Here is a 57,671-nt window from a genome sequence, read left to right on the forward strand (position 1 = left end):
CCACCTGATCCCTTCCCGAACTCAGAAGTGAAACCTCTTAGCGCTGATGGTAGTGTGGGGTTACCCATGTGAGAGTAAGTCATCGCCAGCTTTTAAATCTAAAACACCCCGATCTCTAGAGAGAGCGGGGTGTTTTTTTATGCCGAATGTTTATTAGCTAAATAAAAAGAAATCTGCGAAAGGAAATATAAAAGCTCTATTCTTTAAAATAGAGCTTAATTTGATAGGTAAAAACGTTATTTAAGCTGTCTTCGGGCATGTTTTAATGCTGTTCTTAAGCCTTCTTCCAAGGTTGGATGATAAAAAGGTTTTGCTAATATCTCATCAATTGTCAGCTGGTCTGCAATGATCCAAGAGAGTAAGTGGGTCATATGTTCGGCAGACTCAACAAAAAGTTCAGCCCCTAAGAGTTTTCTACTTTGCTGATCTACATAAACTTCAATAGCACCTTTATTTTTACCTAAAACCAATGCACGACCTTGCTTTTCATAAGAAGCAAAACCTGTAACAAATGTTGTGTCTGATTTTGACAACGTGGCAAAGTTTTGCCCAGCAATTCCCATTTCTGGACTACAGAACACAATACCTAAAGGGGATAGGTTATTTAAGTTGTGTATATTGGGAAAATTTAAACAACTTGAAATGACATTTCTTCCTTCATTTGCAGCCTCATGTTGTAAAGGCGTTCGGGTAAAAGCATCGCCAATAATAAATATTGGAAAATCAGCCAGTTGTTTAGTGCTGGGATGAACTGGTAATTGTTTTAAATCTGAGAATGACTGATCAATGTTTTCGAGGGACAAGGTTGATAAGTGTGTAGCACGACCAGTCGCATTTAAAATATAGTCAACCTGTATGGATTTAGATTCATTATTTTCAATAAAAGATATTTCAACCCCATTTTCAAGATCTTGGATTGAATCAGGTAAAACTTCAAATTTAATATTAAGTTCTTTGGATAACTCTGCTTGTGCGATTTCTTGTAAATTAGGGCTACTAAGTACCCCCACTTTTTTGCTTCTTGCAAAAACAGTTGTATTTACACCTAGGCGATGCATTGCTTGAGCCAATTCAATTGCAATCACACCACTGCCGATCACGGCAATAGACTTAGGCAGTGTCTCAAGCTCAAATACTTCATCTGAAGTAATCAGTTTATTGCCTATTTTATTTTTCCAATCTTGGTTATAGGTCGGTGTTGAGCCTACAGCAAGAATAAATGATTTAGATTGATAATGTTTTCCATCGACCTCAACCGTATTTGCATTTACAAATTGAGCTTCACCATCAATTTTATGTGCAGCCTCCCAACTTTCTACATCTTTAAGCGTTGCACGAGCAAAGCGGTCACGTAAATTTCTGACATGTTGCATAACTTGACGTGTATCGATCTCTGCTTTTACCTCTAAAGCGACTTCTTTGGCATTTTGAATGTCATACATCCGATTTGCAGTTGAAATGAGAACTTTACTTGGCATACAGCCAACACGGACACAGGTTGTATCCCATGGACCTTTATTGATAATCAGTATGTTAGATGTATATTTGATTGCTTCTTTATATGCACTAATACCCGCTGTTCCTGCGCCAATGATGATGATGTCGTACATGATATAAACCTGATTTTAAATAATAGTAATTACATTAAAAAACATTTTGAAATAGCATATTTACACATATAGATAACTATGCTTACATAGCATTCAAAATAATCTACAACAATTTTTGGGGATTCTTAGGTTGAGTAAAATTATGGATACTAGAAAACTTACTGGAAAGTTAAGTGCTATTGCAATTTCTATTTTGTTAGCGAGTTGTGGTGGGGGCGGTGGAGGTTATTATGATAAAAATGATAACGGAACAGGCAATGGTAATGGTGGAACTACAGTTGAAGCTGTGAACATTACAAATATTGCTTTATACGATGTAAATAACGCAGTTACAAACTCTATTACTGCTGCTGGTGTAACAGCAAAAGTAAAAGTGACAGATAAGACTGGTAAAGGTATTAGTGGTGCAGTTGTCACCTTTAGTGGGGAAGGCGTAGTTTTTGGGACAACAAATGCCGCTGTACTTACAAATGCTGATGGTGAAGCCAGTATTTCAATTAAACCCCAAGACTTAAATACAACGGGTGCATATCAGATATCTGCTACTGCAAATTATAATGGTACTTCAGCAACAACAAGCCCTTATAATTTCAGCTTACAAGCAGCAAATATTGTCTTAGTGGGAATGGTTGCAGCAACGACTGATTTAGAGTCTGGTGCATCAACAAATATCACATTAAAGACACAAGATGCAAATACAAAAGTTAATCAAAATAACGTTACAGTGAATTTTAGTGCATCATGCGGTACCTTTGAACCAGCAATTGTTGCTTCTTCAAACCAAGGTGATGTTACGACTTCTTATAAAGCGATTGGGACTGATGGGAAGTTATGTGAGGGTAAACATACAATTAGAGCTTCAGGTTCGAATATTCCTGAATCAAAAGTTGAAGTAAATATAGCCGCTACTGAAGCAAACTCTTTAGTTTATACAACGACTAATGCTGTAAATTTAGGTATAAAAAATAGCGGTTCTGCTGCATCAGGTCAAATTGAATTTACTTTGTACGCGAACGGTACACCAGCCGCGAATAAAGATGTAAACATTGAGCTGGTTCGTGCTCCTGAGGATTTAAGTTTTATCTCTTTAGGTAATCGTGCGATTAAAACTGTAAAAAGTGATCCAAATGGTAAAGTTGTTGTAACTTTATATCCAGGAGATAAACCTGGACCTGTGGAAATAAAAGCAACACTAGTATCAAACAATACCGTCTCCGCTTTATCTAAAAATGTAGCAGTTTCTACAGGTAGAGTAACTCAAGACGGTTTCAGTTTATCTGTTAGCAAAAATGCTTTGCAGAACAAGGTTGATGGTGATAGTGCAACGATCAATGTGATGCTGAGGGATCGTACTGGTAATCCTGTACCAAATGGTACGGTTGTGAGCTTTGTTAGTGAAGGCGGTGTTGTTACCCCTAATTGTTCTACTACAGATGGACGATGTTCAGTAACATTATCAGTGCAAGATCCTCGTCCTTTAGATAATCGAGTTACTGTTTTAGCTTATGTTGAAGGGGATAAGCAGTACATTGATAAGAATGGTAATAATCTTTATGATGAAGGTGAACCATTTGCTAAATTGGTAAATGATAGTACTGGAAAATTAGTAGAAGAAAATACGAATATTGGTGATTTCTTTCGTGATGATAATGAAAATAATCAATATGATGCAAATTTTGGTGAATATATTTATAAGCGTAGTTTTGGAAACTCATTATGTGGTCTTTCTACAATAGATCAACCAAATATTGCAGGTACATGTAATAGTGGTTTAAGTGCTGTTCTCCGTCAGCAGTTACTATTTGCATTTTCAGAAAATACAGCAACATTTACAAATGTGACTGCTAGCGGTAGCTTATTGTCTTTTAATTTATATGGGAACAGTATGCAAAGTGTTCCTATGCCGACAGGTTCTACTGTAAGTGTTACACCTGAAGATAATACCAAAGACAATAATTTGTCCTGTTCAGCTGAACTAGTGCAAGGAAGCTCTCCAGTAGCAAGTGTTTTTAACCTATTAACACCAACAACATTTAAAAATAGTACACAAGCATTCTATGGCTATCGCTTAAAAGAGTGTGCGGTGGGTGATATGTTCAAGGTGTCAGTTGCTGCTCCTGATGGTAAAGTTTCAACGATATTTGTTGCATATAAATAGAGAAAAAGTACTTTGATAAAAAACAGCGCTTCGGCGCTGTTTTTTATTTAACAGATGTTCCCATACTTACCCCAACCGTAGGTCTTACATTCATTGAACTACATGCAGATAAAAGTAGACATGAGATCAAGATAAGGCCAATAACTTTCATAGAAATATCCAAATTTTAAGTTGTTGTTATTCTAATCCCATTGATAAGACGGCGTGTGTAGTAAAATTATTGTCTTTCATTGATTGAGTTAAAATTTTTATTCAATTTCATTGTTGATATTGGATTCTATAATCTGAGGTGTTTAAAAGCCTAACGTTTTAAGCTTTTAAACTGTATATATAAATAACTGATTCGGTGATGTTATGGTGTTGTAAATTGCAAAACACGATTACCATATTGATCAACTAACTTTAACGTTTTGTCATAGACTTGATAACCTTTCACTTTATTGAGTGCTTCAGTATAGTCAGCCGCAAGTTTCATAGTGTCCTGACAATACATACGAGTAGAGCCGAGTTGTCCTAAGGTCAAGTGTTGTCCTTTGATCGCATAGGCGCCCATAATGCGATTACAGCCATCTGCTCCACTTATCTGTAAATCTGAACCAAATTGAATGCTTGGTATGTTGTGAGCATTTGGCGTTGCTTTATATTCTGTTGCACCAATATGCGTGAGTGTCCAATTTTTGTTTTGCAACAAACTTAAATTTTGGCTTTGTTGATCGGTACTTGGTGTAGATGCACATCCAGAAAACAAGAGCGTTGCTGTGATGAATGTGGTTGCGAGTATGGATTTAAACATGCGTATTCTCCTAATTTTAATGATTATATAAACAAAATTGAGTTAAACCATAAAGACGAGCTGACTAAAGCTATACATTATTGAGCATGTTCATCAGGTAAACCAAAACGAATCACTTTAGAAAAGTTATCGCTATTTTGATATTTAAACTGAGCATATTCAGCCGTTCTTGGATTGATATGTGCTTTTTTATACCATTCTTTGATTGACCATTGATGATTTAATGCACCCAAATCATAAAGATAATTGGGTAAATAACCTGAAGCCAATAAACGATAATCTGTTGGTAATTTTTCAGGGGAAATCGCCTGAACCATATCAAAAACCAAAGTTGTACAGTTACTAGTTAGGGTGTTGTACCACTTTGGATGTTCTGCCAAAGCGGAAGATTTCAAAAGATACTCTTCAAATAATGCTTTGGTTTCTGCTTTTGGTAATTGAATCGGGAAAAAATAAACCTGTTCACCTCGAATATTACTTCGTGTATAAACAATATCTTTTTCATCTGCAGCGATTAGGCTTAGCTCAAATTGTCTAAAAAACCCACCAATTGCAGAAAAGTTTTCATTTTTTTCTTTCCGGATTTCAATGGAAAAAACGAGTGGGCGTTGATTTAAAAAATCAAAGCTGACCAAGGTATGGGCAATCTGTGGTCCCATCCAATAAGAGGTGATGATATTGACGCCTGTAATTTCATCTAAGTTGTAGCTTCTGGTTTCCCAGCGTTCGTCATATTGATCAGAGGAGTGCCAATTAAAGTTGCGGACATTATGAATCGTGACAAGATTACCTTGCTGCTCATAAGTAAAAATTCTGGAAACCTCTGGACTCCATTGACGATATTGCTGTGCAGGAATATTGAAGTACCAGATTAAGCTGACAATAAAGGCGATGATATAGATCAGACTGTCAGTTTTTCGGCTAAATATATTTTTAGTAAAATAGATTCCAAGAATACTCAGTGCAAAAATAATCCAAACAGGGATGATGATATAACTGAAAATCTTTCCTAAGGGGTGTTGAATCCAAATCGCGAAACAAAACCACAGGCTGCTCAATACGACAAATAGGCTAAACAAGGAATGGATTATCCCCATTCCGAGTGTATGTAGTAATGATCTTGTTTTTAAGCTATCCATAAGCCGCTATTTTTGTTCATAAAGTTCAGTGCTATTTTCGGTATGTTGCAAACTCAAAAGCAATAGCTGTTTTGTCATCAACATGTGACTCACTCGCAACTTTTTTAAATTCCGCTGGAATTTCTGGATAATACGCATCCCCTTGTACATCGAGCTCAATGTGGGTGAGCTCTAAACGATCTGCAATGTGCATGGTTTGTTTGAAAATTTCACCACCACCAATGATAAAGATACTGGCAGGTTTTTCTGATGCCAATACATCAGGAATCGCTTGCTCCAAAGCAGCATCTATACTATGGGCCGTTTTAACCCCAGCAAAGCTCCAATCCTGATCACGGGTAATTACCCAATTGACACGTTTAGGTAATGCACGTCCCATCGATTCAAGCGTTTTACGTCCCATCACCACAACACCACCTTGGGTGATTTCTTTGAAGTGCTTAAGGTCTGCTGAAATATGCCATGGAAGATCGTTCGCTTTACCAATGCAACGTTGTTGATCCATTGCAACGACATGCACAATTTCAAAGTTTTTAAATGTCATAATGAATTCGCTTATTATCCATTTGAAAATTTTCCCTCCTATTACAAGGAGGGAATAAGGAAAGACTGGATTAAAATATTTAAACAGCTACAGGTGCTTTAATTGCAGGATGTGACTCATAACCTGTAATTTCAATATCTTCAAATTTAAAGTCAAAAATATCCTTAATTTCAGGATTTAACTTGAGTTGACACAATGGTAGGGGGGCACGTGTTAACTGAAGTTTTGCTTGTTCAAAATGGTTAACATATAAATGTGTATCACCGCCAGTCCAGACAAAATCACCTACGCCTAAACCACAAACTTGAGCAACCATATGAGTCAGTAGAGCATAGCTGGCAATATTAAATGGCACCCCTAAGAAAACATCTGCACTACGTTGATAAAGTTGGCAAGACAACTTTCCATCCTGAACAAAAAATTGGAATAAAGTGTGGCATGGCGGTAAGGCAACTTTACCTGCTTCATTTGGGTTCCAGCCAGACACAATCAAACGACGTGAGTTTGGATTGGTCTTGATTTCATTGACCAACCAACTGATTTGGTCAAAACCATCATTTTCAAACAAACCATTGTCTTTTTGCGTTGCGCCAAAGTTACGCCATTGATGACCATAGACTGGGCCCAATTCACCCTCAGGGCGTCCAAAACGGGCAGTCTGCTCAGCGGTAGACCATTCATCCCAGATTGAAACCTTATTGTCTTTTAAATATTGAACATTGGTGTCGCCTTTTAGGAACCACAGCAGTTCAATCACAATTGAGCGGAAATGAACTTTTTTAGTGGTCAGTAGCGGAAACCCTTTTGACAAGTCAAAACGCATTTGATGACCAAATACAGAACGAGTACCTGTACCAGTACGATCACCTTTGTCACCGCCATCGTCTAGGATATGTTGTAGAAGGTCTAAATACGCTTTCATATAGTGTCCAATTTGGGGCGTCTATACGACACAAATGACAGATTATGTCGCATGATTACCCATTCGTAATGTTTCTGAATAGCTTCAGAGTTTATACTAATCTGACTTTCTTTTTAAGCTAGATTATTTTCTGTTTTGCATCCATCTAACATCTAAAACTAAGAGTATTTGAAAATGAGTATAAATTTGAATGAGCTCCCAGCATGTTTACAGCCTTATAAAACGCAAATTATTGCGACAAAAAAAGACAGTATAGAAATATCATTAGTGCCGACTGAAGATTTACAGATTTGGCAAAGCAAAGTGGGTGGAAATCCCTATTTACCTGTAGGAAAGCAATACCCGCAGAGTGCGGAGGGTGATGACCTACAATTATTGGCGCAGATCAATTTTGCAGAATTGCCAGAAAATCAACATTATCCAAAGTCCGGAATTTTACAGTTTTTTATCAATCCGCATGATGATTTATATGGTCTCAATTTTGATGATCAAAAAAAGCAAGATGGCTTTCGCGTAGTTTTCTATGACAAGATTGAGCAAGATCTTGCACTTTTACAAAGCGATTTTCCAAGTTTTGCTGAGGACGATATTTATAGTCCTATTGCAGGGCAATCTGCGATTCAGTTTGAGAAGGCTGAAAGCTATATTGATATGAACAATTTTGATTTTGCTCAAAAAGTCACAGACCCTTATGAAAGAGACGATGAAGAAGAGTTTTGTGATGAATACAGTGAAGTTTTTTCCGCAAGCGGACATCGTTTAGGGGGATATCCATTTTTTACTCAATCTGATCCGCGTGAATACAATGAATCTATTCAAGATTATATTTTGCTGTTGCAGATTGATACAGGTGAAGCTGAAGGTATTGAGATCATGTGGGGCGACTCAGGTGTAGGGAACTTCTTTATTCATCCGGATGATCTTGAAAAAAGAGATTTCTCTAAAGTGGTGTATAACTGGGATTGTTATTAAGCAGCGACGGCATGATTTCTAAAAAGCTGATGTTGATAACATCAGCTTTTTATTGAAAAAATCTTTCTTTGGCATACGATTTTGCTGAACTCATAAAACAAAAGTGTGACTGAATTGACAGTTTAATATGTTGATTAATTTAAGAAAATATTTTAATGATACGGCCGAGTAAACTTTTATTGATTAATTTTTAAACAAACAAACCCAGATGGTGAATTGTGTAATGTCAGCAGTTTCAGTAGCTTGAGGCGCTACAAATGGGATTTATTAACACTTACATATTTTTTTACATGTTTTAAGTCTACATTTTAAGAATTGCTGATTACTATTCATGGCTTGTGAAAAGTTGTTATTGGTTTAAACAAGGTGGTTTGAATCAATTCAAAAGGGTAGTTTGAGGACAATGCATGATTTACGACCACAATGTTAATATGAATGAATACGTGAATCCCACGGTTCATATTCAGATTCGATCGGAAAATCAAAATAATAATTTTCGACCAGATGAATACTTAAAAAATAAAGCATTTGAAACTTTTAAAAATCAAACTGAAGCATTTAAGAAAGAAAGCTTAATCGATATTAGCAAATTTACTGAAAAACTTGTCAGTATGTCGCGTAGTACTACTGCACATCGTTGTGCAAGATATGTGCGTATAGCACTTGAATCAGCTGGTGCACGTTTTTCTGATCATCCTGTTGCCGCTTCAGATTGGGGTTCGACTTTAACTGAGATTGGTTATAAGCAAATCCGTCCTGACTTCGATAATCCTCAAGAAGGTGATATTTATATCATCAACAGCACCAGTCGCCATCGTTATGGTCATATTGCTGGATTTACAGGTTCTCAATGGGTTTCTGATTTTAGACAACGTAGTTACGATGTGTATAAAGACCCAAATGTAACCTATGAATATTATCGTCTAGCTGCTTAGTTTCACAGTCAAAAGCATTTAATCTATTACGGATTAAAAGATAAAAAAGGAAGCTTTTGGAATGAAAGGCTTCCTTTTTTATTACTATGCTTTTTTACTACAACACCTTTAGTCAAAACGTTTTGCGCGATTTTGATAAATTGACATGATAAATAGACCCAATGCAGCAAAACCAATGGCTTGAATCGAGGTCAATATTTTATGTTGTGCGGGTAAAAAAGCCATTAAAAGCATAAGTGCAAGCAATGGGTAGATTGAAAATAAAATTTTAAAACCTTGAGCATAGACATTATGTTGAGCAATTTTTAGCCCCAGCATTCTTAATAAATGCGTAGAGATTCCAATTGCTAAACATATCACGGTAAACGTTGAACTTAACTTCTCAATCGTGGCGCAATAATAAATTATCACACAGGTTAAGATTGAGATGATCACTTTCATTTCACGGCTACAGCGCGCTGAATACCAAAAATCTAACATTATTTAGATACTTGTTCAGATGAATTTTTATTGAGTAGCGAGAGTGGTGAAAAAATACAAACCGCTAGGGCCATAAAACCAATACCTTGAGCGCCTGGGATCAAAATTTCACCATTGTTCATATTTTTAAAAACCAATGCCAAAACTAAAGCCAGTGGAATCCAAGTCAATAAACGATAAAGAAATCCTGTTGGGCGTTGGGCTGCAAAATGAACCTTACAGTAACGACAAATCAGAAAAATAATACCTGTACCTGCAAAAAGTAAAATATTATCAAGGGTTAGAGGCTGGTACCAATATAGTCCAATAGTAACCAGCGCCAATAAAATAAGGAAAATGAGCTTCTTTGCAACCGAGACTTTAGGATCAAACCAAAATTCAAGCATAGTGATTTCGTTTAAATTGAATAATGATAATTTAGCATAAAAAAGGTGAAGCTTAGCTTCACCTTTTTAAACTTAGCCCATAAGGCTTAAGTATTTTTTTGTGGACCCCAGTCAAAAATTTTCTTTTGGTAAGCGTACCAAATTAACCATAATCCAATCAGAATCATTGGGAATGAGAGGATTTGACCTTTGGTCATCCAGCCAAACAGGATATAACCTTGATCTGCATCAGGTTCACGGAAGAATTCCATAAAGAATCGAGCACAGCCATAACCCATTAGAAAGATTGCAGATACGGCATAACGTGGGCGTGGTTTAGCACTATAGAACCATAGAATAAGGAACAGCAGCAGTCCTTCACACAGCGCTTGATAGAGCTGAGATGGATGACGAACCAAATGTAGTGGATCAGTCGGGAAGATCATACCTAGCGCAAAGTTAGGGTCAGAAACTTGACGACCATATAATTCACCACCTATGAAGTTACCAATTCGACCAAACATCAAGCCCGTCGGTACACAGGGTGCAATGAAATCTAGTGTTTCAAACCAAGTTTTCTTGTATTTATGGCACCACAAAAGCATGGCGATCATTACACCAAGGAAGCCCCCGTGGAAACTCATACCGCCAGTCCAGACTTTAAATAGCCAGATAGGATCTGCTAAAAATTTGCCAAACTCGTAAAATAAAACATAGCCTACACGACCACCGAGCACAACCCCAAGTGCGCCAAAGAACACCAGATCTGAAACCATTTCAGAGTTCCAGTCAGCACGTTGTTTAGCGCGATAAGTAGCAAGTCCCCAAGCACATAAAAATGCCAAGAGATACATCAGTCCATACCAATGGACGTTGAGTGGACCCAGTGATATCGCAATTGGGTCAATATTCGGGTAGGTGAGCATTCCTAATCCTTGATTTTCTATTTTGCACAGATTTTAGCTGAAACATATTAAAAATGTTGTACATTCAATGTGTAAACTTCATGGAATGTATTTTATGTGTATTGTGGCATTGGCTTGGCAAGTTTTGGATGATTTACCTGTTTGTTTAATTTCAAATCGTGACGAATTCTACCATCGTCCAAGCACTCAATTACAGTCATGGGCGAACAGTCCGATTATTGCAGGGCAAGATTTGCAATCAGGCGGAACATGGATGGGGGTTACACCACAGGGACGTTGGGCAGTGATTACCAATTATCGTGATGGTGCTGATAAACAAACTTATCCCACTACGCGTGGCTATTTGATTCAAGCCTTTTTAGCGTCAGATCAAACACCAATTCGTTTTGCACAAGCATTGGAAAAGCAGCAAAGAGATTATGCGGGTTTTAACTTATTTGTGGGTGATCGACAGCAAGCTGTTTATATGAGTAATCGCGGTGAAGCCCCACAAGTGTTATCCCAAGGTGTATTTGTTGTTTCAAATGGCTTGATGTCAGATGATTGGGAAAAAACCAAGCATTTACGTAAACGCTTTACCCAAGAATTTTTACCCATGTTGCAAGTTCCTGCTATCCCAGAGCAAGATCTACAATTCGCTGTTTGGGACATTTTAGAAGATGAACGAAAAATTATTCCTGATTTACTGCCCAATACTGGAATTAATCCTGAAATGGAAGCGTTGTTGTCTTCAACATTTATTCAAAGTCCAATTTATGGCACACGCTGTTCCAACTTTTTAAGAATAAGCAGTACGCAGATTGATTGGATCGAAAAAACACAACAAGGTGAACATATGGGCGAGTTAGTCGAGATTAAGCGCACTATTGAAAAATAAAAAGCCATAGCAACTTTCGTCACTATGGCTTTAAAAAATAAATTTAGTTGATTAGCCAGCAATTACACCGCCATCTTTACGAGTAATGACGACCGTTGCCGAGCGTGGGCGAGCGGTCTTATTGCTTGGATCTTTTTGTGAGGCAGGCCAGTTACTTGATGGCTTATCAAAGCTAGGTGAGTCTTCACCTGGATGCTGAACATTGATAAAAATGGCTTTATAGTCGGGTGTCATGGTGACACCTGTGATTTCACATTGTTTTGGGCCTGTTAAGAAGCGACGCAGGTTTTCATCAGTGACTTGTTTACCTACGATCGTTTCTTGCCCAGCAGATGTTATTGCTTTTGCACCATCACCGACTTTACCAGGGAGTGCAGCAAGCATCATACAGTTGGTGGTATCTGTATAAGCACCGTCATCCGTTTGAATCCAAAGTACACCACGTGGATCGAACCACATACCATCTGGTGAAGATAAATCATTGTTATCATTTAAACCAGACAGATTGATATTGCTGGCCATTTTTGCTTCAGCACCAAAGAGGTAGATATCCCAAGTAAAGCTTTCAGCAGTGGTTTTATTATCTTTTTCATGGAAGCGAATAATGTGACCATTTACATTGCCTTTACCGCCTTCTGGGTCGCTATAGTTTCGTGGATTTGCGGCATCTAATGCATGTGCTGTACCACGGTTCGAGTTATTGGTTAGTGTGACATAGACTTCACCATTCTCGGGGTTCACCGCAACCCATTCTGGGCGATCCATTTTGGTGGCTTTGACCGAATCACCTGCTAAACGTGCAAAAGTAGTGACATCGGCTTGAGATCTAAAAGGATAGACGGTATTGCTATCATTTAAACCATTTTTACCGTATGCCAATTCAATCCATTTACCTGTACCATCATTATTGAACTGCGCAACATATAACTTGCCACTGTTCATATATTTATCGCCAGCGCGATAGCCACCATTGACATCTTTTGCATCCCACTTCGCATCAGATACAAATTTGTAGATATATTCGCCACGTGAGTCATCGCCCATATAGAAGGCCAGATTTTCCCCTTCGATTAAACGGCTTGAGCGACAGTCTTCATGTGCAAAGCGACCTAAAGATGTACGTTTAACTGGGTTTGAACGACTATCGAATGGATCGATTTCAACAATCCAACCAAAGGTATTTGCACCGTTGCGATAATCTTTGTCTGCTGAGTCAGCGGTAATTGAAGCGTTCCAACGGTCATATAAGTCTTGGCTCTCGATCGCCCCAATCGCAGTTTCCCAGCCATAACGTGAGCTGGCACCATCTTTTAAACCATAGCGATTCAGTGCGATGATTTCAGCAGCGCTGCGTTTTGCATCATCACCTTTATTACGCACAAAGTATCCAATAAAGTTTTCTTCTGTGGTGAGGTAAGTCCCCCAAGGCGTATAACCATTACCACAGTTATTATGTGTGCCACGTGTTTGCTTTGCTGAGCTTGAGTATTTGGTTTTTACCAAATCGGAACCTGCAACTGTACCTGCAAAGTCCATGACCGTTGACGCTGTAATACGACGATTAAATGGAGAGCTTTTTACAATCTCTACTTTTTGTGTAGTTGCATCTTTCTTTAATTCAATGACGGAAACACCGTGTGCATTGACTTCACGAATCACTTCATCTTCTGGGCGACGACCATTTACTTTTGTTGCACCTTTAGGATGTAAGAAGGTTTGGTTAATGTATTCATGGTTCATGACCAGTAAGCCACGGTTTGAGGCTTTCGCATCATATTTAGAGCTATTGGAATTTAAGCCAAAATAACTCATACCATCATGACAATCGCCTGAACGCGCTGTAAAGCTGACCCCTGAAGGAACATTATTGTCATCCCAGTCAGGGATCGTTTGCGTTAATGGATCACCTAAAGCATAAAGCACATTTGCCTCATAACCAGCAGGAACAGTGACGATGTCATTGAGGTTTTTTGCAACAGGGTTAAAGGTGAATTTTTCTGGTTTTTTAACGGTTGTTGTTGGTGTTGAATTATTGTCATCGTCGTCATTACAGCCGACTAGGCTTGATGCTAAAGCGAGAGCAGCTGCACCACTTGCTGTTTTTGTAATTAAACTACGACGAGAAATCCGTTGTTCTAAAATGTCACGGAAATGTGTGTTATTCGAAGTATTGTTATCTAACTCTTGATTTTCATGATATGGCGTGAGGTCTGTCATACGATTCCCTTTGGCTTTAAGTCTTGATTAAATGTGATTTTGATTCAGCTTAAAAACATACAGAACAAATGTGTAAGATCTCTTACTCTTATATTTAATATTGGTTAAATTTAATCTTATTTTAAGAAAGTAATAGGATTGTCATATTTGTATTTAGATAATTACTGTGCTGTTCAATTTCTATAAACATTGAGATATGACTGATTGAGCTTGATATGTGCTTGGTGAATTGAATCAACAGGATTAACTTGTAGTTATTTTTTTTATAGAGATGTTTCATAAAGAGATTTTAATAATAGGCTTCTTTTCTAAGCGCTTATTAAAAGCATAGATCAACAGAAAGTCCCCCTCATCCTAACCTTCTCCCGAGGGGGAGAAGGAACTTTCAATCGCAATATAATTCACTCAACATGATCATTTTTGACTTATGAAATAGATCTAATGTATTCGAATAAAAGGGCTCTGAAGATTAAGCAATAGACTTTTTTTTATAGTTGTTTCTAAAAAGAATTTAACACGCTTAAAAATAAAAAATGACCTCAAAAGAAGTCATTTAAATATTAAAAAGCTTTTTATTTTGATACTTAAGCATCTACAGTTTTACGCTTTTCAATCACTTTACCCAGCAATAAACCCAGCTCAAATAGCATCCACATTGGAATTGCGAGCATGATCATTGAAATTGCATCTGGTGGGGTAATAAACATAGATACGAAGAAACATCCCACCACGATAAAGCGGCGCTTTTCAGCCAATGTTTTAGTGGTGACCAAGCCAACTAAAATTAACACTAAAGTAATGATCGGGATTTCAAATGTTACGCCAAAGACCAAGAATAATTTTAGGCAGAAGCTTAAATAACTATTGATATCAGTCATTGGCGCGACGGTTTCTGGTGAAACACTGATAAAGAAATGCAGGATAGATGGCAATGCAATAAAGTAAGCAAAAGCAATCCCTGAATAAAACAGCACAATACTGCCAAACAACAACGGAAATGCTAGATTTTTTTCTTTTTCGTATAATGCAGGTTTAATAAACGCCCAAAGTTGATAGATGATAAAGGGCATCGCCAACATCAGCGCAATAAAGAAGTTTAACTTAAACGGCGCCATGAAGGTTGCTGTAACATCAGTTGCAATCATGGTTGAAGTTGCAGGTAATTGTTTTCTGAGTGGTTCTGATAATGCAATATAGGTCTTATTGGCAAATGGCAATAAACAAAAAAATATAGCGATGAGTGCGCCAACAATTTTAAATAAATGCTTACGTAACACCATCAAGTGTTGGGTAATCGGCATCGCATCTAAAGGCGGCGTCTCGGTAGATGAGGCATCATGTACTTGTGGTGCTAATGAGTCGCTCATACAGCCACCTTCAATTGCGGTACTTCTTTAACAAGAACAATTTGTGGTCGAGTTACAGTACAGTTTTGTTTATCTAACCAAGTCTTTGACATATAAATAGCGGGAACCGTAATATCAAGTTTATGATAAGTCGTGTGAATTTTTTTATTGTCTGTTATTGCGAGATGACTTTCTTGTTCTACAGCAATTTTTTGTTGCTGTAACTCCTGCATCTGAGCCTGCATTTTTTGTTCAAGTTCTTGAATTTTTTGCATCTCTTGTTGCATTTGTTCTCTAAATTCAGAAAGACGTAATTCACGGTCGATGTCATTTTGGACACTACTAATTGCACGTTTAAATTTGCTATACCATTTGGCAGCAAAACGCGCAGCTTCAGGAAGTTTATCTGGTCCCAATACTAAAAGAGCAATGATCCCAAACACTAACAGTTCTGAAAATCCAACATCTAACATGATCTACGCCTCACCGATTAGTGTTTTACTGTAGAGTTCACATCAGTATTGCTTGTTTGATGTTCTAGTGTACGCGTTTCAGTCAGTGAAGCAGTTGTTGCCTCTTCTTCTTTAATTGATTTCTTAAAATCTTTGACGGCACCACCAACATCTTTACCTAAGTTTTTTAGCTTTGATGTACCAAATAGTAGAATCACAACAATTGCAAAAATAAGTACATGCCAAATCGATAATCCAGCCATAGTTTTAACTCCTATTTATTAACAGCTATAACAACAGTTATCTATGACAAAAAAGTGACACTAATATTTCAATTTAAAGACAGACAATATTTATAGATTATTTTGATATGTTAAACGTCATCTATATTTGGAAAATGCTAGTATGTTCATGATTTGAGAATAAGGTGTAGTATTGTGGCTTTGTTATTTCCAGTTTTATCATTTATCTGTGGGCTGATACTGGCGAATAGCAAATTTTCAGTAAACTTAAAATCACTCATGTCTTTGCTGTTGGCTCGCTTATTTATCCCGATTGTGATTATTTACAATATGGTATTTTATAAATCGGGTAGTATTGCTTTAATTTTATTTGCTTTTTTCTCATGCTTTACGCTTTTCTTTATTTATCTCACGCTGTCTAAAGATCGTTTAGCTTCATTGTGTTTTAGCTATACCAATATGGCATGGCTCGGCTTTCCGATTGCCTTGGCTATATTTGGTCCAGACAATAGTATGCTGATGATACCGCTCTATATCGGGGTTTCAATTTTTGGAAACTCTTGGGCTGTGACTTCGGTGAGCTCAGCTCCACAATCCAAACGATTGCTTATCAAAAAAGTATTGCAATCGCCACCTGTGATTGCCTTGATCATTGCAGGGCTTTTACGTTGTTTTGATGTGCAACAGTTTCAGACAAATGATTGGATTAATTGGATTTATACTCTGGCTAAATGGAGTATGAGTTTTACCGGTATGTGTGTATTGGGGATGTGGTTAAGAAAAACCAAAGTCCATATCGAGGATTTACTGTCCAGTACTAAGCTCGCAATATTAAAGTTAGTTTGTGGTGTTGTATTGTGCAGTCTGGCTTATTTCTTTTTACCTGTTCCACAGATCCATCAATATATTGGGGTGATGTTTTTACTGTTTTGTTTACCGCCAGCCGCCAATATTGTCGCATTGGAAACCCACTATCAAGGCACTGGCGTTTCAGCAAAATATATTGCTTCAGGAACGATAGTCAGTTGTGTGGTATGTGTCCTATACGGTGCATTGATTCATTTTTTATAGTTTTATCGGTTTATTTCGCTTCGTTTTAGATAAGCTTTAGCGATATCTATCATATTCCTCCTTTGCTCAACGGCGAGGAGGAATCTAACAAAATCATATGATCTTAAACGGCTGGTTTTAACTGCTTATTTCAAGCTTGCTTTAAACAATTGCATCGCCTGACCTCGATGGCTAATTTTATTCTTTTCTTCTTTACTCATTTCTGCGCTTGAAATATTTAGCTCGGGTAGCCAGAACAGTGGGTCATAACCGAAACCATTTTCACCACGAGCTTGCTCGAGTACTTCACCTTGCCAGATCCCTTGGTAGATTTGTGGTAAAGGGTCATCTGCATGTTCAACCAATGCCAATACGCACACGAACATTGCTTCAATCGCTTGATCGTCTTGGCGTAAAGGCTTAAGGTTTTCCAGCAATTTTGCATTATTGGCTGCATCATCGCCATGTTCACCGGCATAACGTGCAGAGTAAATTCCAGGTGCTCCACCTAATACGGGAACGCAAATCCCAGAATCATCTGCAATCGCAGGTTTACCTGAAATACGGCTTGCATGACGTGCTTTGATAATTGCATTTTCAATAAAGCTTAAGCCATCTTCAATCGCGTCTTCGATATTCAGTCGACCTTGAGGAATCACTTCAACGGGTAAAGCCAATTCAGCAAACAATTTTTCAAATTCAGCAATTTTGCCTTTGTTATTGCTTGCGAGTACCAGTGTTCCTTGTGATAACCAATCTTTTGATGACATGATGCAGACTCAAAATTTAAAATTGAATTATTTTAACTTAATCTGTGTCATAAAATATGGCTAAATTCTCTTGTTCTTTACGCTTTACTGGATGTGTTTTGCTTTTGCGCTAATGCGTTTGTCCAATTCTTGTTTTAAATCGAGAACATCCTCATTTTTCATAAAACCTAGTCCAAGATTGAGTTTCTGTTTGCTGTTATCTTTCATGATAAAAAGTAAATAATATTGTCGATCAAGTAAGGTTTTTTTTAGCTCAACTTCATAGATCTCCGGTATTTTAATGTTTTTTTTAATTATCACTCGACCTTTAAAATCAATGCTTCTAATCATGTCTTGGGAGAGGGTTAAAATAGGACGTTGATTGCTAAACATCTGAATAGCTTTATTACTGAAAAAATAAGCAATGAAACCCAAAGGCGTAACAAGAAATAGCGAAAAGAGACTTTTTAAGCCATTCTTCCATTCAAACATTTCCAAGATTAAAAGCACGGTCGCAGCCCAAAAGGGGCAGGCCAAAATTCCAGCAAAAATCGCCAAAGGAATCATTTGTTTGCGTGAAGCATAATATTTTTTCTTTTGCATATTTTTCCATACATAGAAGAACTCGATTTACTTCTCAAAAGCACAAGTGGTGCCTTGATGGAAAATCATTTGCCATATACCGTGATCATTCATAACCCAAATTGAACTGCGTAAAGCCACATTGTATTGAGCTTGAGTTGCCACATTGATTTGATGGCTTTGATAGGTCAGTAAAACGCTATGATCAGATAACGGCTGAACTTGAAAATCCTGTGCTTGAATGATGTCGCTATCTGTATCATTTAAAAGTGCTTCAATCATTTGGGCTTTATGCACAACCCACCCTGATTTGGTAATTTCTTTAAAATCTGGATGTAACCGTTGATCAAGTATTTGAAAGTTTTGACGATCACGATGATGCAACCCGCATTCATATTGAATTAATTGTTTGAATAGGTCTTGCATTGTCAACAATCCCAGCTGAAATACTTAAATAGATGGCAGTAAAAAAAGCACCCGAAGGTGCTTTTATGATTGATGAGAATCAAATTATTGAGCTTGAATCCATTGATCTGCACGTTGTGTTGCAGTACGAATTTGGTCTTGAGTTAAGTTAGCAGCCAAAGCAGTTTTCTTGGTTTGCGACATGTTAATTACTTTATTGTCTAACATACCATCACGTGTAGAAAGCTCATACCACTGATAAGCGCCCATGTAGTTTTTCTTTTGCTCTTCCATCACCGCAAGATTAAAGCTTGCACGGTTATCGCCGTGGCTTGCTGCTTTTTCAAAGTATTGACGTGCAGATGTTTCGCTTTTAGAAACGCCTAAACCATCAGCATACATACGACCAACATTTAACTGAGCCGCAGAAATACCTTGGTCAGCCGCAGCTTTAAACCATGTAAATGCTTGTTTAATGTCTTTAGATACACCGCCAGTACCAGCCTGGTAATGTGTTGCTAAATAAAATTGTGCAGCAGGTTGACCAGCTTTGGCTGCTTTTTGCAAATCTGTCACATTCATATGTGCATATTGCGCTGCCATTGCTGATACAGATTGTTGTTGCTGCGGTACATAGTCCGCATGGGCTTGAATACTCACTAGCCCAAAAAATAACGTACTGCCTAATAATAATTTCTTCATAGAGCGCTCACTCGATAAATAGCGACTTCGCCGAACAAATTCGGTATGGCTTTACTTAAAAAGCTACCTTGTTGGTTCCCATTTACAGCGAGTCGATCAATAATTTGAATCTGATTTTCAGCACATAATGCTTCAAAATCACGAAAGGTGCATAAGTGGATATTAGGTGTATTGTACCACATATACGGTAAGGCATCAGAAACAGGCATCTTGCCTTTCAGTGCAAGGAAAGACCGTGTTTTCCAATACGCAAAGTTAGGAAACGTAATAATTGCTTGTTTCCCCACACGCACCATATCGCGCAGAAGCACATCAGGTGCATCTACAGCTTGCAAAGCTTGTGCCATAACCACATAGTCAAAAGACTGGTCGGCAAAGCGTCCCAAACCGAGGTTTAAGTCTTGTTGTATAATATTTAACCCTTTGCTGACGGCAATTGCAATCTTTTCTTGATCGATTTCTAGCCCGTAAGCATGAATTTGCTGTTTTTTGCTCATTTGTGACAATAATTCGCCATCACCACAACCTAAATCGAGCACACTCGCACCAGCATTGATCCATTTTTCTGCAAGTTGTTGGTCAATACGCATTACAAAGCCTCCTTAGGTGTTGAATGAAGGTGTTCAATACCACCTAAAAATGCACGTAAGGATTTGACGTACAAGGGGATAGGGAATAGGAATGAGTCATGGCCCTGCTCAGCATCAATATCCAAATAACTCACAGGCTTTTGATTGGTAATCAATGCATTAACAATCTCTTGCGAACGTTCTGGGCTAAAACGCCAGTCTGTTGTAAATGACACCACTAAAAAGCGGCATTTGGTATTAGATAGGGCTTTCGTCAGTGACTGTTCATATTCACGTGATGGATCGAAATAATCCAGGGCTTTGGTCATGATCAGATAAGTATTGGCATCAAAGTTACGGCTGAATTGTTCGCCTTGATAACGCAGATAGCTTTCAACTTGGAACTCAACATCGAAACCATACATAAACTTGCCTGATTTTAAATCACGGCCAAATTTTTGTTTCATTGCTTCTTCAGAGAGGTAGGTAATATGACCCACCATACGTGCCAAAATTAAGCCACGTTTTGGATAACTATCGAGTTCTAAATAACGGCCATTGTGAAAATCTGGATCAGATAAAATAGACTGACGCGCTACTTCGTTAAATGCAATATTTTGTGCGGAAAGTTTTGGTGCGCTGGCAATGATGACACATTTTTGTAAACGGTCAGGATAATCCACTGACCATTGTAAAGCCTGCATGCCACCTAAAGAACCACCAATGATTGAATACCAAACATCTATCCCTAAGCGGTCAGAGAGGAGGGCTTGGGTTTTAACCCAATCACGTACAGTCACTAATGGAAAGTCGGGACCGTATGGGCGATTTTCATTTTCAGGGTTAGGTGAAGTGGGTCCCGTTGAGCCACTACAACCTCCAATATTGTTGAGTGCGACCACGAAAAACTTCGAGGTATCAATGGCTTTACCCGGCCCAATACATGCATCCCACCAGCCTGTTTTTTTATCGTCTTCATGGTGATAGCCAGCCGCATGATGATGCCCTGAAAGTGCATGGCAAATCAAAATTCCATTTGATTTATCTGCATTGAGCTCACCATAGGTTTCCACCATGATTTCATAGCGTGGCAATACTCGACCACACTCAAGCTCTAACGGTTCTTCAAATTCAAACTTTTGTGGAGTAACGAGCCCCACTGAATCAGCTGGAAAAGACACTGGAAATGTTCACCTTAAAATTTTAGAAGGTCGATAAATTACGGATATTAGAGATATCTAAGTCATCTGTATGGCTAATAAATTAATGATATTCCATGGTTTTCACAATAGCTTTTATCATTAAAGTTCACTTCATGATGAGTGATGATGTCTAGTAGCGTCACAATGAGTGTTTTGACTTTGCTGAAGCTCAACGTATTCTTCTTTCGAAAAAAATAAAAAGCTTAAGCTTTATAAGAGAGCGATCTTGTCAAACTTTGCTTCTCATCGCCAAACGTGTTCACTACTCGCCAACACCAGTCTGACCTCAAACAATCATGGATAAAATTTTCACGTATCTTTTATCTATACATTATCTTTAAAAGATATAAAGCTGTTTGAAGTGATTGCTTGATAACATCAATAAATAAAAGAAAGGATACCACTAGGGGGCATCCTTTCTAAAGTCTTTTAATTGATATCGCTTATACAGCAGCAGCGATGACTTGTTCAGTACTTAAAACACCTTGGTCAATTAAACGATTGGTTGCCGCAATGATTGCTTCAATTGAAGAGGTGACGATATTGTCATGTACACCAGCACCGAATGCAGATTTACCTGTGCCTTGGACTTGAAGTTCGATCAATGCCAACGCTTTTGCATGTGCGCCTGAACTGATACTACGTTCTTCGTAGTTTAAGACATCAATTGGTAATTGAAGTGCATTTAAAATCGCAGAAATTGGACCATTCCCTTCACCACGTAAGCGCTGAGTTTCACCATTGATGACCACATCAAGCTCAATCACTTGGCTACCATTTTCATCTGACAATCTATAATTTTTCGCTGAATAATGTGCATCTTTTGCAGCAACATAGGTGTCTTTAAACAAGGTCCAAATTTGTTGAGCTGAAACTTCAACGCCTTCTTCATCTGCAACTTGCTGAACAATTTGTGAGAATTCAATCTGTAAGCGACGAGGTAAAACCACGTTATAGTTTGACTCTAATAAGTAGGCAATACCGCCTTTACCCGACTGTGAGTTGACACGGATCACTGCATCATAATCACGACCTAAGTCTTTAGGGTCGATCGGTAAATAAGGCATATCCCAAATTTCTTCGTCTTTTTGGAACTCAAAGCCTTTTTTAATTGCATCTTGGTGAGAACCAGAGAAAGCAGTAAAAACCAAATCACCAGCATATGGGTGACGTGGATGTACAGGTAAACCAGTACATTCTTCTATTGTGGCAATAATTTCATTAATGTTTGAGAAATCTAACTCACATGCTACACCTTGTGTGTACATGTTTAATGCAATTGCAGCAACGTCTACGTTACCAGTACGTTCACCATTCCCAAATACACAACCTTCAACACGATCAGCACCAGCCATGATCGCTAACTCAGATGCTGCAATACCACAACCACGGTCATTGTGACAATGTACTGAAATAATCACACCATCACGACGTTGCAAATTACGATGCATCCATTCGATTTGGTCGGCATAGACATGCGGACCTGAAACCTCAACAGTTGCAGGTAAGTTTAAAATGACTTTATTGTCAGGCGATGCTTCCCAAATTTCAGTCACTGCATCACAGACATCTTTAGCAACCTCTAATTCTGTTGCTGTAAAACATTCTGGGCTGTACTGGAAAATAAATTCAGTTTCAGGCTGTTTTGCTGCATATTCTTTTACTTTGCTTGCTGCATTGATGGCCAATTGTTTTGCACCATTGACATCAACATTCAATACTTTTTTACGGAAAGTGGGTGAGTTCGAGTTATAGATATGCACAATGGCACGTTTCGCACCTTGTAAGGCTTCAAAGGTACGTGCAATTAAATGATCACGCGCTTGCACCAAGACTTCGATATAAACGTCATCTGGAATATGACCTTCTTCAATCAACTTACGAGTGAAATCAAAATCAACTTGTGATGCTGAAGGAAAGCCAATTTCAATATGTTTAAAGCCGATTTTGACCAACATTTCGAACATTTTGAATTTTTGCTCAATGTTCATTGGCTCGAAAATCGCTTGGTTACCATCACGAAGGTCGGTACTCATCCAAATTGGCGCTTTATTGATTTCGTTATTTGGCCATTGACGGTCAGGCAAGTCTACACGTTGATACATGCGACGATATTTTTTACTTGGATCAGCCAACATCATGAGGGAACTCCTTGTGTAGTTGTTGTTGCTCGTCTCTTGGGTAAAGGCAACTTACTACAAATATAGATTGTGTCTATCTGTTCAATTTACAAGTGTTTTTAAGATGAAAACACAGTAAATTTTCATAAACTTATACGTGGGTAGCACGAGATAAATCTAAACACTGATAACTTACAAATGGTTTAACTTGAGATTAATTCTAAAACAATTATCTTGGAAATAATTTCCTTAATTTGCATAAAAAATATCAGTTGAGAGAAAAATTTCCTTTGAATGACTTAATCTTGAAAAATATATTCTTGATTGATTTCTTTTACGGTAGCAGTTCCCATTAATGCCATGGTAATTTCAAATTCTTCCTTTAAAATTTTAATTACATGGGCGACACCTAAAGCACCAGCAACAGAGAGCCCGTAGATCGCAGGACGGCCAATCAGCACCGCAGATGCGCCTAATGCCAATGCTTTAAATATATCGGTACCACGACGGATTCCACCATCCAAAAGCAAAGGAAAATCATGAGGAACAACTGCCTTAATTTTTGCTAAGGCGATCAGTGGGGAAATACTCGTATTGAGTACTCGTCCGCCATGATTAGAAACGATTAAGCCTTTTACGCCGATTTCGACTGCTTTTTTTGCATCGAGTGGATGTAGCACACCCTTTAAAATTACAGGCAAATGGCTATGGGCAATTATAAATTCGATATCTGCCCATTTGGGTGCAATTTGCATTAAACCGTTGAATACAGGATGTTGATGCTCAGAAATTTCGGGCAGGGGAATGTGGGTGGGTGTATGGGGGTGTTGCATGCCTTCTGGCAATTGAAAATTCACCCGACGATCACGATCACGAATCCCTGTATGCGGTGAATCTACTGTAATCACAAGTGCTTTAAAATTTTGTTGTTCTGCGAGTCGAACTAAGGCCAATGATTTTTCACGATCACCTTGCCAATACAGTTGGAACCATTTCAGCGGGTTTTCTTGTTTTAAACTTCGCATATCGGTATTGGTGAAAGTGCTCAGTACAATATTACTTCCTAAAACTTCGGCTGCCAGTGCAGCCGCAGCTTCGCCCTCTGGGTGGAACAATTGTTGATGTCCAATCGGTGCAAGAAAAATTGGATGAGGAAAATTTTGTCCTAAAATCTCACATTCGGTCGAGCCTTGAGTTAAGTCATTGAGCAGTCTTGGAATCAGTTGAATATTTTTAAATTGTTGTAAGTTTTCTTGAACACTTTGCTCATCCATCGCCCCACCTTGCAAATAGTGCCAAGTGTTTTCAGGCAGATGCTGTTCTGCTTGTTTCTCGTAATCCGCAATGGTCTGTAAATATGCTGGAATTTGAGTGAGTGGTGCTTGGATTTTTTTACTCATTTATTGATTGTCCAAATTTATACAAAACACTTTCGTTACAATAATGACTTGCAAGCTAAAATTTATAAATCACTCCATTCGCGTAGGAGGTTGTGATAGATCCCCGTAAGACTGATCACTTGCTCATGTGTAGCAGATAGCTCGATGGTCAGCTTTTGAATATTTTGATCTAAGTCAAAGAGAATTCGTCGTTGCGCATCGGACGATACAAAGCTTTGTACCCAAAAGAACGAGGCAATACGTGCACCTTCAGTGACTGGGTTGACCTGATGTAAACTGGTAGAAGAATAGACAATTGCATCGCCAGCTGGAAGTTTTACTTCTTGTGTACCAAAAGTGTCTTCGATCACCAGTTCACCGCCATCATATTCATCGGGATTGGTGAGAAAAACAGTGCAAGACACATCTGTCCTTAAGTACTGATTGAGTTGAGGATGGCGACGGATAGCATTATCAACATGCATCCCAAAATTTCCACCGTGTTGATAACAATTAAACAGCGGAGGTAAAAATGTTTTTGGAAGTGCGGCACTAAAGAACAAAGGATTTGCGTTGGCAGCATTTTGAATGATTTGTCCAAGCTCTAATGCTTGTTGAGAATCTTGAGCCAGTTGTAAATTATTTTTTAAATGCGCAGATTGATAGCCTGTTGTTGCTTTTCCATCTGTCCACTCTGCTTGAGAAAGTGTCTGACGACAATGATTCAGTTCATCCAGACTGAGTAAATTTGGAATATGTAAAATCATGATTTTCTTCCCCAAAAAAGAAACAGCGCCTGATGAATCAGACGCTGAATTTTAACATAGATTGATTAAATCTTAGAACTTATAGTTGATGTTGAATACGCCTTTGCGACCCTCACCAGGCATTGCCCAACCATTGTTGCGGATATGAGTATAGTACTTCTCATCACTTAAGTTTTGCCCCAATAATTGGAAACTTAAATCTTTGTTGTAGCTGTAGGTTACAGAAGCATTGTGAATCACATAATCTTCAGACTTGACCTGCGGCACAAGATTATTCGTCGCTGAACGTGTGCTTAAATACATTTCACCTTGATAGGTTAAGCCATAGCCAGCTTGCCACTGATCATTGAATTGATACGTTGTCCATAAGCTGCCTGAAACTTTAGGCACATTGACCAACTTGTCACCTTTTTGGAAGTCAATATTCGGCGAACCATTGACTTTAGTTTGGTCATATTCTCCTTCCATATAAGCAGCACTAGCGGTGATGTTCCATTTTGGTGTAATTTCACCCGCTAAACCAAGTTCAACACCTTGGACATAGTTTTTACCATCTAATTTTGCATCTGGTTGTCCAGGTATATCATTGGTTACACGGACTTTATCTTGTTCATTGCGAAATACTGCGGCAGACACTAAGAAGTTAGGATTTGCTTGCCATTTTGCCCCCACTTCATAGGCAACTGCATTCTCAGGGTCTGTATTGCAAGAATTTGCTGTGATTGCATTGTTGGTAATAGTTTGAGAGCAGCCACCACTTGCAGTATTTTGTACTGGCTTTTGAGCATTAGCATAAGATAAATAAAGACTGGTTGCTGGTGTTGGTTTAAATGTCAAACCAGCATTATAGGAAATTAAATTATCAGACTGTTTATAGTTTTGACCACGCGTTACAGTTGCATTGGTTGTTGAAATAGTATCCGAACGATATTGACCGTCAGTATAATCATTACGCACACCAAGGTTAAGTAACCATTGTTCACCAAACTTTAAAGTATCAAACAAATACGCTGAATAAACATTTAAGTAGCCTTCAGCAACACCAGTTTTACGGAAGTTTGTTGGACCATGCCAAAAGTTATCTGGATTGTATACATCCATGTAAAGTGGGTTAGTAATAGAACTGCCTGCTGATGAACCATTTGAATTATATAAATAGCCAGCTGTGGTAATCGCATAGTCTTCACGACTAAAGCCCACCCCAGCGACAAGAGCATGATCGACAACGCCAGTTTTGAATTGCACATTGATGTTGGTGTCATTGGCAAATTGCTTATTATGGGTATCACGATAATAACCACGTGGGCCAGAAATATAATATGAACCCTTTGGAACAGTAATCGTGGTTGAACCAGAAGTTACATTACAATTTTTATAGCCAGTTTGGTTGGTATTGGTCAATGCTGTTGGTGATGTGCCATCTGCTAAACAGAATGTTCCTTGTGGTGCAGAAACAGTCGCTTTTTGTTGAATATCACTATAACGAGTAATGGAGTTCAGTTTTGCGTTGGGACTGATCTCGCTTTCTACTTTAAATGTGACAACCTGATTTTCAATATCTTGTTGATCTAAGTTGCTATAGCCATAGTTATTTTTATCTGAAATCCCTTTGACTGGTTTGCCATTATAATAAGGCACGCCGTACTGTGGATCATTTTCATCTTTTTGATATAAGTACGATAAAGTTGCCTTCGTGGTATCACTGATTCCAAAAGTAACCGAAGGTGCAATTCCCCAACGTTTCATTTCTTCATCACGACCTGCATAGGTATTTTGATGTCCCATTACATTTAAACGAAATGCTAAATCTTCATCTACAACTTTATTAAAATCACCTGTAAAGCGTTTATAGCTATCTGAACCAAAACCTAAAGTAACTTCATTGCTGTCACGATTCTTAGGCGTTTTAGAGACTAAATTGACACCACCACTGATTTGTCCTACACCATTTTCAACAGAGTTCGCACCTTTGATGATTTCAACAGCTTCATAGTTGAATAAATCAGAACGGTTAGTTAATGCTGCATCACGTAAGCCATCTACAGTTGTGTTATAGGTTGCATCATAACCCCGTAGGTTGATTTTATCGCCATAACCACCACCACCTTCGCCAGCACCAAAACTAATGCCTGGAGTTGTTGCAAGGGCTTGTTGTAGTGAAAGTAAGCCTTGATCTTTGAGTGCTTTTTCCGTGATGACCTGAACGGTTTTAGCTGTATCTAAAATGGTTTCTGTACGCTTAGTCGAGGATGTTTTTGCTGCTAAATATGCAGTATTTTGTTCTGCTCGAGCTTGAATCGTCGGGAGCTGTATAGTTGTATCTTCAGTTGCTGCAAAAGCTAGGTTGGGTAAAGCAATTGCAAGTGCAACTGTTTTAACTTTTTTGTTTTTTACAGAATTTTTTTGAGCCATTTTTTGCGTCCATCGCAGGTTGTGTCAAACTTAACCAATACTGCTCAGGAAACTTCATGACGCAATAATGGAGAAATTGTTAAGGTATGTAACTAGTGTTGCGAATTCTAATGATAATTATTTTCATTCACAATAAATAGTAAGTGATTATTCATACGGAAAAACTGTTTAATTCATTCAATATAATTAAAGAAAGCTATAGGAGATATGATTGATGGAGTTTGATCATATTGCTGAAATCTAAAGTATTTTTAATGATTGGTAAAAAGTAACTATTGGAAATTATAGAATTATTTTTTAGTAAGGGTTAATAACAATGAGATTTATCTTTAATAAAAGACACAACAAGCTAAATTATAGGTAAAAAATGGCCCCTATGAACAGGAGCCATTTCACTTTAATTTTTAAAGTATTAACTATTAATATTTAAAGTTAATTGATAAGACAGCATTACGGCCTTCAGCTTCTGTTGCATAGTGAGATGCATAGGCTTTAGTAAAATAACGCTTGTCTGAAAGGTTGTTTACATTAAGCTGTAAATCAACATTTTTGTTAACATTGTAACGAGCCATTGCATCATAACGGACATAGCCAGATACATACTTAGTATTCGCAGCATCACCATAGACTTTGTCCATACCTAATGCACCAGCACCAACAGTTAACTGTGGAAGAACTTGATACGTTGTCCAAAGTGTTGCAGAGTTTTTAGGTACGTTAGGAAGTTGTTTGCCTTTCGCTGGGTTAGGGTATGTACATGTTCCAGCACGATTACATGACGGGCCAGGATTGGTCATTTCACTGTCTAGATAAGAGTATCCAGCCGTAATATCCCATTTGTCTGTAATTTTACCTGTAGCACTAAGTTCAACACCATCAACTTTACTTTCACCACCGTTGGTGTAGGTGCCAGCATCTAATTGGATACGAGTATTTTGTTTTTCTGTACGGAATACAGCAGCTGTCAAGTTTAAGCGATCATTGAAGAGGTCCCATTTAGTTCCAACTTCATAGGTACGTGCTTCTTCTGGCTTTAAGTCCATATAAGCTTGTCCGATCGCTTCCGAACCATCACCACCATCAACACCCACTGGGTTAGCTGATGTTGCATAGCTTGCATAGATCGAACCATTTTTCATAGGTTTATATGTCAAACCAGCTTGGTAAGTAAAAAAGTCTTTATTATTTTCTAGTTTAGCGCCTGTTGCATTCGTCACTTGTTCAGTGTCAAATTTGTCCCAACGAACACCTAGGTCAAGTAGCCATTGTGGATTAAATTCAATATTGTCAAGCAAATAAACTGATGTAACTTTTGTTGTGGTTGTAGTGGTATTACGATTGGCAACTGCTGAACCTAACCATTCTTCTTTCGAATTTGGATTTGTTAAAGACGTACACCATGCATCATTGATTTTACAATCGCTGTTGAAACCACCAGTTGTAGTACCTGTATAACCTGGATAAGTAGTTGTATAGCTACCTTTATCTGATTTTTGATCACTATATTCTGCACCAACATTAAACTTATGCTTAATTGCACCAGTGTTAAATTTACCAGTCAATGCAAGTTGATCTGTGAAAATATCTGTGTCAGTAATACGTGAGTTAATACGACGCCAAACTTTATCATTTAGGACATTACCTTTTGAGTCATCTGGTTGAGTCCAAAGATAATCATTCGTTGACTTGTTATACACTGCAGTATTGGTAATGGTTAAATTGTCAGTTAAATCATGTTCTAATTTAATTGTACCAATTTGGTTTTCTTGTTTTTGAAAATCACGATCATGTAAACCATAGTAAATGCCTTGTTTAACATCTACAGGCTTACCAAAAGTTGCTTTTTTCGAAGCATCATAATTATATGGCACACCCGAATCTGGTGTATCGTCTGACTTTAAATAGTAGTAACTTAACGTCGCACGAGTCGCAGTGTCTAAGCCAAAAGTAATACTTGGCGCAATACCAGCACGTTTATATTCTGCGCCGTCATGTTGACCCGCTTTCTCATTTTGGTGTCCCATTACTGCAATACGAGCAGCAATCCCATTGCCAAAATCTTTATTGCCATCTAGGGTAATACGTTGGTAGTTATCTGTACCACCCGCAACAGAGCCTTCTAAAGCATCGCCTTTTTTAGCGACTTTAGAAATCATGTTTACACTACCACCAACCGAACCAGCACCACCAAGTGAAGATGCTGACCCTTTTATGACTTCTACTTGTTCTACTGCAAACATTTCACGGTTTTGTGAAGTGGAATTACGCACACCATCCACAAACATAGAACTTTCAGAGTTATAACCACGAATAAATGGACGATCACCATTTGGGTTACCACCTTCACCAGCACCAAGGGTAATTCCTGGAACTGTACGAAGTGCATCTGCAAGTGTTGTTACTTGAGTATCTTGAATCAGCTGTTTTGAAATAACAGATACAGATTTAGGTGTATCCAAAAGTGGCGCAACAAATTTTGTATTGGCAGACTGATCTACTTTTAAACCTTGTTCAGTCGTTGCTTGTGCTTTAATTGTTGGTAGTTTTGCGATTTCGTCTTGAGCGATGGCTGACGTTGCAATAACTGAAAGAGATGAAGCGATTGCTGTAGTAACAATCTTTTTGCGTGATTTGATAAAAGACATACTTAAACTCACTAAGAGTAGTGCAAATTTGTATGCGAATAATAATGATTCTTATTGTTTATTTCATCTGTTTGAAATTGAATTTGTCGATAGTTTTAAAAGTTTATGATGAGAAAATGAATTGAAAATATGTTGAATTTTCACTTAACTTTTTGAATTTTATTTATTTAGTTTTATTTATAGATATTTCAAAATGTAAATAAATTTATTCTATTGTCACTAAAGCATTTGAATTTGGTAAATTTCTCAAAATATGCGGATTTCTGGCTTTTGGCTGCAAAGAAGGGGATTGGTTTAAAAAAGCGACATAATGGGGAAATCCGTAACCGAAATAAAATGATTTACACAGGTGTTTTGTATATATTCAAATGTTGTCATATAATGTGGCACTTTTTGAAAAACTGTAATTATTAAATTCTATCGAGGAAGCCATGCAAGTAACTTCTGAAGCGGTTTCGGGCGTTGCCCGTCGTTTAAATGTATCTGTACCGACGAGCCGTATTAACGAGCAGTTTGAAGCTCGCTTGAAACGCACTGCCAAAACTGTGAAGATCAACGGCTTCCGTCAAGGTAAAGTGCCAGTAAACGTTGTACGTCGTGAATACGGCGCTGGTATTTACCAAGAAGTTGTAAACGACATCATTCGTGACACAGTATTTGAAGCAATTCAACAAGAAAAAATCAACGCTGTTGGTATGCCAAACATCGACAAAGTTGAAAACAAAGATGATGCTTTAGTTTATCAAGCTACAGTTGAAGTTTATCCTGAAGTTGAAGCTAAATTTGAAGGTCTTGAAGTATCACGTAAATCGTCTGAAGTAACAGATAAAGACGTTGATGCAATGCTTGAAAACCTTCAAAAGCAACGCGCTGAATGGACTGAAACTAAAGGCATGGCTAAAAAAGACATGCAAGTAACTTTCGATTTTGAAGGTACTGTTGATGGTGAGAAGTTTGAAGGCGGTGCTGCTGAAGACTTTAAACTTGTTTTAGGTTCTGGTCGTATGATCCCTGGCTTCGAAGACGGTATCGTTGGTATGAAGAAAGGCGAAGAGAAAGTGATTGATGTAACTTTCCCTGAAGACTATCAAGCTGAAAACTTAGCAGGTAAAGCAGCTCAATTCAAAATCACAGTTAAACTTGTTGAAAAACAAAAACTTCCTGAAATTGATGCTGAATTCCTTAAAATCTTCGGTTTAACTGAAGAAGAAGGCGTAGAGAAATTAAAAGCTGACGTTCGCAAAAACATGGAACGTGAAGTAAAAAATGGTCTACGTAACCAAGTGAAAGGTGCAACTTTTGATGCACTTGTTGCTGCAAATGACGTAGAAGTTCCTGAATCTATGTTGGCTCAAGAAATTGACCGTCAACGTCAACAAATGATTCAACAATTTACTCAACAGTTTGGTGCTCAAGGTGCTAAAGCATTTGATAGCAGCATGCTTCCAGATGAATTGTTCAAAGAACAAGCTGAAAAAGCAGTTAAACTTGGTGTATTGGTAAGCAAAGTATTGGCTGATGCTAAACTTGAGGTAGACCAATCACGTGTTGATGCTTATATCGAAGATATGGCTTCTTCTTATGAAGATCCTACTGAAGTGATTGAATATTTCAAAACTGATAAGCAACAACGTGCTCAAATCGAAGGCGTAGTGTTAGAAGATCAAGTTGTTGATCATATCTTAGCTGCTGCTAAAGTAACTGATGAAGTTGTTAGCTATCAAGATTTGTTAAAAGAGCAACAAGCGCGCCAACAAGGCTAAGTTGTTTGATCTAAAAAAAGGCGCTTTGGCGCCTTTTTTTATGAGCTTAAACATGGATTTAATCATTCCATTCACAATACTTATGCAAAAAATATCTGATATTAAGTTGGGAATATTTTGCATTTTCAGCAATTATCCCTCATATTGTGAACATGAGTGAAGTAACAAGAATTCAGGAATAAATAACGTATGTATGTTCCATCAATTGAAAGCGCTTTGGTGCCAGTAGTCGTAGAACAATCTTCACGTGGTGAGCGTTCTTTCGATATTTTTTCACGTCTTTTACGTGAACGTGTGATTTTTTTAACTGGTGAAGTTGAAGACAACATGGCGAATCTTATTGTCGCGCAAATGCTGTTTTTAGAAGCTGAAAATCCAGATAAAGATATCCATTTATATATCAATTCACCTGGTGGTTCAGTGACTGCGGGTATGGCAATTTACGATACGATGCAATTTATTAAGCCTGATGTAGTGACCTATTGTATGGGGCAAGCTGCATCTATGGGGGCTTTCTTATTAAATGCTGGTGCAAAAGGTAAGCGTTATTGCTTGGAAAATGCACGTGTAATGATTCACCAACCATTGGGTGGTTTCCGTGGTCAAGCATCGGATATTGAAATTCACGCACGTGAAATTTTATTCATCAAAGAACGTTTAAATCGTTTAATGGCTGAACATAGTGGTCAAGATTACGAAACTGTCGCTAAAGATACAGATCGTGATAATTTTATGACTGCACAGCAAGCAAAAGAATATGGTTTAGTGGATCAGGTATTAAGTAAACGACCTCAAGACTAAACATTTATAGATAAGATTTAAGAATTTGGAGTGAAAATGTCCGATCTTCCTCAAGGACAAAAGCATTGTTCATTTTGCGGTAAAACGCAGTCTGAAGTCGGTAAGCTGATTGCAGGCGAGGACGCATATATTTGTAATGAATGCGTGGATGTGTGCTTAGACTTAGTGCAAACGAGTCAACAGGTGGAAACAGGCGATTGGGCAACACGTCCATTGCCAAAACCACATGAAATTCGTGCGGCTTTGGACCAATATGTAATTGGTCAAGACACTGCAAAGAAAACACTTTCAGTAGCAGTGTATAACCATTACAAACGTTTAAAAGTATCTCAAACAGGTCACAAGCCTAAAGATGCGGTTGAAATTGCTAAAAGTAATATTTTGCTGATTGGACCGACAGGTTCAGGTAAAACATTGCTTGCACAGACACTTGCGCGTTTGCTTGATGTACCTTTTGCAATGGCTGATGCAACTACATTGACCGAAGCTGGTTATGTTGGTGAAGATGTTGAAAACATTATTCAGAAACTTTTGCAAAAAGCAGATTACGATGTAGAAAAAGCACAAAAGGGTATTATCTATATTGATGAAATTGACAAGATTACCCGTAAATCTGAAAACCCTTCGATTACACGTGATGTGTCTGGTGAGGGCGTGCAACAAGCATTGTTGAAAATGATTGAAGGTACTGTTGCGTCAATTCCGCCTCAAGGTGGACGTAAACATCCACAGCAAGAGTTTATTCAAGTTGATACTGCAAATATCTTGTTTATCTGTGGTGGTGCGTTCTCTGGTCTTGAAAAAGTTGTTCAACAACGTCAAGAAAAAGGTGGCATTGGTTTCACCGCAGACGTAAAGAATAAAGACGATAGCAAAAAAGTATCTGAATTATTCCGTCAAGTTGAAGCCGCAGATTTGGTGAAATTTGGTTTAATTCCAGAGTTCATTGGTCGTTTACCTGTGATTGCAACCCTTGAAGAGCTTGATCAAGAAGCCTTGATGCAGATTTTAACTGAACCAAAAAATGCATTAACTCGTCAGTATCAATATCTCTTTGAGATGGAAAATGTAGACCTTCTTTTTGAAGACTCTGCTTTACGTGCGATCGCGAAAAAAGCGTTAGAGCGTAATACAGGTGCGCGTGGTCTGCGTTCTATTTTAGAAAATGTATTGCTTGAAACCATGTATGACTTACCAAGTCGTTCAGACATTGGTACTGTGATTATCAATGAAGCAGTGATTAACGATAAAGCTGCGCCAGAGTTCAAATCTGAACGTCAACCAAAGCATGAAAATACTGAAGTTGAAAAAGTAGATTTGAAGGTATTGGATACAAAATCAGCTTAAAAGCTGGATTCTGATACATCCTCAGTGCAATTCATCTGAAACGTGCAAGTAGCTTGACTATTTGCACGTTTTTTATTTTTAAATGGTCATTGAAATGTTAAGCTGGCTGTAGACAATAGGGTTTATTAAAAACGAAAATAAAAAATACGCGGTGAGGGAAAATCATGCGTTACATCGGTCTAGTCGTTTTGATCAGTTGTGGGTTGGCAGCTTGTCAAAGTCATCAATCTGTTGAACAGCAACCTGCAAAAGTTGTTTCAACTTTAGATCCTATCGATTTCAAAAAAGAAGATTCGTTGGTTCATGAAAAGCTTGAACAATATAAAGTTGCATCATTCTCTACCGGATCTTGGGTCAATCAAAAGCCGGGGCAATACTTTAAGCTGGTTAAGCCTCAGAATCCTCAAGCTGCGATTGTGTATTTTTATCGACCGGATAGTCGTTGGAATAGACAAGAAATTATTCCAAACAATTTTTTTCTGAATGGTAAGAAAATTCCAAGCTTGATCAGTAATCATTATTACTGGATTGAATTGGCTGAAGGTGACTATAAATTAAGTCTCAGTCGCCCATTAACGGTTTTTCATTTCCAGAAACCCAAAGTTGCTTACTTCTCAGTGGAAGCTGGCGGGCAATATTTTGTCAAATATGAAGAAGAAAAATTTCGCGGTGGTCCCAATGGTGAAGCAGGGTTATTACGTGTAGGACCTTTAATGCAAATGCCTACTCGACAAGGGCTCAAAGAAATTGCAATGACTCAACTGAAAACTCCAGGCCTTAATTTTGTGGCTGAAGTGACTGCAGATGGTCGTGTGATCAAACCTAAAGAAAAAATCAAAGGTGAGCCGTACAAAGTGAGTGATGATGTGCATTTGGGGCAGCAGTTTAAACTTTGGAACCCAATGACTTGGTGATCTATCGCTAGAGGATGCTTGATATAGAAAAGAGAGCGGAGCTCTCTTTTCTTATTTGTTTTATTGAGTATTTGCGGCCTTTTTTAAAGCATCTAGCTTTTTAGTCACTTCTTTAAAGTCTTTAGATGCAGTTTGTACACTTTTAATCAGTTGGCTGTTCATGACTTTCATGGTTTCTTGAGCAACTTGAGGTGTTTTTTTCAAAATAGACTGTCCAATTGCACTTGAATAAAAATCAATTTGAGCTTGAACTTCTTCAGCACTGTATATGTCTTTATAAATCTTAAGATAAACAGGTTTGATTTGATCCCACGCAACAGTTTTTTTACTTTGCTCATACATTTTGTCAGCAAGCTCATTGGCGACAATTTGTTCTTGTGGATTGAGCTGATCTTTTTTTACTGTCATTTGAATGATTTGGTAAGCTTGTTGATCTAACTGAGGGCGAATTTGTTGTATGGTTTCTTGTAGCAGTTCATCAATATTCATGACTTTTAATAATTGTTGAACTTGTTGGTCTGAAGCGGGCGCTGCAAAAGCAAAATTTGTGCTGATACATGCGCTTGCAAGTAGTAAGTGTCGGAGTAATTTCATAAAATACCTATATAAGTTCTGGTTGTAATTCACATCATAAAATGGTTGAGTAAAAGCTTATTCAACTTGAAGAATTGGCTTTAAAATCGTTTCCATTTTTTCTTTCAGGGCTTTTTGATTTTCTACTTTTAGCATTTTTTCTTGAGAAAACTTTGCGGTTTCTTGCATGACTTCTGTCATAAGCGTGTTCATCTTTTGATTGATAGATTGTCCAATCGGTGTACTTAAAAAAGCGATATTGGCTTGAACTTCTTCTTCAGTAAAGGTCTTTTTAAATAATGATTTAAACATGTTGAGATATTCAGGGTCAGTCACCAGCTGTTGTTGAATATCACTATACAGCGCACTAATTTGTAGTGCTGCATTTTGCTGATCGATATTCAATGTTTGAGCCCCCGTCACTTGGCGAACAAGAGCTTCTGCTTGATCGTCAAAGTAGGGTTGCATATCACGAGTACTTTGTTTGAAAATCTCTGAGATATTGGAGAGCTGCATCAATTTGTTGACACTTTTATCTGTTGCTGGAGATGCAAAACTTGACACTGTGATACAGCATAAACTTAAAGTTAAAACGAACTGCTTAATTTTCATAGGTTTTCCTTTATTTATTTTCATCTAAATGATGCAGTTGCTGAATAATTTCTCCAATTTTATTGCGATATTGTTGGATAAATTGAGGATCATTGACTGCCTTATGAATAGCAGCATTGCTTTCTAGGAATATTTCTGTGTCAATATTGGCAAGTTTTGTGTATAGCTCTTGGCTTGATGTTGTATCACGCTGAGAGAGCATATCAATTTCTTGAGAACTTAACGATTCTAAAAGAATTTGTTTAGTTTGGGCGATAAATTGTGGATCTCGGAGAATATTTTCTGGTATTGCCTGATAAATCTCTACAATTTGAGGAATGATTTGTTTTTCTTTATCAGTGAGTTCTATTGTACTTAATCCGTTTTTGATTAGATTTTCTGCTTGATTTTGATAGATCCGTTTTGCACTTTCATTGTATTGTAGGCGCCATATTTGATTAGTAATGATACCTTGCGCTAATCGGTCAATGGCATCACTATCTGTGTTTGAGGCAAAACTTTGAATAGAGATCAAGCATACAAATAACCCAGAAAAAATAATATATTTTATAAAGTTCATGATCTGACTCAAAATAAAAAGCACTCTAATCATAGAGTGCTTTTTAAGTGATGCTCAAGCTTAATCTAAGCTTTAGATCAGATTATTGAGCAACAGCATCAACCACTGGGATTTTACCAATTTTGGCTTGCCAGATTTTAGGTGCAGTCGCATGAATAGAAGTACCATTGACATCAACTGCAACAGATACAGGCATGTCTTGTACTTTAAATTTGTAAATAGCTTCCATACCTAAGTCAGCAAATGCAACAACTTCTGCTTCACGGATGGCTTTAGATACTAAATAAGCAGCACCACCAACAGCCATCAAATAAGTTGCTTGATTGTCTTTGATCGCTTCAACAGCAGCAGGGCCACGATCCGCTTTACCGATCATACCGAACAAGCCTGTTGCTTCAAGGACTTGACGTGTGAACTTGTCCATACGTGTTGCTGTTGTTGGGCCAGCAGGGCCTACAACTTCATCGCCTACAGGATCTACAGGCCCCACGTAGTAAATGAATTTACCTTTGAGATCTACAGGTAACTGTTCGCCTTTATTCAACATGTCAACCATGCGTTTATGCGCAGCATCACGACCTGTATAGATGGTACCGTTCAATAATAATGTATCGCCCGGTTGCCATGAGTTCATTTCTTCCTGTGTGATATTGTCTAAGTCAACACGTTTAGACGTTGACGTATCCCAAGTCACTTCAGGGTAATCTGAAAGTAAAGGCGCTTGAATATGTGCGATACCTGAACCGTCTAACTGGAAATGAGCGTGACGAGTTGCAGCACAGTTTGGAATCATACCAACTGGTTTACCAGCAGCATGGCAAGGGTAGTCTTTGATCTTGATATCAAGCACTGTGGTTAAACCACCAAGGCCTTGTGCACCGATACCCAATGCATTTACTTTTTCAAAGATTTCAATACGCAGTTCTTCGATTTGGTTCTGTGGGCCACGGCGAAGTAACTCGTCCATATTGATTTCTTCCATGAGCGATTCTTTTGCAAGCATCATGGCTTTTTCAGCAGTACCACCAATACCAATACCGAGCATTCCTGGAGGACACCAACCCGCACCCATCGTTGGTACAGTTTTAAGTACCCAATCTACGATCGAGTCAGAAGGGTTAAGCATTGCCAGTTTAGATTTATTCTCTGAACCACCACCTTTCGCTGCAACAGTAATATCGACTTTATTGCCTGGAACGAGTTTGTAGTGAATTACAGCAGGTGTATTGTCTTTGGTATTTTTACGACCAAAAGCAGGATCTGCTAAAACTGAAGCGCGGAGTACGTTACTATTTTCTAAATAACCTTGGCGTACACCTTCATTGATCGCATCATCTAAGCTCATGGTTAAATCAAATTTAACATCTAAGCCCACGTCAACAAATACGTTAACAATACCAGTATCTTGACAGATTGGACGATGACCTTCTGCACACATACGTGAATTAATTAAGATTTGTGCAATTGCATCCTTTGCAGCTTGGTTCTCTTCACGATCATAAGCACGGCTCATCGCTTGGATAAAGTCTTGTGGATGATAGTACGAAATGAACTGAAGCGCGTCCTTGACCGATGTGATCAAGTCATCTTGTTTGATAATAGTTGTCATATCAAAAATCTCTTGAGCGGGCTGTTAGCTAGCGGGCTAAATTATACGTGATATTGCTTGTTTTGTGGTGGCTTAGATCTAATTTCAGCCTAAAGTTTTATGATTTTATTTGAGAAACTCAGCTTATATTTTGATTGATCAAGTCAACTTTTCTACTTTTTATATAAATGATGATAAAGCCGTATTGAAATAAATTTCAGATTTTACAGGGTGAAAAGCTCTATACTCTATTGAGTTAAAAGCTTGGGCTAAATAACAACAAAATGGAAAACTATACGCATCTTGCGGAAAATATTATTGAAATTTATACAAAGCATGCTCGTGCATGGACTGAATTACGCGGGGAATTTCTTTATGAAAAAGCGTGGTTGGATCGCTTTTTAGCTTTAATTCCAGCTCATTCCCATATTCTTGACTTGGGTTGTGGTTCAGCAAAGCCAATTGCAGCTTATTTGATTGAGCAAGCGAATACTGTGACAGGTGTTGATAGTTCTGATGTGATGATTGAAATGGCGAAACAGAATTTTCCTGAGCACACTTGGATTTTAGCTGATATGCGAACAGTAAATTTAGATCGCAAATTTGATGCAATACTCGCTTGGGATAGCTTTTTTCATCTTACACCACAAGATCAGCAAGATATGTTTGAAATTTTTGATCAATATACAAAAGCTGGCGCTGCTTTAATGTTTACCAGTGGACCATCACAGGGTGAAGCGGTTGGAGAGATGTTTGGTGATGCGCTGTATCATGCGAGCTTATCATCCGCTGAGTATCATGAACTATTTAAAAAATATAATTTTGAAGTGATAAAGATGATTGCTGAAGATCGTGATTGTACTGGGCATACTGTTTGGTTAGCCAAGAGAATATAAAATACCTAGATGAAAATAAATTAAGCAATAAATACAAAAATATCTAAAAATTTTAATATTCTCAAATTAAGAGATTAATATATTTTAATTGTGGGTATTGAAGTTATTTTTTAGTTTAATTTCTAAATAAGTAAAAATAATCTTAGCTAATTTAATATACTTTTCACGTTTATTTTTTTACCTATCATTATTTTGTAGTTAAATTAGCGTGTTATTGTAAATTTTAGTGAAAAATCATATTATAATGATAATAATTCTCATTGTTTTTCTTGGTGCAATAATGCCTTTTGTTAAAAAAAGCTTAACTTTAATGATGCTGTCGACGGGAGGACTTTTCGTTTCCTCTTTAACATTTGCAAATACAGATAGCAGTGAAGAACAGAAAAAAAGCACAGCAACGCTTCCCACCATTGTCATTGAAGCAATGAATGATGGTGACCCAATAAAAACATATGTGGACTATAAACAAGCCAATGTTACGAGAAATGGTTTAGATAAAAAAGATATACCACAAACGATTGATACAATTGATGTTTCTAAATATAAGCTGTATGGCGCAAATGATCTGAGTGTTATGTTACAAGGCACGCCGGGCGTTTCAACCAGTTATGATATGCGTGGTGATGGTATTATGCTGCGAGGGTTTAGTGCGGATTCTGGAGATATCTATCGTGATGGCGTGCGTGAAAGTGGACAGATACGTCGCAGTACCGCCAATGTTGAACGAATTGAAATTTTAAAAGGTCCTGCATCTGTATTATATGGCCGTAGTGGCGGTGGTGGTGTGATCAATATGGTCACCAAATATGCAAATTTTGATTCGGGAAGCTCAGTTGGGGCATACGTGGGTTCTTATGATAATGTTGGCGGAACGCTTGATATTAATAAAGTGCTTAATGATAACTGGGCTGTACGTTTGGTTGGTGAAAAGTCCGATACCAATAGTTTCCGTTCTGATATCGGTGCCAATGAGGAAATGATTTCTCCAAGTGTGACTTATCGTAGTGATGATGAAAAACTACTTTGGACGACCGAATTTACTTACGACAATATACATCGAGTTCCTGATCGTGGTCCTTCCTATGAGAACTTGCCTGCTGGGACTTCAATTAAGATGGGGTTTGCTCAATCTGGGGATTATGTAGAAGATATTCTTCAAACAATGCGTACAGATGTTAAATATGAATTTGCGCCAAATTGGAAATTTCATTGGGGCTTAAGTCATCGTGAGTCGGAACAAAATTTTGATCATTTTTATTTAGGCTCGATGTGTACTGCTGACGTGAAGCCAACGAATACAAATAAAGGATGTTATAAAGGTTATGTCAATCAAATTTATTATTGGCAGCAAACAACCAATAAAACTACAACTAATACTTGGGATATAACTGGTGAGTTTAATACTGGTGCGATTAAACATAATGTTCTAGTCGGTACAGACTGGTCTTATGAACAGCGAGAACCTTTACTATCAAATAAAAACAAGGATGGATCATTGATTTATGGATTTGTGAACCCACTAACAGGTGATCGTTTTAGTAACCGTGGCACAGGGCATATTACGACCTCTCACAATTATAATGAAGGAACAAATTATGCGCTTTTCCTTCAGGATCTCATTAGCTTTAATGATCAGTTTAAAATGATGTTAGGTGGGCGTTATGATTACTATGAGTCAAAAACCACAAATAAATTAGAGAGTTCAACATCATATCGACAATCACGTGCAGTTAAAGATGAGACATTTAGCCCAAATGTAGGTTTTGTATGGCAACCCGTCCCTGAACAAAGTCTATATGCATCTTATAGTCGAAGTTTTTCACCTTTTGGCGGCAATATGGGCGTCAATGTTATAAATGCAACCGATGATCTAAGTGCATTTAATTATGAGCCGCAATATCTTGATCAATATGAAGTGGGTATAAAAAGTGATTGGCTGGATTCTAAGCTAAATACACAATTATCTGTATTCAATATTAAAAAACATAATATCCGCGCGCGTAAAGATCCAGATGATAATAACTCGCCTTATGTTGTTGTTGGGGAAAATGAATCTAAAGGATTAGAGTTTAGTTTTATTGGTCAGGCACTGAATAATATTTATGTTCGAGGTGGCTATGGTTATACAGATGCCAAAATTACTAAACATGATTTAAGACCTGAATTGGTTGATAATAATTTACGCAATGTTTCCAAGCATACAGGCAATTTATTTGTACGTTATCTTCCTACCGAAAAAATTTATGGTGAGGTTGGTGCAACCTATATGGGGGATTATTATACTTCTGATGAAAATACCACCAAAATGCCAGACTGGACTCGTATCGATGCTGCAATTGGTTATAAAGATGATAAATGGGGCGCGACGATTGCTGTGAATAATTTAACAGATAAAGAATATTGGCGTTCAAACGCTATGCCGGGTACTCCTCGAAATTATTTATTCCGCGTGAACTATTTCTTCTAAGCTTTAATTTCATTGAAAATAAAGCTGTCTAATACTCATGATAGCAATTGAATCGATGGGGATATCAGTATCATAAAGACTGATTTATGAGTTTTTCGTCAGTATATTATAAAAAACCACCCAATTGATTTGGGTGGTTTTTTATGTCTAGCAGATCAGCATTAATGTGCGGCTTGTTGTTCTGACTGAATCGCGGTCAATGCAATGGTAAAGACAATATCATCTACCAATGCACCACGCGACAAGTCATTTACAGGTTTATTTAAACCTTGCAGCATTGGACCAACACTGACCACATTAGCCGAGCGTTGAACTGCTTTATAGGTGGTATTGCCTGTATTGAGATCTGGGAAGATAAATACATTGGCACGCCCAGCAACTTGAGAGTCTGGTGCTTTAGAGCGGCCAACGCTTTCAACAGATGCAGCATCATATTGTAAAGGACCATCAATCAGTAAATCTGGACGACGTTGTTTGGCAATTTCCGTGGCTTTTGCAACTTTTTCAACTTCTGCACCTGCGCCTGAAGTACCGGTTGAATAAGAAATCATGGCAATACGTGGATCAATACCAAATGCTTTTGCCGAATCTGCAGATTGAATTGCAATCTCTGCCAATTGCTCAGCATCTGGATCAGGGTTGATCGCGCAATCACCATATACATAAACTTCGTCTGGTAACAGCATAAAGAAGATTGAAGAGACCAAGGAGTATTCTGGTGCAGTTTTGATCAGCTGGAATGCAGGGCGCACTGTATTGGCGGTGGTGTGCACAGCACCAGAAACCAGTCCATCGACTTGATCAAGTGCCAGCATCATTGTACCGAGTACTACAGTATCTTGCAGTTGCTCACGTGCTTGTAATTCGTTGAGTTTACCTTTGCGTAATTCAACCATTTGGGTCACGTAGTTTTCACGGATCAGATCTGGATCAATAATTTCTAAATCCACAGGGAGTTCAATATTACGTGCTTTGGCGACTTCAAGTACCGCTTCAGGCTTTGCTAACAATACACATTGCGCAATACCACGAGATTGACAAATTGCTGCGGCTTGAATGGTACGCGGCTCATCACCTTCAGGCAGTACAATACGTTTTTTTGCAGCAATAGATTTTTGTACCAATTCATGGCGGAATGCAGAAGGAGATAAACGGGGTTTATAGTCACCATTCAACATTTGGGTCAACCATTCTGGATCAATATGGCTTGAAACGAAGCGGGTCACTTGATCGGCACGTTCAGTATCATCCACAGGAATTTCATTGCTTAAATTGGCAAGTTGCTGTGCTGTTTCAAAGGTACTGAGTGGTGTGTGTAAAATCGGTAGACCATTTTTAATTGCAGACTGGCAGAACTCTAAAACCAATGGATTTGGCTCATGGTGTTCAGTTAAAACTAAACCTGCGAGTGGAATGCCATTGCTGGTGGCTAAACTACTGGCCAATAACACATCAATACGATCGGAAGCACTGATAATCAGTTCGCCTGCAACGAATTTTTGTAGTTCATGTTCAATATTTGACGCAATTAAACTGCTGTGCAATACACGGCGTGTGTTGGCTTTGCCTTGATTAATCCACGTGGCTTGAATTTGTTTTGCTAAGTCTGAGATGCGAGGCACACTCAAGGTGTCACTGAATGGAACTAAGCCAATAATTGGAAATGTTGCTGAGCCGATGTGTGCATGAGTTTTTTGAATTTCAGTTTTAAATTTTTCAGTATCTGCAACTAAACGTAAGCTTGGGTCAATGGTCACTGGAATTTGTGCAGATTCAGCAGGTAAACCGCGGGTACGCATAAACAATACGCCTGCATTACGCGATGATGATGCACCACCAAAATTACGTACTTGTGCTTCAACTTTTTCAGCAGTTTGTTCTGGTTTTTCGATATTGGCATTGCTGACAAAGATAACTTTAGCATCTAAAGCTTGCGCCAAAGAGGCATTTAAATCACTGGCAAAAGCATCACGTGCAGTAGGGACTAAGCCTTCTACAATCACAATGTCATGGGACTTTGCAATTTGGCGTTGTAAGCTGACTGCTTCTTCAAGGAGCTCATCAGTTTCACCATCATTGAGCTGTTGCGTGATTTTTGTATAAGCTATCGGTTCAACCGTATCTAATTTTGAGATATGACGGTAAAGCGCAGTGGTGCGGTCTGGTTCAGCGATTAATTCTTGTGAAAATGGTTTTACAAAGCCTGCTTTAACGCCTTGGCATTCCAATGCATAGACTAAGCCTAAACACGCAGACGTTAAGCCTACGCCTTCCCCAGTTGGAACCAATAAAATTGTTTTCATAGACGATTCTTTAATCAGTAAAAATATGTGAATTTATGGGTAAATTGAAGATGAATATCTCCAATCATCTGTTTCACTCAACATCTTTTCGGTGGTGTATACAGTGATCGCAAAACGATATTCATCTACAAGACTGGTTTATATATTTATGCCAGCTTAAACGATTACAAAACAGCTTTATATCAAAAATCTGCTCAAGATCAATTGTAATAACGAGCTTGAGTATGCTGCAATTTCAACAGGTATACCCAAAGCTCGTACAAAACTTACGACAGCTTAAGCTGTCGCAATATCAGATTCAGGCTTTTTTGCGGCCTGTTGTACCTCGTGTTCTACAACATGAACGGTTTCTTTAGCAATACGACCTTCTTCATCGGTTGGTATGACCCAAATTTGAGGACCTGTTCCAGCATCAATTCGACCTTCTGTACCACGTTTTAAACCATCATTCTGTTCTTTGCTGAGGTTGAAACCGAAGTGTGGTAAGTAAGCAATGGTTTTTTCACGAATATAGGCAGAGTTTTCACCAATACCGCCAGTAAAGAATAAACCATCGATACGTGGTAAACCGCAGCTTAATGCCGCAAGTGATTTGGCTAAACGATAACAGAATACTTCAATCGCCAAAGTCGCATCTTCATTGCCTTGTTCTGAAGCTTCAATCAAGGTACGCATATCATTTGAAAGATCTGATAAGCCCAGTAAGCCTGATTCACTGTTCAGCATTTTATCAATTTTATAGATGTCCCAGCCTAGATTTGAAGCAAGGAAGCTATGAATACTTGGATCAACATCACCACTACGGGTACCCATCACCACACCTTCAAGCGGAGTCAGTCCCATGGAGGTATCGACACTTTGACCATTCCAAATGGCGCAAGTTGAGCTACCATTGCCTAAGTGTGCTGTTAACCAACCGCCATGTTTGTAGCTACCCGCGAGTTCAGAACCACGTTCAGAAACATAGGCATGACTGGTACCATGGAAACCATAACGACGAACGTTGTGTTGTGTATACAGGAACTTTGGTAAAGCATAACGATATGCATGTGCAGGCATGGTTTGATGGAATGCTGTATCAAATACTGCAACTTGCGGTAATTCAGGGAATAGGCGCATTGTCGCATCGATACCGACTAAATGAGCTGGGTTATGCAGCGGTGCAAGTGGTGTTGCTTCACGAATTTTTTCTACAATTTCAGGCGTCAATAACTCAGCTTTGGTTAAGGTACCGCCATGAACAACACGGTGTCCAATGGCTTGAGGTTTATACTGTGATAAACGACCTAAGATGGTTTCTAAAGCTTTTTCATGGTCTGCATAGGGAATTGAAAGCTCAAGCGGTTGATTGCCCGCCGTGATTCCTTTAATACGTGCATCAGCAGAGCCTAGATTTTCTGCTAAACCAAAGATTCGATCTTCACGACGTTCAGAAACAAGCGCATATTTGATTGATGAAGATCCGCAGTTAATTACTAATACTGATGTAGACACGTTTGAATACCCGAAATTATAATTTAAAAAAGTCATCCTGATTGATCTGATTATGCTTGTTTATAAAGGGCAAATTAGATCAGCAGTCATGTTGTACCATGTGTAGTTTTTTTGTCCTAGATAGACTTTAGGTGATTAGACTTTTGGACTATCGACCTGATATTGATTAATAATTAATATTTATCAATTGATTGTTAAAAATTATCACTCATTGTTGTTTTAATCTATCAGCATTATATAGTTTCTTGTAAATAATCTTGTCCTATCCAAAGGCAATCTTTGCGTCTTTCTAAAAGGCAAATACATATTTTTTATCAAAATTTTAAATTGATTGATGTTTTTACTGTGTATTAAAAATAAAAAACTCAGCACTTATGTTTGAGATAAATGCTGAGTCGAGTTATTCAAGCTTGGAATCAATGACGAATTTGACCATCGCCTAAAACAATCCATTTTTGCGAGGTTAAACCTTCAAGACCGACTGGGCCACGGGCATGGATTTTATCGGTAGAAATACCAATTTCAGCACCTAAACCGTATTCGAAACCATCAGCAAAACGCGTCGAAGCATTGACCATGACTGAACTTGAATCTACACGGGTCAAGAATTGACGCGCTAAGCTAAAGTTTTCAGTGATGATTGCATCGGTATGATGTGAGCCATATTTGTTAATATGTTGAATGGCTTCTTCAATCCCAGTCACAATTTTCACTGCCAAGATTGGACCTAAATATTCTTCATACCAATCTTCTTCACTGGCTGGTTTTACAGCATTGCCTAAGATTTTTTGAACATTGATACAGCCACGCAATTCAACGTTTTTTTCTGCATACAGCTCTGCGATACGGGGTAAAAACTCTTCCGCAATTTTTTCATCAACCAAGAGTGTTTCCATTGCATTACACACACCATAACGATGTGTTTTTGAGTTTAATGCGATAGGAAGTGCTTTATGTAGATCCGCCTGAGCCTCAACAAAAACATGGCAGTTTCCATCAAGATGTTTAATCACAGGAATGGTTGCTTCATTGGTAATGCGTTCAATCAAGCCTTTACCGCCACGAGGTACGATGACATCGACATACTCAGACATGGTAATCAATTGACCCACGGCAGCACGGTCAGTGGTGTTAATTACTTGTACACAAGTTTCAGGTAAGCCCGCTGCTTTTAAACCATGTTGAATGGCTTCAGCAATTGCTTGATTTGAATTCAATGCTTCAGAACCACCACGTAAAATGATGGCATTGCCAGATTTTAACGCAAGTGAGGCGGCTTCAAGGGTAACGTTTGGGCGTGATTCATAAATCATGCCGACCACACCTAAAGGCACGCGCATTTTACCAATCTGAATACCCGTTGGACGGAAAGCAAGATCCGTGATTTCACCAATCGGATCGACAAGGCTGATGACATCTTTTAAGCCTTGTAACATCCCTTTAAAGCGTGTGGGGTTGAGTTCTAAACGATCAAGTAAAGCACTATCCAATTGATTGTCACGACCTTTGCTCATGTCAATGTGGTTGGCGGCCAAGATTTGCGGTTGACTATTTTCCAAAGCAGTATAAATCGCAGATAAGGCATTATTTTTTGCAAGTGTAGTTGCGCCTGCCAAAACACTAGCGGCTTGGCGTGCTTGCTTCCCTACAGTTTGCATATACTGTTCAATTGAGTCTTGCATAGCAGTTTATTTGATCATTAAAAATTTCCCTTTGATAGTAGCAGTCTAAGTAAAGCCAAGGAAGTATTTCACTGAAATAAACTTATTTTGCAGCGTTGAAGCGTTAAATATCTTGCAAAATCTTTTGCCATTTAAACTGGATAAACGGTCAATTTAGCGATTGCGTATAAATCACACATCTGTAAGAATGAAACAATAAGGACATTGATGTGATACAGAATTCATACGTATCACGAATTTGAAAGAATAATGCGGGTCAAAATCTTGCATATTAAAAGAATAAAGCAAGGATGGAGGAAGGATATGAATTCCATTATCCAAATGGACACAGAATCACACCAATCTTTATCAAGCTTTGGTTTTTTCGACATATACCACAAAAACAGTTTTAAGCAGGAGCCAAGAACAACTTGGATTGATGGCTGGAAAATTGAGTATATGGCGATCGCAGATCCACGAACAATTCACAATACCCCGATTGTGATTGTGGGCGGAGCGTTCCAAAACTTTAACTCATATAAGTATTGTGTTGAGCAGTTCTTTGAAAGTGGCCCAGTCATTTTGATTGATTTGCCCTCTATGGGCGCCAATCAACAAATCACCAATATCGACTCTGGTTTATCTGCGGGGACATTAGAATTACCTGATCTTTCTCGTATGTTGGGACAGTGGCTTGATATTGTCGCGATTGAAAAAGTTGCTGTGGTGGGAATTTCTTTAGGTTCTGTGATCGCTTCATTTTTTGTTGATCAACGCCCTGAACTGGTCGAAAAAATGATCTTGATGGGGGTGATGCAAGAAACTCGTAAAAGCTGGCGCATGTTGTTAGAAGAATCATTGATGTTGATGAAAGAACAACGTATGGGCGAGTTTGGTCAGGCCGTGATTTTGTATTTAGTTAATCATGCCAAGCTCGATAAAACGCGTATGTCTCCCACGGCCAAAAGATTATTCTTTAAGCAAATGGCTGAGTTTTCAAATACTGAACAAGAACGTTATGAAATCAATTGTAATCGTCTATTACGGTTAAGCCATGTACCGGTTCCTCAAGTGAATACACTGGTGGCATGTGGTCAATACGACAGTTTTACCTTACCGCATGAAAATGCAAACTTTGCTTTACAATGCCCAGATATGCAGTTTGCAATGATTGCCAATGCCGATCATGTTCCTCAATTACAACGCCGTAAAGAAACCATGACTTTATTCACCACTTACTTAAAAGGTGGGTCGATCCAAGGACTGGATGGGATTGTCAATTTCACACGGGAACAAATGCAGCATATCGAGCGTCGTGGTGAAAATCGTATTCAAGTACTTGATCCACATCGTCAGTTGACACATCGCCATTCAAATAAAGTGATTCAGGTTGAGGTGGTTGATTTAAATTACTTTGGTTTATTGATGCGTCTTGATCATCAACAAGATTTAGCTTTTGTAAATCAACATACCCGTGATTTGGCTTTAAATTTGAGTGATGATGAAGGTGAGTTTGCGATTGAATGTTTGATTTTTGAAACCTCCGCATCTGGTGTTCGCGCACTATTTAAGCATGGTAGCTTTGAAAATGCAGATCGCTTATTACGGTTTATTGCACGCCAGACCCAAGCAGTGCAGTTATGTATAGCGCAAGAAGGCGCAGTAGCTTAAGCCTTTGATATATTGATCTGTTAAAAAACCAGTCTTTTGACTGGTTTTTATTTCTTAGAATTGAAGTATTTAAATCTCGAAGTGTTAATGTTTCGAAGGATTTAAGTCTCTAAATTTCAATACATGATTGCTTTAGCGTTGTGCATCAATCATCCACACCAAATCACCTAGATGTTCTTCAGTATTGTATTCAGTTGAATCTGTATTGAAATAGACACGGGGCTGAATCACGTCAACTTTTTGAAAACCAGCTTGGTAGATAAAATTTCTGACTTGTTCTGGTGTGACAAAGTGAAAAGTAAAAGCACTTCGTGACATGACTTTTAACAGCTTGCTGCTGTTCCAAATCACTTTTGCCAATTTGTTTTTTACTGGTTCAGGGTAAAGGTCGGTGAGATAATGCAGACTGTTAAAGTCTTGCCCATAATGTGCAATCGATTGAATCAATTGTTGTAACAGCTCTTTGGTGAAGTAGTTAATTAAACCTTCACTGATCACGACGAGTGGTCGTTGTGGATCAAATACCTCAAAGGCTTTTTTAAAATCCTCTGTAAATAAGTCGACGGACAACACATCTGGGCTCTTGTGATCAATTTGCTTAAGCGCCGCTTGCTTGGTTTTTGCCATACCGGGTAAATCTAATTCACGATAATCAATCAAGGGATAATGTTGTCTAAACCACCAGCCTCTTGGTGACAGCCCCGCGGCTATTTCCAATACTTGTAAGTTCGGAGACTGTTCAATCAGTTCAGCTAAGCGCTCATCCAACATGGTATGACGTTGCTTGAGTGTGGTACGCATACTGCCACCGACATATTTTTCTCCCCAACTTTCTATTGGGTGGGCAATCATAGCCAAAGTTTTACCTTTGGATGTGGCAAATAAGGGATGAGAAATGCCCATTTGATACCAAATATAGCCTGTGTAATGGGCTGTAAATGAAATATGGCGGTGCTTGGAAAGTTGCTGGTTTGACATAGTTATCCTTAACTTTTATTTTTTCTAATGGGGTCATGATGAAAAGCAATTAAAACACAACTAAAAATTTAATTTTGCTTCGTCGTCTTTTTTGATCCTTTGAACCCTCCTTTTAAAAGGAGGATGGCTTAAATCTCTTTAATTATTAAGGGCTTATTAATCAATAAAGGGCTAAGATCCCCCCATTGATCATCAAGAGGGGGCAGGAGAATTGAGTTATCTAGCGCAATATCCTATGGATAGCTCTCTATTGGTTTTAAAGTGAATTTTTAAATTCTTCAATGACTTTTTTGACAGCTTGCCATTCATGTCCAAGATCAAATGTTTCATCAATACTGATCTGCGGAATTTTGCCACGCATACGTTCTAAACGTGCTTGATTCGGTAAAGGTAAGTTTTCGATCCCAGCCAATGCAATACATGCCGATTCACGGTTATTACACACCAAGCCCATATCACAACCTGCCTCGAGGGCAGCACGGATACGTGCATCTGCTCCGCCTGCAACACAAGCTGCTTGCATGCTTAAATCATCCGAGAATAACACACCATCAAATTGAAGCTCTTGGCGTAAAATCGTTTGAATCCAGTAAGGTGAAAAACCAGCAGGATTTGGATCTACTTTTTCATAAATCACATGTGCAGGCATAAGTGCATCCAGCTGGGTTTGTAGCTGAATAAAGCTTTGCATATCCTTGTTATAAATGTCTTGGTATTCACGTGGATCAATTGCTGCAGCAACATGTGAATCTGCTTTCACAGAACCATGTCCAGGAAAGTGTTTTCCTGTGGTTGCCATACCCGCACGTTGCATTCCTCTCATAAATGCGCTGGCAAGCGGCACAATATCTTGTACATTTTTTGCAAAGGCACGATCGCCAATTACATCACTAATGTCATTCAGATCTAAAACAGGTGCAAAACTAAAATCAATCCCCACTGCAAGTACTTCAATTGCCATGAGCCAACCACATTGTTCAGCCAGAGTTAAAGCTTTTTCAGGTTGAGTTAAGTAAAGCTCACCAAAATGCCCCATGGCTGGTAGTAGGGTAAAACCTTGTTTTAGGCGTTGTACTCGTCCACCTTCTTGATCAACGGCAATAAGAATGTCGGGACGAATTTGGCGCATATGATCGGTTAAAGCGCGAACTTGAGCGGGTGATTCTATATTTCTTGAAAATAAAATCATGCCACCGACTTGCGGAGTTTGTAATAGTTCAATATCTTCTTGAGTAAGTTCTGTGCCTGCAATATCAAGCATCAATGCGCCGATCATAGGAATCCACGGTTGTATTTATATAAACTGGGAAACAATACCCGATTTCTGCAATGATTTGCTACACTTACTCAGTACAGATTATGCTAAAACTACACAACATAAACAGATAAAGTCGTTTAAGATATTGAAACTGTTGAGTTCAGATTGAAAAACGATATAGAAATTGGAAAACCCAAGGAAGTATTAAGAATTTATGAAAATTCAAACTCTCGCTTGCGCTATAGCACTTGCAACAGGTGGTTTATTCTTTACCCATACCATCAATCAGGCAATGGCGGAAACCAATGCTACAAACGTGTCTCAATCGATTCATCCTTCACAAGATCAAGCCTTAGTGACACGTCAACTTGCAACATTGATTGACCGTCAGCATTATTTGAATATGCGTTTAGATGCAAATACATCAAATCGTATTCTCGACATGTATATTGATAGCCTTGATCCAGAGCACACCTTATTTTTAGCTTCAGAAATTGAACAATATAAAAAGCAATATGGTGCAACACTCGGCGCAAAATTAAAAGCAGGCGATTTGTCTGGACCATTTGCGATTCATGCGCATTATCGTGCACGTTTAAAAGAATTTTATGAATTTGAATTGGCTGAACTTAAAAAGCCCCAGAACTTAAATCAGCCAAATGAATTTATTGATGCAGATCGTGAGAAAGCTGAATTCTTTGCCAGCAAAGCCGAGTTGCAAAACTATTGGCGTAAGATGTTGGTGTCGCAATTAATCAATCTCACCATTGCCAAGCAAGAAGATCAAGCCAAACAAAAAGCATTAAAAGATGATCCAACATTGGCCAATGGTCAGGATTTGGCAGCATCAGAAGATCTTACACCTGTTCAAACGCTTACCAAGCGGTATACCCGCCAACTAGAGCGTATTGGACGAACCAAGAGCGATGATGTATTGGAACGTATCCTCAATGCAATGACCTTGACCTATGATCCACACAGCAATTATTTCCCACCTGTTGATGCTATGGAGTTGAATCGTCAAACCACATTACAACTTGAAGGTATTGGTGTTTCGATTCGTCCTGAGCGTGGTAATGAAGACTATACCAAGATTGAAACCATTGTAGATGGTGGGCCTGCAAGTAAGACAGGGCAGGTCAAATCTGGTGATCGCATTATTGGCGTTGCACAAGATGGCAATAAAATGGTCGACGTGATTGGTTGGCCAAGTTCTGAAATTGTCGGCTTGATTCGTGGTAAACGTGGCACCAAGGTGTCAGTGAAATTGTTGGCTGCGGGCGCTTCTATGAGCCAAGCACGAGTTGTGACCATTACTCGTGATGTGATTCAAGAAGAAGATGCCGGTGTGCGTTCACGTACTGTAGAGCTAATACGTGATGGTAAAAAACATAAGTTTGGTGTTTTAGAAATCCCATCTTTCTATCTGAACTATCGCGCACGTCGTGCAGGGACTGAATACCGTTCTGTTTCAGAAGATACCAATAAAGCATTGAAGTCACTTGCAGCACAAAATGTTGAAGGGATTATTATTGATTTGCGTAATAACCCAGGTGGTTCTTTAGAAGAAGTTGCCAAAATGATTGGGCAAGTGATTAAAGAAGGCCCTGTGGTTCAAATCCGTGATGGTAACGGCAATGTGAGCGTGTTTGAAGACACCGACGGTGGTGCGCAAACTTATGCAGGACCTTTGGCTGTTTTGGTTAATTTAGCCTCGGCTTCTGCCAGTGAAATTTACTCTGCTGCCTTACAAGATTACGATCGTGCTGTAATTTTAGGAAGTACGACGACGGGTAAAGGGACTGCGCAAGTTCAATTGGATAGCCTTGCTTATGGTCAAGCAACCTTAACGCAACGTAAATTCTACCGTGTGACTGGTGGCAGCACCCAAAACAAAGGCGTGATTCCAGATATCAAACTGGTGGATATTTATGATGAAGAGTTTGGTGAGCGTAAAGCTAAAAATGCTTTGAAATGGGATACGATTCCAACTGCGCCGTTTAAACGTGAAGGGTCAATTCAACCGTATGTGGCGCAGCTTGGCGAAAAATCAAAAGTTCGTGCGGCAGGTGATCCTCAGTTCCAATACTTAGAGACGCGTAAAGCGATTGCTCAAGAAACCAAGGATCAAAAACGAATCTCTTTAGATATTGATAAACGTAAAGCAGATTTGGTGGCGCTTGAAGCAAGAACATTGGCTGCGGAGAATAAGCGTCGCACTGAAACAGGATTAAAGCCATATTCAAATTGGGAAAGTTACCAAGCAAGTTTGGATGCATTGGCTGAATCAAGAGCGAAAATGAAGGTAAACCAACGTCCGGCATTGCCAGAGGAAGAGACCTTTGTGAATGAAGCTGCCAATGTTCTGTTAGATTTGGCACATCTAACAAGTAAATAACTAAAAATTCTATTTAGGTAAAATAAAAAAGCATATCTCGGATATGCTTTTTTTATTTCGATTCAAAAAATAACTTGACGTTCAATAGGATAGTGATATTTTAAGTAAAACGACCGTTCTTTAAAAAAGGTGAACCTTCTCGCAATTTTGCGTTGTATATATAGAGGTTGCTTATAACAAAAATAGGTTCATTACTGGAAGTAAATTTTTATGAGTTATATGAGTTATGATAGTAATCTCGTAATAGGTTCTGCATGTATTGCAGTTATCATCTGTTACGTAGCTATTTCATTAGAACAACTCATATTTACCCAACATACCCCTCGTCTACAGAAAATTATCTTATGCTTAAGTGGCATGGTTTTTGGCTTCGCCATTTGGGCAATGCACTTTGTCGGAATGTTGGCTTGTGATCTACCGCAAGGTTATTCCTTTGATTTAACATTAACCGTGATCTCCTATATTATTGCGGCCATGGCTTCGACTTTTGCGATTTGGCTCACCACTCAAGAGACTTTGCCAATTGTACGGTTGATTTTAGGTGGCGTGTTGATGGGACTGGGAATTTCTGGAATGCACTATATCGGCATGCTGGGGTTAACTATTCCAAATCAACAAGTTGATTACGATGTTATTTTGGTGATGCTCTCTGTCATCATCGCGATCAGTGGTTCAGGATTGTCTTTCTGGCTCGCATTTAAATATAAGAACTCTTTTAATCATAAGATGCTTTATAAAATTGCTGTATCAATCATGATCGCACTCAGTATTGTGGGAATGCATTATATCGGTATGGCAGCAGCAACGATCTCATCGGTGCATGACAATCATTTTGGAAGTCAACTACACGAAGGGCAAGGTATTTTATTGTTTACCATTATTTTTGTCGCGAGTTTAATACTTGTCTCTGCTTTTTGTGTGGCGATTTTAGAACGAAGATTAGAAGAACGTAGTTTACAGTTATTACAAGCCAATAAAGAGCTTGAAGACTTAGCACTTCAAGATAATTTGACTAAACTTCCAAACCGATTATTTCTCGTTGAATACACCGATGCTTTATTTTTAGATTATAAGGACATACAGTCTAAAATTGCATTTATTTATATTGATTTAGACCGCTTTAAATCTGTTAACGACGCATTTGGTCATCATATCGGTGATGAGCTTTTGGTTAAACTCGCCCAGCGTTTATATCCGTTACTTAAGGATGGGCAAAGACTCACTCGTATTGGTGGAGATGAGTTTATTCTGATTTTGGAAGATTCTAATCGTAATGAAGCTGAAGAGATTGCCGAATTGTTCTTACAAAAAATACAAGATGGTTTTCAAATCTCAGGTAAAGAAATTAATATTTCTGCCAGCATTGGCATCGTATTTTTCCCCGACCATGGGCAGAACCTACAAGATTTATTGATCAATGCTGACTCCGCCATGATGCAATCTAAAGAGCAGGGGCGTAATACTTTTAGTGTTTATAGCAGTTCTTTAGACCAACAACACCAAAGCCGTAGTCAATCTAAACTCATCAATGATTTATATAAAGCAGTCGAAGAACAACAATTTATTCTATTTTATCAACCTAAATTTACAGCGGACTACCAAATTTGTGGGGTAGAAGCTTTAATCCGTTGGAAGCATCCAACCCTAGGCTTACTAGCCCCGAGTATGTTTATTGATGGTGCTGAGCAAACGGGGCTGATTATTCGTATGGGCTATTGGGCCTTAGAGAAAGCATGTAAGCAAATTCAAGAATGGGAAGATAAAAAATATGCTTTTGGTCCCATCGCCGTAAATCTTTCAGCAGTACAATTTGAACATAAACATTTGATTGAAACTTTAGAAAAATTGATTCAAAAATACCATGTCAAGAATGGTAATTTAATTATTGAAATTACTGAATCTACAGCGATGCATCATATTGATGACAGTATTCAAACCTTTGAGAAATTAAGAAATTTAGGTATCCGACTGGCAATTGATGATTTTGGAACGGGGCATTCGAGTTTCTTGTATTTAAAAGATTTACCAGTAGATGAATTAAAAATAGATCGAGAATTTATCCGTAATTTGTGTGAAGGTTCAAAAGAACAAATCATTTTAGAAAGTATTATTCATTTGGCGATTCGTTTGGGTCTGGTGGTGACGGCAGAAGGCGTTGAAACTGAACAGCAGGCGCAGATTCTTAAACGTTTAGGTTGCCAGCAATTACAAGGTTATTTGTTAGGCATGCCGCTACCTGTAGACCGTTTGGAAACCAATTATAGTATGGTTAAAGCTCTACCTTAAATATAAAAATATTCAGCAAGCTAAAGACTTACTACAATCATTCAAAAGCTAGATGGTGTTGATAACATCGAGATCACCAAATATTGAATCTGACAAATCAAAACAGTACATGTACATTCTCTTATTTAGAATAATTCCAACTTTAGCTTCACAATGACTGTCTTAATTATCGGGATGATGTGATATGAAATTAAAAGATATTTATGTAATTGTTGCACTACTGTTGTGTAGTGGGTTGGCTTATGCAAACGACTATAATGACAATGCGGCCAAGAAATGCTTTGATTTTGGAATTAAACAGAATGGGGAAAACGCTAAAATTTTGAATATAAAATATTTTAAAAAGAACAGTATTATTATCAATCGTTTTGATCAAAAGCTTGGAAATCAATATATTTCAACAGAAATTATGGGAAAAATTTACAAGAGTGAAAAGGAGCAGTGGAGTTTCGTTTGTTTGCTTGAAGATAGTGATCATGTTCAGTACTTTACGCTTTTAGATGATATGTACTTAAATCGCTTGGATGATCGTCACGAAAACTAATGTATAGATTTGGACTGATTTCAGCTCAGTATTGCTCTTCCTGTTTCTGGAATTTTTTGCGATGTCTGCGCGATCAAAGTGCTTAATCATAGAGCAACAATCGTTAAAAACGACGCTAAATCTGATACAATATCGCCAATTTTTGAATTCCCATTTTCCAGTTCAAGTACATATTTATAAATGTGTACATAACTGTGTACATATTGTAGATTTTTTATGTTTAAAGATGAATTAGCGGCGCAAGTCGCTCAGCGACGTACCTTCGCTATTATTTCCCACCCCGATGCTGGTAAAACCACAATGACAGAAAAACTGTTATTGTGGGGTAAAGCAATCCAAGTTGCAGGTATGGTTAAAAGTCGAAAGTCTGACCGTTCTGCGACATCTGACTGGATGGAAATGGAAAAAGAGCGTGGTATTTCGATTACCACCTCAGTCATGCAGTTCCCTTATAAAAATCATGTCATCAATTTACTTGATACACCAGGACATGAAGATTTCTCTGAAGATACCTATCGTACTTTAACCGCCGTTGACTCAGCGTTGATGGTGATTGATGGTGCAAAAGGGGTCGAGGAACGGACCATCAAATTGATGGAAGTGTGTCGTATGCGCGATACCCCGATCATTTCCTTCGTCAACAAAATGGACCGTGAAATCCGTGAGCCATTAGAATTGCTTGATGAAATTGAAAACGTGCTTAAAATCCGTTGTGTGCCGATTACTTGGCCATTGGGTATGGGGCGTGACTTCGCAGGCGTATATAACATCATTGAAAATAAGCTTTATGTATATAAAGCGGGTTTTGGTTCGACCATTACAGATATTGAAATTCGTGATGGCTATGACTATCCAGACATTCGTGAAAAAGTCGGTGATCTGGCCTTTGCTTCATTTGAAGAGTCTTTAGAGTTGGTGCAAATGGCGAATGATCCGCTAGATCCAGCGGAGTTTTTAGCAGGTCGTCAAACACCAGTATTGTTTGGTACAGCGTTAGG

At 38.3% G+C, this 57,671-nt stretch carries 47 protein-coding genes and 2 pseudogenes (1 of these 49 only partly in view); 17 read left to right on the plus strand and 32 right to left on the minus strand.

Features of this window, described 5'->3' with window-relative positions; all coding sequences use genetic code 11:
• Positions 1 to 236: 236 nt before the first annotated feature.
• Positions 237 to 1,610, minus strand: coding sequence for a dihydrolipoyl dehydrogenase (locus M2R48_RS02475; RefSeq protein WP_262084979.1), 1,374 nt, complete (start codon positions 1,608 to 1,610; stop codon positions 237 to 239).
• A gap of 142 nt (positions 1,611 to 1,752) precedes the next feature.
• Between M2R48_RS02475 and M2R48_RS02480 the strand changes: the two genes are divergently transcribed.
• Positions 1,753 to 3,768, plus strand: coding sequence for a CARDB domain-containing protein (locus M2R48_RS02480; protein WP_262084980.1), 2,016 nt, complete (start codon positions 1,753 to 1,755; stop codon positions 3,766 to 3,768).
• 352 nt (positions 3,769 to 4,120) lie between these two features.
• Here the strand turns inward: M2R48_RS02480 and M2R48_RS02485 are convergent, their stop codons facing one another.
• The 4 genes from M2R48_RS02485 to thyA all read right to left on the minus strand — a co-directional run bounded on the left by M2R48_RS02485 (position 4,121) and on the right by thyA (position 7,166).
• Positions 4,121 to 4,561 carry an META domain-containing protein gene (locus M2R48_RS02485; protein ID WP_262084981.1) on the minus strand — a complete coding sequence of 147 codons (441 nt, stop codon included), beginning with the start codon at positions 4,559 to 4,561 and terminating at the stop codon, positions 4,121 to 4,123.
• Positions 4,562 to 4,638: 77 nt separating this feature from the next.
• The gene (locus M2R48_RS02490) at positions 4,639 to 5,700 is read right to left on the minus strand and encodes a DUF4105 domain-containing protein (protein WP_262084982.1); all 1,062 of its coding nucleotides are present in this window, start codon (positions 5,698 to 5,700) and stop codon (positions 4,639 to 4,641) included.
• Positions 5,701 to 5,731: 31 nt separating this feature from the next.
• Positions 5,732 to 6,244, minus strand: a complete 513-nt coding sequence (locus tag M2R48_RS02495; protein WP_154130104.1) for a dihydrofolate reductase — start codon at positions 6,242 to 6,244, stop codon at positions 5,732 to 5,734.
• Positions 6,245 to 6,323: 79 nt separating this feature from the next.
• Positions 6,324 to 7,166 (minus strand): thymidylate synthase, encoded by an 843-nt coding sequence (thyA, locus tag M2R48_RS02500; protein WP_096732948.1) that lies wholly within the window; start codon positions 7,164 to 7,166, stop codon positions 6,324 to 6,326.
• 174 nt (positions 7,167 to 7,340) lie between these two features.
• Here thyA and M2R48_RS02505 point away from each other — a divergent pair, with 174 nt between their 5' ends.
• Together M2R48_RS02505 and M2R48_RS02510 are read left to right on the plus strand one after the other, a co-directional pair.
• Positions 7,341 to 8,138, plus strand: coding sequence for a YwqG family protein (locus M2R48_RS02505; protein ID WP_262084983.1), 798 nt, complete (start codon positions 7,341 to 7,343; stop codon positions 8,136 to 8,138).
• 407 nt (positions 8,139 to 8,545) lie between these two features.
• Positions 8,546 to 9,073 (plus strand): hypothetical protein, encoded by a 528-nt coding sequence (locus tag M2R48_RS02510; RefSeq protein ID WP_004726489.1) that lies wholly within the window; start codon positions 8,546 to 8,548, stop codon positions 9,071 to 9,073.
• Positions 9,074 to 9,181: 108 nt separating this feature from the next.
• Here the strand turns inward: M2R48_RS02510 and M2R48_RS02515 are convergent, their stop codons facing one another.
• From M2R48_RS02515 to lgt, 3 genes are all read right to left on the minus strand, one after another.
• Positions 9,182 to 9,553 (minus strand): hypothetical protein, encoded by a 372-nt coding sequence (locus M2R48_RS02515; protein ID WP_262084984.1) that lies wholly within the window; start codon positions 9,551 to 9,553, stop codon positions 9,182 to 9,184.
• Positions 9,553 to 9,939 carry a hypothetical protein gene (locus M2R48_RS02520; protein WP_262084985.1) on the minus strand — a complete coding sequence of 129 codons (387 nt, stop codon included), beginning with the start codon at positions 9,937 to 9,939 and terminating at the stop codon, positions 9,553 to 9,555. The genes M2R48_RS02515 and M2R48_RS02520 overlap by 1 nt, the downstream gene beginning before the upstream one ends.
• A gap of 86 nt (positions 9,940 to 10,025) precedes the next feature.
• Positions 10,026 to 10,844 (minus strand): prolipoprotein diacylglyceryl transferase, encoded by an 819-nt coding sequence (gene lgt, locus M2R48_RS02525; RefSeq protein ID WP_004726496.1) that lies wholly within the window; start codon positions 10,842 to 10,844, stop codon positions 10,026 to 10,028.
• 94 nt (positions 10,845 to 10,938) lie between these two features.
• On the opposite strand from lgt, the gene M2R48_RS02530 reads away from it, so the two are divergent.
• Positions 10,939 to 11,721 (plus strand): NRDE family protein, encoded by a 783-nt coding sequence (locus M2R48_RS02530; RefSeq protein WP_262084986.1) that lies wholly within the window; start codon positions 10,939 to 10,941, stop codon positions 11,719 to 11,721.
• Between the two features lie 51 nt (positions 11,722 to 11,772).
• On the opposite strand, the gene M2R48_RS02535 is transcribed toward M2R48_RS02530, so the two are convergent.
• From M2R48_RS02535 to tatA, 4 genes are all read right to left on the minus strand, one after another.
• Entirely contained in the window at positions 11,773 to 13,938 is a 2,166-nt protein-coding gene (locus M2R48_RS02535; protein WP_262084988.1) for a PhoX family protein, read from the minus strand.
• Between the two features lie 584 nt (positions 13,939 to 14,522).
• Positions 14,523 to 15,305, minus strand: a complete 783-nt coding sequence (gene tatC, locus M2R48_RS02540) for a twin-arginine translocase subunit TatC (protein WP_004818877.1) — start codon at positions 15,303 to 15,305, stop codon at positions 14,523 to 14,525.
• Positions 15,302 to 15,757, minus strand: coding sequence for a Sec-independent protein translocase protein TatB (gene tatB, locus M2R48_RS02545; RefSeq protein WP_004818879.1), 456 nt, complete (start codon positions 15,755 to 15,757; stop codon positions 15,302 to 15,304). The genes tatC and tatB overlap by 4 nt, the downstream gene beginning before the upstream one ends.
• 17 nt (positions 15,758 to 15,774) lie before the next feature.
• Positions 15,775 to 15,999 (minus strand): Sec-independent protein translocase subunit TatA, encoded by a 225-nt coding sequence (gene tatA, locus M2R48_RS02550; RefSeq protein WP_004726505.1) that lies wholly within the window; start codon positions 15,997 to 15,999, stop codon positions 15,775 to 15,777.
• A gap of 174 nt (positions 16,000 to 16,173) precedes the next feature.
• On the opposite strand from tatA, the gene M2R48_RS02555 reads away from it, so the two are divergent.
• Entirely contained in the window at positions 16,174 to 17,049 is an 876-nt protein-coding gene (locus tag M2R48_RS02555; protein WP_262084989.1) for a permease, read from the plus strand.
• Positions 17,050 to 17,174: 125 nt separating this feature from the next.
• Here M2R48_RS02555 and rdgB read toward each other — a convergent pair whose 3' ends face one another.
• The 11 genes from rdgB to M2R48_RS02610 all read right to left on the minus strand — a co-directional run bounded on the left by rdgB (position 17,175) and on the right by M2R48_RS02610 (position 30,560).
• Positions 17,175 to 17,798 carry an RdgB/HAM1 family non-canonical purine NTP pyrophosphatase gene (gene rdgB / locus M2R48_RS02560; protein ID WP_262084990.1) on the minus strand — a complete coding sequence of 208 codons (624 nt, stop codon included), beginning with the start codon at positions 17,796 to 17,798 and terminating at the stop codon, positions 17,175 to 17,177.
• Between the two features lie 84 nt (positions 17,799 to 17,882).
• Entirely contained in the window at positions 17,883 to 18,380 is a 498-nt protein-coding gene (locus M2R48_RS02565) for a hypothetical protein (RefSeq protein WP_262084991.1), read from the minus strand.
• Positions 18,381 to 18,407: 27 nt separating this feature from the next.
• Complete coding sequence (locus tag M2R48_RS02570) at positions 18,408 to 18,785, minus strand: DUF4440 domain-containing protein (protein ID WP_262084992.1); 378 nt, start codon at positions 18,783 to 18,785, stop codon at positions 18,408 to 18,410.
• Between the two features lie 84 nt (positions 18,786 to 18,869).
• Entirely contained in the window at positions 18,870 to 19,466 is a 597-nt protein-coding gene (locus M2R48_RS02575; protein WP_262084993.1) for a tetratricopeptide repeat protein, read from the minus strand.
• On the minus strand, positions 19,463 to 20,056 hold the full coding sequence (metW, locus tag M2R48_RS02580; RefSeq protein WP_004726517.1) for a methionine biosynthesis protein MetW: 594 nt from the start codon (positions 20,054 to 20,056) through the stop codon (positions 19,463 to 19,465). The genes M2R48_RS02575 and metW overlap by 4 nt, the downstream gene beginning before the upstream one ends.
• A complete protein-coding gene (locus tag M2R48_RS02585; protein WP_004818891.1) occupies positions 20,056 to 21,216 on the minus strand; it encodes a homoserine O-acetyltransferase in 1,161 nt (386 codons plus the stop codon). Before M2R48_RS02585 ends, metW begins: the two co-directional genes overlap by 1 nt.
• Before the next feature lie 464 nt (positions 21,217 to 21,680).
• The gene (gene leuA / locus M2R48_RS02590; protein WP_004818892.1) at positions 21,681 to 23,378 is read right to left on the minus strand and encodes a 2-isopropylmalate synthase; all 1,698 of its coding nucleotides are present in this window, start codon (positions 23,376 to 23,378) and stop codon (positions 21,681 to 21,683) included.
• Positions 23,379 to 23,656: 278 nt separating this feature from the next.
• Positions 23,657 to 24,757: an alpha-hydroxy acid oxidase gene (locus M2R48_RS02595; RefSeq protein WP_262084994.1), complete on the minus strand. Its 1,101-nt coding sequence runs from the start codon at positions 24,755 to 24,757 to the stop codon at positions 23,657 to 23,659.
• Between the two features lie 62 nt (positions 24,758 to 24,819).
• Positions 24,820 to 25,503, minus strand: coding sequence for a Fe2+-dependent dioxygenase (locus M2R48_RS02600; protein WP_239046491.1), 684 nt, complete (start codon positions 25,501 to 25,503; stop codon positions 24,820 to 24,822).
• A 72-nt stretch (positions 25,504 to 25,575) separates the two neighbouring features.
• Positions 25,576 to 27,915 carry a TonB-dependent receptor gene (locus M2R48_RS02605; protein WP_262084995.1) on the minus strand — a complete coding sequence of 780 codons (2,340 nt, stop codon included), beginning with the start codon at positions 27,913 to 27,915 and terminating at the stop codon, positions 25,576 to 25,578.
• A 419-nt stretch (positions 27,916 to 28,334) separates the two neighbouring features.
• Positions 28,335 to 30,560 (minus strand): TonB-dependent receptor, encoded by a 2,226-nt coding sequence (locus M2R48_RS02610; RefSeq protein WP_224964712.1) that lies wholly within the window; start codon positions 30,558 to 30,560, stop codon positions 28,335 to 28,337.
• A gap of 431 nt (positions 30,561 to 30,991) precedes the next feature.
• On the opposite strand from M2R48_RS02610, the gene tig reads away from it, so the two are divergent.
• The 4 genes from tig (at position 30,992) to M2R48_RS02630 (ending at position 35,385) form a co-directional block, all read left to right on the plus strand.
• Positions 30,992 to 32,323 carry a trigger factor gene (gene tig / locus M2R48_RS02615; RefSeq protein WP_004726530.1) on the plus strand — a complete coding sequence of 444 codons (1,332 nt, stop codon included), beginning with the start codon at positions 30,992 to 30,994 and terminating at the stop codon, positions 32,321 to 32,323.
• Between the two features lie 189 nt (positions 32,324 to 32,512).
• Positions 32,513 to 33,124 (plus strand): ATP-dependent Clp endopeptidase proteolytic subunit ClpP, encoded by a 612-nt coding sequence (gene clpP, locus M2R48_RS02620; protein WP_004726532.1) that lies wholly within the window; start codon positions 32,513 to 32,515, stop codon positions 33,122 to 33,124.
• A gap of 36 nt (positions 33,125 to 33,160) precedes the next feature.
• Entirely contained in the window at positions 33,161 to 34,471 is a 1,311-nt protein-coding gene (clpX, locus tag M2R48_RS02625) for an ATP-dependent Clp protease ATP-binding subunit ClpX (RefSeq protein WP_034609735.1), read from the plus strand.
• 164 nt (positions 34,472 to 34,635) lie between these two features.
• On the plus strand, positions 34,636 to 35,385 hold the full coding sequence (locus M2R48_RS02630; RefSeq protein WP_004726536.1) for a DUF2846 domain-containing protein: 750 nt from the start codon (positions 34,636 to 34,638) through the stop codon (positions 35,383 to 35,385).
• A 60-nt stretch (positions 35,386 to 35,445) separates the two neighbouring features.
• Here the strand turns inward: M2R48_RS02630 and M2R48_RS02635 are convergent, their stop codons facing one another.
• The 4 genes from M2R48_RS02635 to M2R48_RS02650 form a co-directional block, all read right to left on the minus strand.
• The gene (locus M2R48_RS02635; protein WP_262084996.1) at positions 35,446 to 35,979 is read right to left on the minus strand and encodes a DUF2059 domain-containing protein; all 534 of its coding nucleotides are present in this window, start codon (positions 35,977 to 35,979) and stop codon (positions 35,446 to 35,448) included.
• Between the two features lie 57 nt (positions 35,980 to 36,036).
• A complete protein-coding gene (locus M2R48_RS02640) occupies positions 36,037 to 36,570 on the minus strand; it encodes a DUF2059 domain-containing protein (RefSeq protein ID WP_262084997.1) in 534 nt (177 codons plus the stop codon).
• A gap of 10 nt (positions 36,571 to 36,580) precedes the next feature.
• The gene (locus M2R48_RS02645) at positions 36,581 to 37,129 is read right to left on the minus strand and encodes a hypothetical protein (RefSeq protein ID WP_262084998.1); all 549 of its coding nucleotides are present in this window, start codon (positions 37,127 to 37,129) and stop codon (positions 36,581 to 36,583) included.
• An 82-nt stretch (positions 37,130 to 37,211) separates the two neighbouring features.
• Positions 37,212 to 38,738 carry a fumarate hydratase gene (locus tag M2R48_RS02650; protein WP_244014929.1) on the minus strand — a complete coding sequence of 509 codons (1,527 nt, stop codon included), beginning with the start codon at positions 38,736 to 38,738 and terminating at the stop codon, positions 37,212 to 37,214.
• A 263-nt stretch (positions 38,739 to 39,001) separates the two neighbouring features.
• Between M2R48_RS02650 and M2R48_RS02655 the strand changes: the two genes are divergently transcribed.
• Together M2R48_RS02655 and M2R48_RS02660 are read left to right on the plus strand one after the other, a co-directional pair.
• A complete protein-coding gene (locus tag M2R48_RS02655; protein ID WP_262084999.1) occupies positions 39,002 to 39,613 on the plus strand; it encodes a class I SAM-dependent methyltransferase in 612 nt (203 codons plus the stop codon).
• A gap of 280 nt (positions 39,614 to 39,893) precedes the next feature.
• Positions 39,894 to 42,080: a TonB-dependent receptor gene (locus M2R48_RS02660; RefSeq protein WP_239046486.1), complete on the plus strand. Its 2,187-nt coding sequence runs from the start codon at positions 39,894 to 39,896 to the stop codon at positions 42,078 to 42,080.
• 161 nt (positions 42,081 to 42,241) lie between these two features.
• Here M2R48_RS02660 and pta read toward each other — a convergent pair whose 3' ends face one another.
• The 3 genes from pta to M2R48_RS02675 all read right to left on the minus strand — a co-directional run bounded on the left by pta (position 42,242) and on the right by M2R48_RS02675 (position 47,559).
• Positions 42,242 to 44,383 carry a phosphate acetyltransferase gene (gene pta, locus M2R48_RS02665; protein WP_262085000.1) on the minus strand — a complete coding sequence of 714 codons (2,142 nt, stop codon included), beginning with the start codon at positions 44,381 to 44,383 and terminating at the stop codon, positions 42,242 to 42,244.
• A 276-nt stretch (positions 44,384 to 44,659) separates the two neighbouring features.
• The gene (locus M2R48_RS02670; RefSeq protein WP_034610100.1) at positions 44,660 to 45,877 is read right to left on the minus strand and encodes an acetate/propionate family kinase; all 1,218 of its coding nucleotides are present in this window, start codon (positions 45,875 to 45,877) and stop codon (positions 44,660 to 44,662) included.
• Positions 45,878 to 46,293: 416 nt separating this feature from the next.
• A complete protein-coding gene (locus M2R48_RS02675) occupies positions 46,294 to 47,559 on the minus strand; it encodes a glutamate-5-semialdehyde dehydrogenase (protein ID WP_262085001.1) in 1,266 nt (421 codons plus the stop codon).
• Positions 47,560 to 47,862: 303 nt separating this feature from the next.
• Between M2R48_RS02675 and M2R48_RS02680 the strand changes: the two are divergent.
• Positions 47,863 to 48,910: pseudogene (locus tag M2R48_RS02680) on the plus strand (alpha/beta fold hydrolase); the annotation flags it as partial.
• Between the two features lie 77 nt (positions 48,911 to 48,987).
• A pseudogene (locus tag M2R48_RS21595) lies at positions 48,988 to 49,209 on the plus strand (alpha/beta hydrolase); the annotation flags it as partial.
• Between the two features lie 132 nt (positions 49,210 to 49,341).
• Here the strand turns inward: M2R48_RS21595 and M2R48_RS02685 are convergent.
• Together M2R48_RS02685 and nagZ are read right to left on the minus strand one after the other, a co-directional pair.
• Positions 49,342 to 50,187, minus strand: a complete 846-nt coding sequence (locus tag M2R48_RS02685) for a class I SAM-dependent methyltransferase (RefSeq protein WP_262085002.1) — start codon at positions 50,185 to 50,187, stop codon at positions 49,342 to 49,344.
• A 256-nt stretch (positions 50,188 to 50,443) separates the two neighbouring features.
• Entirely contained in the window at positions 50,444 to 51,463 is a 1,020-nt protein-coding gene (nagZ, locus tag M2R48_RS02690; protein WP_262085003.1) for a beta-N-acetylhexosaminidase, read from the minus strand.
• A gap of 196 nt (positions 51,464 to 51,659) precedes the next feature.
• Between nagZ and M2R48_RS02695 the strand changes: the two genes are divergently transcribed.
• From M2R48_RS02695 to M2R48_RS02710, 4 genes are all read left to right on the plus strand, one after another.
• Positions 51,660 to 53,843: a carboxy terminal-processing peptidase gene (locus M2R48_RS02695; protein ID WP_262085004.1), complete on the plus strand. Its 2,184-nt coding sequence runs from the start codon at positions 51,660 to 51,662 to the stop codon at positions 53,841 to 53,843.
• A 210-nt stretch (positions 53,844 to 54,053) separates the two neighbouring features.
• Positions 54,054 to 56,129, plus strand: coding sequence for a putative bifunctional diguanylate cyclase/phosphodiesterase (locus tag M2R48_RS02700; RefSeq protein WP_262085005.1), 2,076 nt, complete (start codon positions 54,054 to 54,056; stop codon positions 56,127 to 56,129).
• Between the two features lie 184 nt (positions 56,130 to 56,313).
• Positions 56,314 to 56,673 carry a hypothetical protein gene (locus M2R48_RS02705; RefSeq protein ID WP_262085006.1) on the plus strand — a complete coding sequence of 120 codons (360 nt, stop codon included), beginning with the start codon at positions 56,314 to 56,316 and terminating at the stop codon, positions 56,671 to 56,673.
• 216 nt (positions 56,674 to 56,889) lie between these two features.
• A protein-coding gene (locus M2R48_RS02710; RefSeq protein WP_004723253.1) for a peptide chain release factor 3 crosses the window boundary here: on the plus strand, positions 56,890 to 57,671 show its start. It continues 808 nt past the right edge of the window; 782 of the gene's 1,590 nt are visible here — the first part of the coding sequence; the start codon lies at positions 56,890 to 56,892; its stop codon lies off the right edge, out of view.

Origin of the sequence: Acinetobacter sp. I-MWF, assembly GCF_025433935.1 — a bacterium.
In the GTDB taxonomy this organism is placed as follows: Bacteria; Pseudomonadota; Gammaproteobacteria; order Pseudomonadales; family Moraxellaceae; genus Acinetobacter; species Acinetobacter guillouiae.

Bases quoted from the DNA above. Each gene is read 5' to 3' on its own strand.
- M2R48_RS02475 (WP_262084979.1), bottom strand. From the start codon at position 1,610: ATGTACGACATCATCATCATTGGCGCAGGAACAGCGGGTATTAGTGCA.
- M2R48_RS02480 (WP_262084980.1), top strand. From the start codon at position 1,753: ATGGATACTAGAAAACTTACTGGAAAGTTAAGTGCTATTGCAATTTCT.
- M2R48_RS02485 (WP_262084981.1), bottom strand. From the start codon at position 4,561: ATGTTTAAATCCATACTCGCAACCACATTCATCACAGCAACGCTCTTG.
- M2R48_RS02490 (WP_262084982.1), bottom strand. From the start codon at position 5,700: ATGGATAGCTTAAAAACAAGATCATTACTACATACACTCGGAATGGGG.
- M2R48_RS02495 (WP_154130104.1), bottom strand. From the start codon at position 6,244: ATGACATTTAAAAACTTTGAAATTGTGCATGTCGTTGCAATGGATCAA.
- thyA (WP_096732948.1), bottom strand. From the start codon at position 7,166: ATGAAAGCGTATTTAGACCTTCTACAACATATCCTAGACGATGGCGGT.
- M2R48_RS02505 (WP_262084983.1), top strand. From the start codon at position 7,341: ATGAGTATAAATTTGAATGAGCTCCCAGCATGTTTACAGCCTTATAAA.
- M2R48_RS02510 (WP_004726489.1), top strand. From the start codon at position 8,546: ATGATTTACGACCACAATGTTAATATGAATGAATACGTGAATCCCACG.
- M2R48_RS02515 (WP_262084984.1), bottom strand. From the start codon at position 9,553: ATGTTAGATTTTTGGTATTCAGCGCGCTGTAGCCGTGAAATGAAAGTG.
- M2R48_RS02520 (WP_262084985.1), bottom strand. From the start codon at position 9,939: ATGCTTGAATTTTGGTTTGATCCTAAAGTCTCGGTTGCAAAGAAGCTC.
- lgt (WP_004726496.1), bottom strand. From the start codon at position 10,844: ATGCTCACCTACCCGAATATTGACCCAATTGCGATATCACTGGGTCCA.
- M2R48_RS02530 (WP_262084986.1), top strand. From the start codon at position 10,939: ATGTGTATTGTGGCATTGGCTTGGCAAGTTTTGGATGATTTACCTGTT.
- M2R48_RS02535 (WP_262084988.1), bottom strand. From the start codon at position 13,938: ATGACAGACCTCACGCCATATCATGAAAATCAAGAGTTAGATAACAAT.
- tatC (WP_004818877.1), bottom strand. From the start codon at position 15,305: ATGAGCGACTCATTAGCACCACAAGTACATGATGCCTCATCTACCGAG.
- tatB (WP_004818879.1), bottom strand. From the start codon at position 15,757: ATGTTAGATGTTGGATTTTCAGAACTGTTAGTGTTTGGGATCATTGCT.
- tatA (WP_004726505.1), bottom strand. From the start codon at position 15,999: ATGGCTGGATTATCGATTTGGCATGTACTTATTTTTGCAATTGTTGTG.
- rdgB (WP_262084990.1), bottom strand. From the start codon at position 17,798: ATGTCATCAAAAGATTGGTTATCACAAGGAACACTGGTACTCGCAAGC.
- M2R48_RS02565 (WP_262084991.1), bottom strand. From the start codon at position 18,380: ATGCAAAAGAAAAAATATTATGCTTCACGCAAACAAATGATTCCTTTG.
- M2R48_RS02570 (WP_262084992.1), bottom strand. From the start codon at position 18,785: ATGCAAGACCTATTCAAACAATTAATTCAATATGAATGCGGGTTGCAT.
- M2R48_RS02575 (WP_262084993.1), bottom strand. From the start codon at position 19,466: ATGAAGAAATTATTATTAGGCAGTACGTTATTTTTTGGGCTAGTGAGT.
- metW (WP_004726517.1), bottom strand. From the start codon at position 20,056: ATGCGTATTGACCAACAACTTGCAGAAAAATGGATCAATGCTGGTGCG.
- leuA (WP_004818892.1), bottom strand. From the start codon at position 23,378: ATGATGTTGGCTGATCCAAGTAAAAAATATCGTCGCATGTATCAACGT.
- M2R48_RS02595 (WP_262084994.1), bottom strand. From the start codon at position 24,757: ATGAGTAAAAAAATCCAAGCACCACTCACTCAAATTCCAGCATATTTA.
- M2R48_RS02600 (WP_239046491.1), bottom strand. From the start codon at position 25,503: ATGATTTTACATATTCCAAATTTACTCAGTCTGGATGAACTGAATCAT.
- M2R48_RS02605 (WP_262084995.1), bottom strand. From the start codon at position 27,915: ATGGCTCAAAAAAATTCTGTAAAAAACAAAAAAGTTAAAACAGTTGCA.
- M2R48_RS02610 (WP_224964712.1), bottom strand. From the start codon at position 30,560: ATGTCTTTTATCAAATCACGCAAAAAGATTGTTACTACAGCAATCGCT.
- tig (WP_004726530.1), top strand. From the start codon at position 30,992: ATGCAAGTAACTTCTGAAGCGGTTTCGGGCGTTGCCCGTCGTTTAAAT.
- clpP (WP_004726532.1), top strand. From the start codon at position 32,513: ATGTATGTTCCATCAATTGAAAGCGCTTTGGTGCCAGTAGTCGTAGAA.
- clpX (WP_034609735.1), top strand. From the start codon at position 33,161: ATGTCCGATCTTCCTCAAGGACAAAAGCATTGTTCATTTTGCGGTAAA.
- M2R48_RS02630 (WP_004726536.1), top strand. From the start codon at position 34,636: ATGCGTTACATCGGTCTAGTCGTTTTGATCAGTTGTGGGTTGGCAGCT.
- M2R48_RS02635 (WP_262084996.1), bottom strand. From the start codon at position 35,979: ATGAAATTACTCCGACACTTACTACTTGCAAGCGCATGTATCAGCACA.
- M2R48_RS02640 (WP_262084997.1), bottom strand. From the start codon at position 36,570: ATGAAAATTAAGCAGTTCGTTTTAACTTTAAGTTTATGCTGTATCACA.
- M2R48_RS02645 (WP_262084998.1), bottom strand. From the start codon at position 37,129: ATGAACTTTATAAAATATATTATTTTTTCTGGGTTATTTGTATGCTTG.
- M2R48_RS02650 (WP_244014929.1), bottom strand. From the start codon at position 38,738: ATGACAACTATTATCAAACAAGATGACTTGATCACATCGGTCAAGGAC.
- M2R48_RS02655 (WP_262084999.1), top strand. From the start codon at position 39,002: ATGGAAAACTATACGCATCTTGCGGAAAATATTATTGAAATTTATACA.
- M2R48_RS02660 (WP_239046486.1), top strand. From the start codon at position 39,894: ATGCCTTTTGTTAAAAAAAGCTTAACTTTAATGATGCTGTCGACGGGA.
- pta (WP_262085000.1), bottom strand. From the start codon at position 44,383: ATGAAAACAATTTTATTGGTTCCAACTGGGGAAGGCGTAGGCTTAACG.
- M2R48_RS02675 (WP_262085001.1), bottom strand. From the start codon at position 47,559: ATGCAAGACTCAATTGAACAGTATATGCAAACTGTAGGGAAGCAAGCA.
- M2R48_RS02685 (WP_262085002.1), bottom strand. From the start codon at position 50,187: ATGTCAAACCAGCAACTTTCCAAGCACCGCCATATTTCATTTACAGCC.
- nagZ (WP_262085003.1), bottom strand. From the start codon at position 51,463: ATGATCGGCGCATTGATGCTTGATATTGCAGGCACAGAACTTACTCAA.
- M2R48_RS02695 (WP_262085004.1), top strand. From the start codon at position 51,660: ATGAAAATTCAAACTCTCGCTTGCGCTATAGCACTTGCAACAGGTGGT.
- M2R48_RS02700 (WP_262085005.1), top strand. From the start codon at position 54,054: ATGAGTTATATGAGTTATGATAGTAATCTCGTAATAGGTTCTGCATGT.
- M2R48_RS02705 (WP_262085006.1), top strand. From the start codon at position 56,314: ATGAAATTAAAAGATATTTATGTAATTGTTGCACTACTGTTGTGTAGT.